Origin of the sequence: Streptomyces sp. SID5464 (genome assembly GCF_009862985.1) — a bacterium.
Taxonomy (GTDB): Bacteria; Actinomycetota; Actinomycetes; order Streptomycetales; family Streptomycetaceae; genus Streptomyces; species Streptomyces chartreusis_D.
Genome location: NZ_WWIQ01000051.1, coordinates 47,563 through 104,304 on the forward strand (window position 1 = coordinate 47,563; position 56,742 = coordinate 104,304).

General features: G+C 72.0%; 50 protein-coding genes and 1 pseudogene (1 of these 51 only partly in view). 26 read left to right on the forward strand and 25 right to left on the reverse strand.

Annotated elements, in window-relative coordinates; translation table 11 throughout:
• Positions 1-1,336, reverse strand: a 1,336-nt coding sequence (locus GTY47_RS25115) for a cbb3-type cytochrome c oxidase subunit I (protein ID WP_040904090.1), incomplete at its 3' end; no start/stop codon positions are given.
• A gap of 439 nt (positions 1,337-1,775) precedes the next feature.
• Between GTY47_RS25115 and GTY47_RS25120 the strand changes: the two genes are divergently transcribed.
• Complete coding sequence (locus GTY47_RS25120; protein WP_010046109.1) at positions 1,776-1,991, forward strand: I78 family peptidase inhibitor; 216 nt, start codon at positions 1,776-1,778, stop codon at positions 1,989-1,991.
• Between the two features lie 87 nt (positions 1,992-2,078).
• On the opposite strand, the gene GTY47_RS25125 is transcribed toward GTY47_RS25120, so the two are convergent.
• Together GTY47_RS25125 and GTY47_RS25130 are read right to left on the reverse strand one after the other, a co-directional pair.
• Positions 2,079-3,080: a phosphatase PAP2 family protein gene (locus tag GTY47_RS25125; RefSeq protein WP_010046110.1), complete on the reverse strand. Its 1,002-nt coding sequence runs from the start codon at positions 3,078-3,080 to the stop codon at positions 2,079-2,081.
• A gap of 227 nt (positions 3,081-3,307) precedes the next feature.
• Positions 3,308-4,477, reverse strand: a complete 1,170-nt coding sequence (locus GTY47_RS25130) for a mannosyltransferase family protein (protein WP_010046111.1) — start codon at positions 4,475-4,477, stop codon at positions 3,308-3,310.
• Between the two features lie 263 nt (positions 4,478-4,740).
• Here GTY47_RS25130 and GTY47_RS25135 point away from each other — a divergent pair, with 263 nt between their 5' ends.
• The gene (locus GTY47_RS25135; protein WP_010046112.1) at positions 4,741-6,342 is read left to right on the forward strand and encodes an MFS transporter; all 1,602 of its coding nucleotides are present in this window, start codon (positions 4,741-4,743) and stop codon (positions 6,340-6,342) included.
• A 131-nt stretch (positions 6,343-6,473) separates the two neighbouring features.
• The gene (locus GTY47_RS25140) at positions 6,474-7,664 is read left to right on the forward strand and encodes an acyl-CoA dehydrogenase family protein (protein ID WP_010046114.1); all 1,191 of its coding nucleotides are present in this window, start codon (positions 6,474-6,476) and stop codon (positions 7,662-7,664) included.
• A gap of 37 nt (positions 7,665-7,701) precedes the next feature.
• On the opposite strand, the gene GTY47_RS25145 is transcribed toward GTY47_RS25140, so the two are convergent.
• Positions 7,702-8,139, reverse strand: a complete 438-nt coding sequence (locus GTY47_RS25145) for a cell division protein SepF (RefSeq protein ID WP_010046122.1) — start codon at positions 8,137-8,139, stop codon at positions 7,702-7,704.
• Positions 8,140-8,427: 288 nt separating this feature from the next.
• Here GTY47_RS25145 and GTY47_RS25150 point away from each other — a divergent pair, with 288 nt between their 5' ends.
• From GTY47_RS25150 to GTY47_RS25170, 5 genes are all read left to right on the forward strand, one after another.
• On the forward strand, positions 8,428-9,657 hold the full coding sequence (locus tag GTY47_RS25150) for a DUF5685 family protein (RefSeq protein WP_173937319.1): 1,230 nt from the start codon (positions 8,428-8,430) through the stop codon (positions 9,655-9,657).
• Between the two features lie 253 nt (positions 9,658-9,910).
• Complete coding sequence (locus tag GTY47_RS25155; RefSeq protein ID WP_010046126.1) at positions 9,911-10,816, forward strand: S1 family peptidase; 906 nt, start codon at positions 9,911-9,913, stop codon at positions 10,814-10,816.
• 398 nt (positions 10,817-11,214) lie between these two features.
• Positions 11,215-12,297 (forward strand): S1 family peptidase, encoded by a 1,083-nt coding sequence (locus GTY47_RS25160; protein WP_010046128.1) that lies wholly within the window; start codon positions 11,215-11,217, stop codon positions 12,295-12,297.
• Positions 12,298-12,505: 208 nt separating this feature from the next.
• Entirely contained in the window at positions 12,506-15,955 is a 3,450-nt protein-coding gene (locus tag GTY47_RS25165) for a DNA polymerase III subunit alpha (RefSeq protein WP_010046130.1), read from the forward strand.
• A complete protein-coding gene (locus GTY47_RS25170) occupies positions 15,952-16,935 on the forward strand; it encodes a hypothetical protein (protein ID WP_010046132.1) in 984 nt (327 codons plus the stop codon). Before GTY47_RS25165 ends, GTY47_RS25170 begins: the two co-directional genes overlap by 4 nt.
• Before the next feature lie 16 nt (positions 16,936-16,951).
• On the opposite strand, the gene GTY47_RS25175 is transcribed toward GTY47_RS25170, so the two are convergent.
• Positions 16,952-17,326, reverse strand: coding sequence for a cupin domain-containing protein (locus tag GTY47_RS25175; RefSeq protein WP_029181612.1), 375 nt, complete (start codon positions 17,324-17,326; stop codon positions 16,952-16,954).
• Positions 17,327-17,407: 81 nt separating this feature from the next.
• Here GTY47_RS25175 and GTY47_RS25180 point away from each other — a divergent pair, with 81 nt between their 5' ends.
• Together GTY47_RS25180 and GTY47_RS25185 are read left to right on the forward strand one after the other, a co-directional pair.
• Positions 17,408-17,854 carry a MarR family winged helix-turn-helix transcriptional regulator gene (locus tag GTY47_RS25180; protein WP_029181613.1) on the forward strand — a complete coding sequence of 149 codons (447 nt, stop codon included), beginning with the start codon at positions 17,408-17,410 and terminating at the stop codon, positions 17,852-17,854.
• A 172-nt stretch (positions 17,855-18,026) separates the two neighbouring features.
• On the forward strand, positions 18,027-18,887 hold the full coding sequence (locus tag GTY47_RS25185) for an alpha/beta fold hydrolase (protein WP_010046141.1): 861 nt from the start codon (positions 18,027-18,029) through the stop codon (positions 18,885-18,887).
• Between the two features lie 79 nt (positions 18,888-18,966).
• Here GTY47_RS25185 and GTY47_RS25190 read toward each other — a convergent pair whose 3' ends face one another.
• Together GTY47_RS25190 and GTY47_RS41690 are read right to left on the reverse strand one after the other, a co-directional pair.
• Entirely contained in the window at positions 18,967-19,968 is a 1,002-nt protein-coding gene (locus tag GTY47_RS25190; protein WP_010046142.1) for a lytic polysaccharide monooxygenase, read from the reverse strand.
• A 254-nt stretch (positions 19,969-20,222) separates the two neighbouring features.
• Positions 20,223-20,357, reverse strand: coding sequence for a hypothetical protein (locus tag GTY47_RS41690; RefSeq protein ID WP_010046145.1), 135 nt, complete (start codon positions 20,355-20,357; stop codon positions 20,223-20,225).
• 140 nt (positions 20,358-20,497) lie between these two features.
• On the opposite strand from GTY47_RS41690, the gene GTY47_RS25195 reads away from it, so the two are divergent.
• The gene (locus tag GTY47_RS25195; protein WP_040904094.1) at positions 20,498-21,169 is read left to right on the forward strand and encodes a class I SAM-dependent methyltransferase; all 672 of its coding nucleotides are present in this window, start codon (positions 20,498-20,500) and stop codon (positions 21,167-21,169) included.
• Here the strand turns inward: GTY47_RS25195 and GTY47_RS25200 are convergent.
• Complete coding sequence (locus GTY47_RS25200; protein WP_010046148.1) at positions 21,128-21,628, reverse strand: DUF402 domain-containing protein; 501 nt, start codon at positions 21,626-21,628, stop codon at positions 21,128-21,130. The two genes, GTY47_RS25195 and GTY47_RS25200, sit on opposite strands and share 42 nt — an antisense overlap.
• Positions 21,609-22,532: a GNAT family N-acetyltransferase gene (locus GTY47_RS25205; protein ID WP_010046149.1), complete on the reverse strand. Its 924-nt coding sequence runs from the start codon at positions 22,530-22,532 to the stop codon at positions 21,609-21,611. Before GTY47_RS25205 ends, GTY47_RS25200 begins: the two co-directional genes overlap by 20 nt.
• A gap of 71 nt (positions 22,533-22,603) precedes the next feature.
• Between GTY47_RS25205 and GTY47_RS25210 the strand changes: the two genes are divergently transcribed.
• On the forward strand, positions 22,604-22,972 hold the full coding sequence (locus GTY47_RS25210; protein WP_010046150.1) for a GntR family transcriptional regulator: 369 nt from the start codon (positions 22,604-22,606) through the stop codon (positions 22,970-22,972).
• Here the strand turns inward: GTY47_RS25210 and GTY47_RS25215 are convergent.
• The 7 genes from GTY47_RS25215 to GTY47_RS25245 all read right to left on the reverse strand — a co-directional run bounded on the left by GTY47_RS25215 (position 22,960) and on the right by GTY47_RS25245 (position 29,793).
• The gene (locus GTY47_RS25215) at positions 22,960-23,754 is read right to left on the reverse strand and encodes a DUF72 domain-containing protein (protein ID WP_010046151.1); all 795 of its coding nucleotides are present in this window, start codon (positions 23,752-23,754) and stop codon (positions 22,960-22,962) included. The two genes, GTY47_RS25210 and GTY47_RS25215, sit on opposite strands and share 13 nt — an antisense overlap.
• Before the next feature lie 60 nt (positions 23,755-23,814).
• Complete coding sequence (locus GTY47_RS25220; protein WP_010046154.1) at positions 23,815-24,210, reverse strand: hypothetical protein; 396 nt, start codon at positions 24,208-24,210, stop codon at positions 23,815-23,817.
• Between the two features lie 101 nt (positions 24,211-24,311).
• Positions 24,312-25,406, reverse strand: a complete 1,095-nt coding sequence (locus GTY47_RS25225; protein ID WP_010046155.1) for a DUF5925 domain-containing protein — start codon at positions 25,404-25,406, stop codon at positions 24,312-24,314.
• Positions 25,407-25,480: 74 nt separating this feature from the next.
• Positions 25,481-26,281 carry a polysaccharide deacetylase family protein gene (locus GTY47_RS25230; RefSeq protein ID WP_010046159.1) on the reverse strand — a complete coding sequence of 267 codons (801 nt, stop codon included), beginning with the start codon at positions 26,279-26,281 and terminating at the stop codon, positions 25,481-25,483.
• Positions 26,274-27,272: a glycosyltransferase family 2 protein gene (locus GTY47_RS25235; RefSeq protein ID WP_010046161.1), complete on the reverse strand. Its 999-nt coding sequence runs from the start codon at positions 27,270-27,272 to the stop codon at positions 26,274-26,276. Before GTY47_RS25235 ends, GTY47_RS25230 begins: the two co-directional genes overlap by 8 nt.
• Positions 27,269-28,090 carry a glycosyltransferase family 2 protein gene (locus GTY47_RS25240; protein WP_010046164.1) on the reverse strand — a complete coding sequence of 274 codons (822 nt, stop codon included), beginning with the start codon at positions 28,088-28,090 and terminating at the stop codon, positions 27,269-27,271. Before GTY47_RS25240 ends, GTY47_RS25235 begins: the two co-directional genes overlap by 4 nt.
• Positions 28,091-28,584: 494 nt before the next feature.
• The gene (locus GTY47_RS25245; RefSeq protein WP_010046166.1) at positions 28,585-29,793 is read right to left on the reverse strand and encodes a S8 family peptidase; all 1,209 of its coding nucleotides are present in this window, start codon (positions 29,791-29,793) and stop codon (positions 28,585-28,587) included.
• 336 nt (positions 29,794-30,129) lie between these two features.
• On the opposite strand from GTY47_RS25245, the gene GTY47_RS25250 reads away from it, so the two are divergent.
• A complete protein-coding gene (locus tag GTY47_RS25250) occupies positions 30,130-30,936 on the forward strand; it encodes an SGNH/GDSL hydrolase family protein (RefSeq protein ID WP_010046167.1) in 807 nt (268 codons plus the stop codon).
• Positions 30,937-30,940: 4 nt separating this feature from the next.
• Here GTY47_RS25250 and GTY47_RS25255 read toward each other — a convergent pair whose 3' ends face one another.
• The 4 genes from GTY47_RS25255 to GTY47_RS25270 form a co-directional block, all read right to left on the reverse strand.
• The gene (locus GTY47_RS25255) at positions 30,941-32,563 is read right to left on the reverse strand and encodes a serine/threonine-protein kinase (RefSeq protein WP_040904098.1); all 1,623 of its coding nucleotides are present in this window, start codon (positions 32,561-32,563) and stop codon (positions 30,941-30,943) included.
• A 79-nt stretch (positions 32,564-32,642) separates the two neighbouring features.
• Positions 32,643-34,223 carry a nickel transporter gene (locus GTY47_RS25260; RefSeq protein WP_010046169.1) on the reverse strand — a complete coding sequence of 527 codons (1,581 nt, stop codon included), beginning with the start codon at positions 34,221-34,223 and terminating at the stop codon, positions 32,643-32,645.
• Positions 34,220-35,965, reverse strand: coding sequence for a tetratricopeptide repeat protein (locus tag GTY47_RS25265; protein ID WP_010046170.1), 1,746 nt, complete (start codon positions 35,963-35,965; stop codon positions 34,220-34,222). Before GTY47_RS25265 ends, GTY47_RS25260 begins: the two co-directional genes overlap by 4 nt.
• Positions 35,966-36,073: 108 nt before the next feature.
• Positions 36,074-37,615 (reverse strand): DUF4331 domain-containing protein, encoded by a 1,542-nt coding sequence (locus GTY47_RS25270; RefSeq protein ID WP_010046171.1) that lies wholly within the window; start codon positions 37,613-37,615, stop codon positions 36,074-36,076.
• 227 nt (positions 37,616-37,842) lie between these two features.
• On the opposite strand from GTY47_RS25270, the gene GTY47_RS25275 reads away from it, so the two are divergent.
• The 3 genes from GTY47_RS25275 to GTY47_RS25285 all read left to right on the forward strand — a co-directional run bounded on the left by GTY47_RS25275 (position 37,843) and on the right by GTY47_RS25285 (position 39,593).
• Positions 37,843-38,385, forward strand: coding sequence for a sigma-70 family RNA polymerase sigma factor (locus GTY47_RS25275; RefSeq protein WP_010046179.1), 543 nt, complete (start codon positions 37,843-37,845; stop codon positions 38,383-38,385).
• A complete protein-coding gene (locus GTY47_RS25280; protein WP_010046182.1) occupies positions 38,382-39,200 on the forward strand; it encodes an anti-sigma factor in 819 nt (272 codons plus the stop codon). The genes GTY47_RS25275 and GTY47_RS25280 overlap by 4 nt, the downstream gene beginning before the upstream one ends.
• A gap of 126 nt (positions 39,201-39,326) precedes the next feature.
• On the forward strand, positions 39,327-39,593 hold the full coding sequence (locus tag GTY47_RS25285; protein WP_029181614.1) for a hypothetical protein: 267 nt from the start codon (positions 39,327-39,329) through the stop codon (positions 39,591-39,593).
• Positions 39,594-39,775: 182 nt separating this feature from the next.
• On the opposite strand, the gene GTY47_RS25290 is transcribed toward GTY47_RS25285, so the two are convergent.
• Both GTY47_RS25290 and GTY47_RS25295 read right to left on the reverse strand, forming a co-directional pair.
• Positions 39,776-40,558, reverse strand: a complete 783-nt coding sequence (locus tag GTY47_RS25290) for an ABC transporter permease (RefSeq protein ID WP_010046185.1) — start codon at positions 40,556-40,558, stop codon at positions 39,776-39,778.
• Entirely contained in the window at positions 40,555-41,547 is a 993-nt protein-coding gene (locus tag GTY47_RS25295) for a daunorubicin resistance protein DrrA family ABC transporter ATP-binding protein (RefSeq protein WP_029181615.1), read from the reverse strand. The genes GTY47_RS25290 and GTY47_RS25295 overlap by 4 nt, the downstream gene beginning before the upstream one ends.
• A gap of 63 nt (positions 41,548-41,610) precedes the next feature.
• Between GTY47_RS25295 and GTY47_RS25300 the strand changes: the two genes are divergently transcribed.
• Positions 41,611-42,327, forward strand: a complete 717-nt coding sequence (locus tag GTY47_RS25300; protein ID WP_010046189.1) for a TetR/AcrR family transcriptional regulator — start codon at positions 41,611-41,613, stop codon at positions 42,325-42,327.
• On the opposite strand, the gene GTY47_RS25305 is transcribed toward GTY47_RS25300, so the two are convergent.
• Genes GTY47_RS25305 through hmgA form a run of 3 tightly spaced genes read right to left on the reverse strand, consistent with a single transcriptional unit; the run spans position 42,324 to position 45,603 of the window.
• Complete coding sequence (locus GTY47_RS25305; RefSeq protein ID WP_010046192.1) at positions 42,324-43,484, reverse strand: type ISP restriction/modification enzyme; 1,161 nt, start codon at positions 43,482-43,484, stop codon at positions 42,324-42,326. The two genes, GTY47_RS25300 and GTY47_RS25305, sit on opposite strands and share 4 nt — an antisense overlap.
• 26 nt (positions 43,485-43,510) lie before the next feature.
• Positions 43,511-44,260 carry a GntR family transcriptional regulator gene (locus GTY47_RS25310; RefSeq protein ID WP_010046195.1) on the reverse strand — a complete coding sequence of 250 codons (750 nt, stop codon included), beginning with the start codon at positions 44,258-44,260 and terminating at the stop codon, positions 43,511-43,513.
• A 26-nt stretch (positions 44,261-44,286) separates the two neighbouring features.
• Positions 44,287-45,603 (reverse strand): homogentisate 1,2-dioxygenase, encoded by a 1,317-nt coding sequence (gene hmgA / locus GTY47_RS25315; protein WP_010046197.1) that lies wholly within the window; start codon positions 45,601-45,603, stop codon positions 44,287-44,289.
• 180 nt (positions 45,604-45,783) lie between these two features.
• Between hmgA and GTY47_RS25320 the strand changes: the two genes are divergently transcribed.
• The 9 genes and pseudogenes from GTY47_RS25320 to GTY47_RS25360 all read left to right on the forward strand — a co-directional run.
• Positions 45,784-46,440: a hypothetical protein gene (locus GTY47_RS25320; protein WP_086012584.1), complete on the forward strand. Its 657-nt coding sequence runs from the start codon at positions 45,784-45,786 to the stop codon at positions 46,438-46,440.
• A gap of 4 nt (positions 46,441-46,444) precedes the next feature.
• Positions 46,445-47,053, forward strand: a complete 609-nt coding sequence (locus GTY47_RS25325) for a TetR/AcrR family transcriptional regulator (protein ID WP_010046201.1) — start codon at positions 46,445-46,447, stop codon at positions 47,051-47,053.
• A 92-nt stretch (positions 47,054-47,145) separates the two neighbouring features.
• Positions 47,146-49,413: a molybdopterin oxidoreductase family protein gene (locus GTY47_RS25330; RefSeq protein ID WP_010046204.1), complete on the forward strand. Its 2,268-nt coding sequence runs from the start codon at positions 47,146-47,148 to the stop codon at positions 49,411-49,413.
• A gap of 99 nt (positions 49,414-49,512) precedes the next feature.
• Positions 49,513-50,991 carry a citrate:proton symporter gene (locus tag GTY47_RS25335; RefSeq protein ID WP_324604468.1) on the forward strand — a complete coding sequence of 493 codons (1,479 nt, stop codon included), beginning with the start codon at positions 49,513-49,515 and terminating at the stop codon, positions 50,989-50,991.
• Positions 50,992-51,025: 34 nt separating this feature from the next.
• Positions 51,026-52,255 carry an MFS transporter gene (locus GTY47_RS25340; RefSeq protein ID WP_029181616.1) on the forward strand — a complete coding sequence of 410 codons (1,230 nt, stop codon included), beginning with the start codon at positions 51,026-51,028 and terminating at the stop codon, positions 52,253-52,255.
• A gap of 100 nt (positions 52,256-52,355) precedes the next feature.
• Positions 52,356-52,940, forward strand: coding sequence for a hypothetical protein (locus GTY47_RS25345; RefSeq protein ID WP_173937321.1), 585 nt, complete (start codon positions 52,356-52,358; stop codon positions 52,938-52,940).
• Between the two features lie 1,423 nt (positions 52,941-54,363).
• Positions 54,364-54,849, forward strand: a pseudogene (locus GTY47_RS41200) (class F sortase); the annotation flags it as partial.
• Between the two features lie 166 nt (positions 54,850-55,015).
• Entirely contained in the window at positions 55,016-56,356 is a 1,341-nt protein-coding gene (locus GTY47_RS25355) for an ABC transporter ATP-binding protein (protein WP_010046216.1), read from the forward strand.
• Positions 56,357-56,485: 129 nt separating this feature from the next.
• Positions 56,486-56,742, forward strand: partial view of an aldehyde dehydrogenase family protein gene (locus GTY47_RS25360; RefSeq protein ID WP_010046219.1) — the 5' end (the start) only. It continues 1,132 nt past the right edge of the window; only the first 257 of its 1,389 coding nucleotides appear in the window; the start codon lies at positions 56,486-56,488; the stop codon falls past the right edge of the window.

Consider the following 56,742-nt stretch of genomic DNA (forward strand, 5'->3'; position numbering starts at 1 on the left):
GCCAGTGCTGCACCAGGAACGTGGTGTGGAAGCCGGTGAAGAGCGTCCAGAACTGGATCTTGCCGAGTCGCTCGTCGAGCATCTTCCCGGTGAACTTCGGCCACCAGAAGTAGAAGCCGGCGAAGATCGCGAAGACGACCGTGCCGAAGACCACGTAGTGGAAGTGCGCCACCACGAAGTACGTGTCCGTCACGTGGAAGTCCATCGGCGGCGACGCCAGGATCACCCCGGTCAGCCCGCCGAACAGGAACGTCACCAGGAAGCCCGTCGCCCACAGCATCGGCGTCTCGAAGGACAGCGAGCCCTTGAGCATCGTGCCGGTCCAGTTGAAGAACTTCACACCCGTCGGCACCGCGATCAGGAAGCTCATGAAGGAGAAGAACGGCAGCAGCACCGCGCCCGTCGCGAACATGTGGTGCGCCCACACCACCACCGACAGGCCGGTGATCGCCATCGTCGCGCCGACCAGCGTGAGATAGCCGAACATCGGCTTGCGGCTGAAGACCGGGATGATCTCCGTGATGATGCCGAAGAACGGCAGCGCGATGATGTACACCTCGGGATGGCCGAAGAACCAGAACAGGTGCTGCCACAGGATCGCCCCGCCGTTGGTGGCGTCGAAGACCTGCGCGCCGAACCGCCGGTCCGCCTCCAGTACCAGCAGCGCCGCCGCCAGCACGGGGAACGCCATCAGGATCAGGATCGACGTGAACAGCGTGTTCCAGACGAAGATCGGCATCCGGAACATCGTCATGCCGGGCGCGCGCATCCCGATGATGGTGGTGATGAAGTTGACCGCGCCGAGGATCGTCCCGAAGCCGGACAGCGCCAGGCCCATGATCCACAGGTCGGCCCCGAGTCCCGGCGTGCGCTCCGCGCTGTTGAGCGGGGCATAGGCGAACCACCCGAAGTCGGCCGGTCCGGAGGGCACCAGCAGCGAGCCCAGCACGATCAGCCCGCCGAACAGGAACAGCCAGTACGAGAGCATGTTCAGCCGAGGGAAGGCGACGTCGGGCGCGCCGATCTGCAGCGGCATCAGCTCGTTCGCGAAGCCCGCGAAGGTCGGCGTCGCGAACAGCAGCAGCATGATCGTGCCGTGCAGGGTGAACGCCTGGTTGAACTGCTCGTTGTTGATGATCTGGAGGCCGGGGCGGGCCAGCTCGGCGCGCATCAGCAGCGCCATCACTCCGGCGATCAGGAAGAACACGAACGACGTGATCAGGTAGAGGTGACCGATCTTCTTGTGGTCCGTCGTGGTCAGCCAGTCGACCACCACCCGCCCGTGCTTCGTCCTCGGCACGGGCCGAGCCGTCGCCTGTACGGTCTGCGTCCCCATCGCTCGCTCGCCCCTTCGCTCATCGCGTGCCGGGCCCGCCGAAGCCCGCGCCGCGTACTCGCGAGCTCACGCCATGATGCTCGCGTCACCGAGCGCTCCGACAGGGGGCGTACCGGCCTCTCTGTGCCGGAGCCATGCATTTCCTGTGCGGCGGCGGCTCCGCCGGCCCGGTGCGGTGCCGGAATGGAATGGGGCCCCGAGGTCACTTCTCCCGGAACTTTCCGCCGGGCTTTTCCATGGGCTCATGTGACACGCGGAAATTGCGATCGAATACCTGCGGAAGGCCTACGAAACCGCTCGTCCGTGTGACGCACCGCGTCCGAAACTCCTCTCGTGATCTTGTGACAGAAGCGTGACAGGGGAGGGACAGAGGAGGGACAGGAACCGGGGTCACAGGCCCGGACTTCCGCGGTCGCCGGGCACGGCATAGCGTGGCGGCATGGCACCGATTCCGACACCATCCGCGGAACCCGACGACAGCCCGGACACCTACGTCGGCCTGGAGGCCGACCGGGCCGAGCACCTCGCGCGCGAGCGCGGCTGGCCGACGGTGCGCTCGCTGCCGCCGGGGGCGATCATCACGATGGAGTACCGCGTCGGCCGGCTGAACTTCGAGGTGAGGGGCGGCCGGGTGGCGCGGGCCTGGAAGGGCTGAGACGCCGCGAAGGCCCCGGTTCCGCTCCAGGACCGGGGCCTTCGCCGTGCCAGGACGGGGTGTGCGCACCCACCCCGCCGTCCGTCGTCAGCCGCCCGTCACGGGGCGGGCCGAGGACGCCGAGCCGCGGGGGTGCCGCTCCGTGTGCGGCGGGCGGCGGCTGCCCGCGGGGGTGATCGGCGTGCGCTCCGAGCGGGCCGTGTGCGGCCCCGGAGCCAGGTAGGCCGGGGCCCGGGGGGAGCGGGCCGCGACGTCGTCGCGGTCGCCGGGCAGCGGCGTGACCACCACGGGCGGCGCGCTGACCGGTGCGGTGGCCGGCGCCGACCGGCTCCGGCGGGCCCGCCAGCGGTCGCGCAGGTCGAAGATCCTCGCCTCGGCACGGGCGATCAGCGGCTCGAACCACGGCAGGGCGAGCAGGATCAGCAGCCCCGCGGCCCAGCCCAGCAGCACATCGCTCAGCCAGTGCGTACCGAGGTAGACGGTGGCCATCCCGACGCCGAGCGAGGTCACCGCGGACACGGCGGACAGCCAGCGGCGGGCTCTCGGGGTGGAGGCCAGATAGGCCAGGATGCCCCAGGTCACGACACCGTTGGCGGTGTGACCGCTCGGAAATATATCGCCGCCGCGCCACATCTCGTTCGAGCCGATCACGGTCGCGTAGTGCGGTCCCAGGCGGCCCATGCCGTACTTGGCGGCGCCGACCGTGATGTTCAGCAGGAGCAGCGAGACGCCGAGGGCGAGGAGCGGGCGCAGGGTGTGCTGCCGCCAGGAGCGCCAGCCCAGCCAGGCCGCGACCATCACGGCGGTGGGGCCGCGCTGGCCGAGCACCACGTAGTAGTCGACGAACCAGTGGATCTCCGACCACTGCTGGTACGGCCGGAAGAACATGACCTGCCAGTCGAGCCGCACCAGCCAGGACGTGATGATCACGGCCCACACGATCGCGCCGTAGAAGGCCAGGGTCGCCGCGAAGAGCACGATGCGGTGCCTGCTCATCTTCGGCACATCGATGTGGGCCGGTCGTTCCGGCTCACGGTCCAGCCGGGCGAACACCCGGTCCAGACGGGTGAGCTTCGGTTCGGTACGCACCCAATCGACGTTACAGCGAGTGAGCTCGGATCCCTGTCGAATCAACGGCTTTGTGATGACGATGTGATGTGGGATTCCTCTCAGGAGGAGGTTTATTTCCAGCGAATCCGTAATCGCCGGGCCCCGCAGCCTTCAATTCCTTTGATCATTCCGGATGCGGGTTTTATTGAGCTTTTGAATTCGTTCACCGGGGCATGGTGCGGAATTCTCCGAATGCTCACAGCGGGTCAGGGGGGACCCGAACCGTTCAGCCAGCACGCCCCGTACACCGCCGAGGCGACCGCCACCGCCCCCAGCACCAGCGCTGACCTGCGGATACGCAGCCGGGCCAGGGTAAGGGCGAGGGGCAGCAGCAGCGGGAAGGCGGGCATCAGCAGGCGCGGTTTCGAGCCGAAGTAGCTCGACGCGCACAGGGCGAGCGCGGTGACTGCTCCGGTGTAGACCAGCACCGGCAGCGGCTGGCGCTGACGTACACCGGCCACATACAGCCATACGACTGACACGACCCCGGCGATCAGCCCGGCTCCGGCCAGAGCCGAGGGGAACGACGTGAACTTCTCGGCGACGAACCGGGCGAAGGCGTACCCCCCGTCGAAGCCGTTGCGCCACCCCGCCTGCACGTCGAGATAGCCGAGCGGACCCTTGCCGGTGCGGTGGCCCACCCACAGCACGTATCCGGCGGTGCCGAGGGGGGCGAGCAGCATGCCGAGGACGCGGCGGGCGCGAGGGCCGGGACCGTCGGCGTCGCCGACGCTCGGCTCCCGCGCGAAGGAGGCGATCCCCGCCACCCAGACCGCGGCCACCGCGGCCATCCCGACCGGGCGGGTCAGTCCCGCGAGCAGGGCCAGCGTGCCCGCGGTCACCCAGCGGCCCGTCAGAACCGCGTACAGCGACCACGCGGCGAGCGCCGTGAACAGCGACTCGCTGTACGCCATCGACTGCACGATCCCGACCGGGAGCACCGCCCACAGCAGCACCGCGCAGACCCCGGCCCGGCGGCCGTACACATGGTCCGCGACCGCGAAGATCCCCCAGGCCGCGGCGATCGAGGCGAGCAGGCTGACCAGGAATCCGCCGTCCGCGTACGACAGCGGGGACACCGCCGCCACCAGGCGCTCCAGCCAGGGCAGCAGCGGGAAGAACGCGAGGTTCGAGTGCACGTCCCCGTTCGCCACGCGCACTTCGTAGCCGTAGCCGAGCTCGGCGACCCTGGTGTACCAGAGCGCGTCCCAGCGAGCGGTCAGCAGCGTGTACGCGCTCTTGTCGCGCGCCGCGCTCCACAGGGCCAGGGTGACGAGGCCCAGGGCACGGACGGCCGCGTACCCGAGGAGCGCCGGGGCCGCCCGGTGCAGCGCCCCGGCGCGGGACGGGGCCGCGCGCGTCTCAAGATCGGTCACGGGCCCGATTATCGACCCGAGCGGGAACCGGCCGGCCGCCCGGGGCGTGGACGGTGGAGAGGGGAGTGGCGTACGCCACACCTTTCCGCCGGACGGGTGAGAGGTCCGCCACTCGGCTCCGGCGCGGACTCGCGTACTCTGACGTGTCACTCGCTTTTCGTTTGCGCGGGCCGGAGACCACCGCTCCTCTCCGGCCGAGTCGCGGGGGCGTCCCCCACCCCGTGAGCCCGCCGATCGCGAGGGAACATCTGGGAGGTACGTACATGTCCGGGACGACCACGGCCGCTGCGCTGCGCCGTCGGGCGGCCGGGGCCGGTGCCAACCGCTGGGTGGTCCTGGTCGTCCTCTGCGTCAGCCTGCTGCTGGTCGCCGTCGACGCCACCGTGCTGCACGTGGCGGTCCCCGCCGTCACCGAGGACCTGAAGCCCGGCGGGATAGAGCTGCTCTGGATCGTCGACGTCTATCCGCTCGTCTGCGCCTCGCTGCTGATCCTGTTCGGCACGCTGGGCGACCGCGTCGGCCGCCGAAGGGTCCTGCTCCTCGGGTACGCGCTGTTCGGCGTCGCCTCCGGCCTGGCGGCCCTGGCGGACAACGCCCAGGTACTGATCGTGGCGCGGGCGCTGCTCGGCGTGGGCGGCGCGATGATCATGCCGGCGACCCTGTCGATCCTGCGGCAGGTCTTCCCGGACCGGCGCGAGCGGGCGCTCGCGATCGGCATCTGGAGCGCCGTGGCCGCGGTGGGCGCGGCGGTCGGACCGCTGCTCGGCGGCTTCCTGCTGGAGCACTTCTGGTGGGGCTCGGTGTTCCTCGTCAACATCCCGTTGATGCTGGTCAGCCTCCCGGTCGGGCGACTGCTGCTGCCCGAGTCGAAGGGCGACGGCGAAGGGCCCTGGGACGTGGTCGGCGCGCTGATGGCGGCGATCGGGCTGTTCGGGATGGTGCTGGGCGTCAAGCGGCTCGGCGGCGGGGAGTCGGTGGGGAGCCTGCTCACCGTGCTGCCGCTGGTGGTGGGCGCCGCGCTGCTGGTCGCGTTCGTACGGCGGCAGCGGCGGCGGGCGCATCCGCTGGTCGACCTCAGGATGTTCGCCCGGCCGGCGTTCAGCACGTCCGTCGGGTGCATCGTGCTGGCCATGCTCGCGCTGGTCGGGCTCGAACTGATCGCCGCGCAGTACCTCCAGCTGGTGCTCGGTCTGTCGCCGCTGGAGACGGGGCTGCGGCTGCTGCCGCTGACGTTCGCGGCGATGGCGGCCGGGCTGGCCGGGGCGCGGATGCTGCGGCGGTTCGGTCCGCGGCGGATGGTGTGCTTCGGGTTCTGTCTGACGGCGTTCGCGGTGGTGCTGCTGACGGCGCTGGGCCGGACGGACGACTGCGCGCTGATGCTGACCGGGTTCGTGCTGCTCGGCTTCGGGCTGGAGACGACGCTGTTCGGGGCGTACGAGTCGATGCTGAGCGAGGCGCCGCAGGAGCAGGCCGGCGGGGCGGCGGCGATCGGGGAGACGTCGTACCAGCTGGGGGCGGGGATCGGGATCGCGCTGCTCGGCACGGTGATGAACGCGGCGTACGCGCCCGGGCTGTCGGGCGTGCCGGGGGTGCCGGAGGCGGCGTCCTCCTCGGCGGGGCATTCGCTGGGGGAGGCGTACGAGGTTGCCGCGCAGCTGGGCGGGGTGGCGGGAGTTGCTCTGCGTCATGCCGCCCGGGATGCGTTCGTGCACGGGCTGCATGTGACGTTGCTGGTGAGTGCGGGGTTGTTGCTGCTCGGGGCGGTGATGGCGTTGCGTTTGCCGCGGGTCATGCAGTGTGAGGACGCTGGTGCGGTGGAGGTTCCTGCACCGAGGGACGCCGCGGAGTCCCGCGTCTCGGTGTGACGCCGGCGGCGAGGTGCCACCCGCGGGCGACCTCTGCTCCTCAGTTCGCAGCTACGGGTGGTGCGGGGGTGGGCAGGCGTCGTAGCGTCTTGGCTAGCAGTGCTAGTTAAAGAGTTTCGGAGGGTGTTCGCATGTCCGAGTCGTCCAAGCTTCCTCCCTTCGACCCCGCCGACCCCCTCGGGCTGGACGAACTCCTGGAACCGGAGGATCTCGGGATCAGGGACACCGTGCGGGCCTGGGCCGCGGACCGGGTGCTGCCGCATGTCGCCGAGTGGTATGAGAAGGGGGAGCTGCCGGAGATCCGGGAGCTCGCTCGGGAGCTCGGGGAGCTCGGCGCCCTGGGGATGTCCCTGAAGGGGTACGGCTGCGCCGGGGCGTCCGCCGTGCAGTACGGGCTCGCCTGCCTGGAGCTGGAGGCCGCCGACTCCGGGATCCGGTCCCTCGTCTCCGTGCAGGGCTCCCTCGCCATGTACGCGATCCACCGGTTCGGCAGTGAAGCGCAGAAGCAGCAGTGGCTGCCCCGAATGGCCGCCGGCGAGGTCATCGGGTGCTTCGGGCTGACCGAGCCCGACCACGGATCCGACCCGGCTTCCATGCGGACGTACGCCAAGCGCGACGGCACGGACTGGGTCCTCAACGGCCGCAAGATGTGGATCACCAACGGGTCGGTCGCCGGCGTCGCCGTCGTGTGGGCGCAGACCGAGGACGGGATCCGCGGGTTCGTCGTGCCGACGGACAGCGCCGGGTTCTCCGCCCCCGAGATCAAGCACAAGTGGTCCCTCAGGGCCTCCGTCACCAGCGAACTCGTCCTCGACGAGGTACGGCTGCCCGCCGACGCCGTACTGCCGGAGGGCACCGGCCTGCGCGGACCGCTCAGCTGTCTGTCGCACGCCCGGTACGGGATCGTCTGGGGCGCCATGGGCGCGGCCCGCAGTTGCTTCGAGGCCGCGGTCGACTACGCGAAGTCGCGGGAGCAGTTCGGGCGGCCCATCGGCGGCTTCCAGCTCACCCAGGCCAAACTCGCCGACATGGCGGTCGAACTGCACAAGGGAATTCTGCTCGCCCATCACCTGGGGCGGCGTATGGACGCCGGCCGCCTGCGTCCCGAGCAGGTCAGCTTCGGCAAGCTCAACAACGTACGAGAGGCGATCGAGATCTGCCGCACGGCCCGCACCATTCTCGGCGCCAACGGGATCTCGCTCGAATACCCCGTGATGCGGCACGCGACCAACCTCGAGTCGGTGCTCACCTACGAGGGCACCGTCGAGATGCACCAGCTCGTGCTGGGCAAGGCGCTCACCGGACTCGACGCCTTCCGGTGAACCGTGCGCGGGGGCAGGGCCGGTGAGCGGCCCTGCCTCAGCTCTGGTTGAAGAAGCCGTCCGTGCGGTGCGCGGCCGGGTCGCCGTTCACGATCTCCGTGTTGGCGGGGGTCAGCAGGAACACGCGGGTCGACACCCGCTCGATCGAACCGCGCAGGCCGAAGATCAGTCCGGCCGCGAAGTCGACCACGCGCTTGGCGTCGCCGGCGTCCATGGCCGTGAGGTTCATGATGACCGGCACGCCCTCGCGGAACAGCTCGCCGATGGCGCGCGCGTCCCGGAAGCTGTCCGGGGTCACCGTGCCGATGCGGCGACCCCTCTCCTCGGCGACGTCCGAGGCCACCTTGACGCGCGGATCGGTGACCCAGGCCTCCCCGGGCTCGGTCCCGTCGGAGTAGTCGTCGTCGTAGTAACGCTCGTCTTCGTTGTCGTCGACGAGGCCAAGCCAGGCACTTGCCTTGCGTACCGATCCCATGGACGCCTCCTCTCACAGCGGTCTTTCTGCTTTCCGCATCCCTATGGTCGTCCATGATGCGGATGGCGCGCCAAGTGGATAGACGCCGCACGGGGGGTTTGTGACGGTACTGGTGCACAGCGAATCCGTCGAGAGTCCGTGTTTCCCAAGGGCCTTGTCGTAAACGACTGCTGACTGTGAGTGAAATACGATTCTTCGCGGCGTACGGGTGATGAGCGGTGCGTACGGGTGAACGCGGTGGCCGATACCATGCGGCGCCAAACGTCGTACGGAGCACGGGGGACATCGGTGTTCGGAATGGTCAGGCCCTGTCGGCACCGGCTCGGGGAGAGCCTCACGGCCCAGTGGATGGCGCATTTGTGTGGGCTGTGTCTCGCGTTGCGCGGGGAGCACGGACAGCTCGCGCGCATCGTGACGAACTATGACGGGCTTCTCGTCTCGGTGTTGACGGAGGCTCAGGCGGGCCGGGCGACCGGAACGTCGAGCGGTGCGGGGCGGCGTACGGCGGGGCCGTGTCCGTTGCGCGGGATGCGTACCGCGTCCGTCGCGCACGGTGAGGGAGCCCGGCTCGCGGCCGCCGTGTCGCTGGTGCTCGCCTCCGCCAAGGTGCGCGACCACGTCGCCGACGGCGATGGACTGCTGGCCCGCGCGCCGGTCGCGCGCGCCGCGCGCCGGGTCGCCTCGGGCTGGGACCGCGCCGGGGCGCGCACCGGCTCCGCCGTCGGATTCGACACGGCCGTCCTGGTCGACGCCGTGGACCGGCAGAGCGGCATCGAGGCGCTCGCCGGACCCGGCACGCCGATCCTGGTGGTCACCGAGCCGACCGAGACCGCGACGGCCGCCGCCTTCGCGCACACGGCGGTCCTCGCCGGCCGGCCGCACAACGCCGGGCCGCTCGCCGAGGCCGGCCGGCTCTTCGGCCGGCTGGCCCACCTGCTGGATGCCGTGGAGGACCTGCACGCTGACGCTGCGTCAGGCGCGTGGAACCCGATCGCCGCGACCGGCACCTCCCTCGCGGAGGCCCGACGGCTCGCCGACGACGCGGTGCACGGGGTGGGGCTCGCCCTGCGTGACACCGAGTTCGCCGACGCGAAGCTCGTGCATCTGCTGTTGGTGCACGAACTACGGCGCTCGGTGGACCGGGCGTTCGGCACGGTGCCGGTGTGCGCGTCACATCAGGGCGGGCCGTACGGACAGCAGCCGCCTCAGGGTCCGTACGGCCAGGGGCCGCACGGCTCTGCGCAGAATCCGTATGCGGGCGGTGGCGGAAACCCCTACGCAGGTGGGGGAGGGGGGTACGGCGATGGTGGTCTCGGCGGTGGCGCGCCGGTGCCCCAGCCGCCCCGGGGGCGACGCGGGTTCTGGGCCGGCTGCGGGATGTTCTGGCTGCTGTGCTGCACCTGCAAGCTGTGCTGTGCCAAGGAATACGAGGGGCCGTGGTCCCGCAAGAAGCGCGAGGGCTGCTGCCGGGATTGCGACTGCGACGGATGCGACTGCTGCTGCCCCTGCGACGGCTGACCCGCCCCCTGTGAAGGGCGTGCTGCTGCCCCCGGGCGCGCTCGCCTGCCGTTTCGCGGCTTTGTGACAGGTGGTTCAGAAGGGCACGGCCGAAAGGCCCTCTTGCGCCTACCGGCCGTTCGGCCGAATACTCCCCCACAGCGCTTGTCAGGGGCACGGCGGATTCGGAATCCGGGCCGCCTCGCCCCGGACTGCGCCTCACGGGCCCGAAACCCCACGAGGGCCCCCGACTTCCTTTGTGGAGGAACGAAAAGTGAGGATCAAGCGCACCACCCCCCGCAGTGGCATTTCGAGACGGACCCGGCTGATCGCCGTTTCCACCGGCCTCGTTGCCGCCGCCGCGATCGCGATCCCCAGCGCGAACGCGTCCGACACCCCCGCCACCTTCAGCGCCACCGAGCTCAAGAGCGCCAGCGGCTCGATCCTGAAGGCCGACATCCCGGGCACCGCCTGGGCCGTCGACAGCAAGACCAACCGCGTGCTCCTGACCGTCGACAGCACGGTCAGCCAGGCCGAGATAGCGAAGATCAAGCAGCAGGCCGGCGCCAACGCCGACGCACTCACGATCAAGCGCACCCCCGGCAAGTTCAACAAGCTCATCCAGGGCGGCGACGCCATCTATGCGAGTAGCTGGCGCTGCTCCCTCGGCTTCAACGTCCGTGCCGGCAACGGCACCGAATACTTCCTGACCGCCGGTCACTGCACCGACGGCGCGGGCACCTGGTACTCCAACTCCGCCCGCACCACGGTCATCGGCTCGACCGCCGGCTCCAGCTTCCCGGGCAACGACTACGGCCTCGTCCGCTACAGCGGCTCCGTCAGCCGTCCCGGCACCGCGAACGGCGTGGACATCACGCGCGCGGCCACCCCGAGCGTGGGCACGACCGTCATCCGCGACGGCTCCACGACCGGTACGCACAGCGGCCGTGTCACCGCCCTCAACGCCACCGTGAACTACGGCGGCGGGGACATCGTCTCCGGCCTGATCCAGACCAACGTCTGCGCCGAGCCCGGTGACTCCGGCGGTTCGCTCTACGGCAGCAACGGCGTCGCGTACGGTCTGACCTCCGGCGGCAGCGGCAACTGCTCCTCCGGCGGTACGACGTTCTTCCAGCCGGTCACGGAGGCCCTGAGCGCCTACGGGGTCAGCGTGTACTAGGCCGGTCCCGGTCGGCAGCAGGCTGAGTTCTGTTCCCCCGCACGCATCGCGTGCGGGGGTCTCTCCGTTTTATGCGGGGGTTCTTCCGTTTTGTTGGGGTTGTCGTGGGCTGACCGGACAGATGATTTTCAGCCATGGCCAGACCTCACAGAGTGGGCACACATTACTCACGCGTAATGTTTGCACTGTGAACGCGCGTGAAGCGGGTGGGAGTTGGGTCCGATTTGACCGTGCACGGTCAAAATGAGGGGGCGTGCGGTCGGCAATCTACGCGCGTCCTGAACTCGACCTTGTGTGCCCCCCGTCGTCCTCGGAATAGTGGGCGCTCGTCAACAAAGCCTTCCGGTTCGCGAGGTCCCCACAACCTCTCGGGCCGACCCCCCACAGGAGGACGTGAGTTGAAGCACCGACGCATACCCAAGCGGCGTGCAGCCGTGGCAGGTGCGGGTATCGCCGCACTGGTCGCCGCGGGAGTCACCTTCCAGACTGCGAACGCGAGCGAGACCCCGGAGGCCTCCGCGCCCCGGACCCTGTCGGTCACGGCGGCCGGAAAGCTCGCCTCGACGCTGGCCGAGGACCTGGGCGCCGACGCGGCGGGCACGTACTACGACACGAAGAGCAAGAACCTCGTGGTGAACGTGCTCGACGAGGCCGCGGCCGAGGCCGTCGAGAAGGCCGGAGCCAAGGCGAGAGTCGTGGCGAACTCGCTCGCCGAACTGAAGAGCGCCCGCGGCACGCTGAAGCAGGACGCGACGATCCCGGGCACCTCCTGGGTGACCGACCCGACGACCAACAAGATCGTCGTCACCGCCGACCGTACGGTGTCCAAGGCCGAGTGGGCGAAGCTGACGAAGGTCGTCGACGGGCTCGGTGCGAAGGCCGAACTCAAGCGGACGAAGGGCGAGTACAAGCCCTTCATCGCCGGTGGCGACGCGATCACCGGTGGCAGTGGCCGCTGCTCGCTCGGCTTCAACGTGGTCAAGGGCGGCGAGCCGTTCTTCCTGACCGCCGGGCACTGCACCGAGGGCATCTCGACGTGGTCGGACTCCAGCGGCAAGGAGATCGGCACCAACGCGGACTCCAGCTTCCCGGGCAACGACTACGGGCTGGTCAAGTACACCGCGGACGTGGCTCACCCGAGTGAGGTGAACCTCTACAACGGCTCGACGCAGAAGATCACGGGTGCCGCCGAGGCGACGGTCGGCATGGAGGTCACGCGGAGCGGTTCGACGACCCAGGTGCACGACGGGAAGGTCACGGGGCTGGACGCCACCGTGAACTACGGCAACGGCGACATCGTGAACGGTCTGATCCAGACCGACGTGTGCGCGGAGCCCGGTGACAGTGGTGGCTCGCTCTTCTCGGGCAGCAACGCGATCGGGCTGACGTCCGGTGGCAGTGGTGACTGCACGTCCGGTGGGGAGACGTTCTTCCAGCCTGTGACGGAGGCGCTGTCGGCGACCGGGACCGAGATCGGCTGAGTTCTGGTTCCGGGTTCGTGAAGTCCCGCCCCTCGTGTGAGGGGCGGGACTTTCGTGTGTGCGGCATGCCTCGCGGCTGTGTTTGCGCAGGTGGGGCGGGGTCGAGCGGATGTCGCACATGTATTCGAGAATTGGTCTATGGTGGGGGTGAGGTAGCTGGGAACAGATGTTCGAGAGCCGGTGTGGTTCACGAGTGCGGGAGGTGCGTGTGCCGGGGTTCACGCATCTGCACACCGTCTCCGGGTTCTCGTTGCGGTATGGAGCCTCGCATCCGGAGCGGCTGGCCGAGCGTGCCTCCGAGCGGGGCATGGACGCCCTGGCTCTCACTGATCGCGACACGCTCGCCGGTGCCGTCCGGTTCGCCAAGGCCTGTGCGAAGGCGGGGGTCCGTCCGGTGTTCGGGGCGGATCTGGCGGTGGCGGGGGCGGAGCGCCCCGAGCCCGGGGTCGGGAGGGGTCGGCGCCGGACTCCCGTGCGCGGTGGCGCCTTCGTCGACGAGTCGGCCCCCCGGGTGGTCTTCCTCGCCCGGGACGGTGCTCGTGGGTGGGCCGGGCTGTGCCGGCTCGTCTCTGCGGTGCATGAGGGGGAGGGGACGCCCGTGCTGCCCTGGGAGCGCCGTCACGCCGAGGGCGTGACCGTGCTGCTCGGGCCTGATTCGGATGTGGGGCGTGCCCTGGCCGCCGGGCGCCCCGACCGTGCGGCGCGACTGCTCGTGCCCTGGCGGGAGGTCTACGGCGACGCCCTGCGGCTGGAGGCCGTCTGGCATGGCCGGAAAGGCACGGGGCCCGGCTCCCTGCGGTTGGCCGCCCGGACCGTCGGGTTCGCCGCCGAGCAGCGGATCCGGCCCGTGCTCAGCAACGCCGTACGGTACGCCGACCCGGGGCTGGGGCCGGTCGCCGACGTGCTGGACGCCGCGCGCCGGCTGGTGCCCGTCGACCCGACCAAGGAGCTGGACTCCGGTGAGGCCTGGCTCAAGGGCGCGGACGCCATGTTCGGGGCGGCGGAGCGGATCGTGGAGGCCGCCGGGTTCCGGCGGGGCACCGCTCACCGGCTGGTGGAGCAGACCGAGGCCACGGCCGCCGAGTGCCTGGTCGACCCCGAGGACGACCTCGGGATCGGCACCGTCCACTTCCCCGAGCCGCATCTGGTCGGCGCCGGCCGCCGTACCGCCCAGCGGACGCTGGCCTCGCGGGCGGCGGCGGGGATGGTGCTGCTCGGGTACGACCGGCGGCGGGAGTACTGGGAGCGGATGCACCATGAGCTGGACATCATCGCCCACCACGGCTTCGCGTCCTACTTTCTGACCGTGGCCCAAGTGGTCGACGACGTGCGGGAGATGGGCATCCGGGTCGCCGCCCGCGGGTCCGGTGCGGGATCGCTCGTCAACCATCTGCTCGGGATCGCGCACGCCGATCCGATCGAGCACCGGCTGCTGATGGAGCGGTTCCTGTCCAAGGAGCGGGTCGTGCTGCCCGACATCGACATCGACGTGGAGTCCGCGCGCCGGCTGGAGGTCTACCGCGCGATCATCGACCGGTTCGGCACCGAGCGGGTCGCGACGGTCGCGATGCCGGAGACGTATCGCGTGCGGCACGCGATCCGTGACGTGGGGGCCGCCCTGTCCATGGACCCGGCCGAGATCGACCGGGTGGCCAAGTCCTTTCCGCACATCCGGGCGCGGGACGCCCGCGCCGCGCTGGAAGAACTGCCCGAACTGCGTGCGCTGGCGGGCGAGAAGGAGAGGTACGGGAGGCTGTGGGAGCTGGTCGAGGCGCTGGACGCGCTGCCGCGCGGTGTGGCCATGCACCCGTGCGGGGTGCTGCTGTCCGACGCCTCCCTGCTGGAGCGTACGCCGGTCATGCCGACCAGTGGCGAGGGCTTTCCCATGTCGCAGTTCGACAAGGACGACGTCGAGGACCTCGGGTTGCTGAAGCTGGACGTGCTGGGGGTGCGGATGCAGTCGGCGATGGCGCACGCCGTGGCGGAAGTGGAGCGGGCGTCGGGCGTCCGGGTCGATCTGGACGCCCTGCCGCCGGGGGATCCGGAGACGTACCGGCTGATCCGGTCCACCGAGACGCTCGGCTGCTTCCAGATCGAGTCGCCGGGGCAGCGGGACCTGGTCGGGCGGCTCCAGCCGGCCGGCTTCCACGATCTCGTCGTCGACATCTCGCTGTTCCGGCCCGGGCCGGTCGCCGCCGACATGGTGCGGCCGTTCATCGAGGCGCGGCACGGGCGGGCGCCGATCCGCTATCCGCACCCGGACCTGGAAGAGCCGCTGAAGGAGACGTACGGGGTCGTCGTCTTCCACGAGCAGATCATCGACATCGTCGACATCATGACCGGCTGCGGGCGCGGGGAGGCGGACCGGGTGCGGCGCGGGCTGTCGGATCCGGAGTCGCAAGGGCGGATCAAGGTGTGGTTCGCGCAGCACGCGGCGGCGAACGGATATGACGCGGAAACGATTCAGCGGACCTGGGAGATCATCGAGGCCTTCGGGTCGTACGGCTTCTGCAAGGCCCACGCGGTCGCCTTCGCCGTGCCGACGTACCAGTCGGCGTGGCTGAAAGCGCATCATCCGGCCGCCTTCTACGCGGGGCTGCTGACGCACGATCCCGGGATGTACCCGAAGCGGTTGCTGCTGGCGGACGCGCGGCGGCGCGGGGTACCGGTGCTGCCGTTGGATGTGAACGCGTCGGGCGTCGCACACCGTATCGAACTGGTGTCCGGTAAGTGGGGGCTGCGACTGGCGCTCTCCGATGTGCACGGCATCAGTGAGGCCGAGGCGTCGCGGATCGCCGAGGGCCAGCCGTACGCCTCGCTGGTCGACTTCTGGGAACGGGGCCGACCCAGCCGTCCGCTGGCCCAGCGGCTCGCGCAGGTGGGCGCGCTGGACGCGTTCGGCGCCAACCGCCGTGATCTGCAACTGCATCTGACCGAGTTGCACCGGGGCGCGCGGGGCGCGGGCGGTGGCCAGCTCCCGTTGGCCGGCGGGCGGAAGACCGCACCGGCCGGGCTGCCCGACCTCACCTCGTCGGAGCGGCTCAGTGCCGAGCTGGGCGTGCTGTCCATGGACGCCTCGCGCAATCTGATGGACGATCACCGGGCGTTCCTCGACGAGCTGGGCGTGGTGTCAGCGCGCCGGCTGCGCGAGGCCCGGCACGGGGAGACGGTGCTGGTCGCGGGCGCCAAGGCGGCTACCCAGACGCCGCCGATCCGGTCCGGCAAGCGGGTCATCTTCAGCACCCTGGACGACGGCACGGGCCTGGTCGACCTCGCCTTCTTCGACGACTCCCACGACGCCTGCGCCCACACCGTCTTCCACTCCTGGCTGCTGCTGGTGCGGGGGGTGGTGCAGCGGCGCGGCCCGCGCAGCCTCAGCGTGGTGGGCGCCGCCGCCTGGAACCTGGCGGAACTGCTGGAGGTGCGCCGGGAGGAAGGCCTGGAGGGGGTCGCGGCCCGGTTGGCCGGTGCCGGTGCCGATTCCGGTGACGTCGGCGAGGGGGCGGCGGGCTCCGGGGCCCAGGATCCGGCGGAGCAGCGGAAGATCCGCATGCCCACGGGGTACGAGATGCACCCCTGGGCCGATCTGCGTCCCGCGGGCGAAGGGCCCGCGGTGGGAGGAAAGTTGTGGCACCAGAGCCCGGGGAGTGCGGGATGACCATCCTCTGCGTACGTTTCCAGCTGCCTCCGACGCGCGAGGCCGACCTGCCCCGACTGCTCGGCATGCTCGAGGAGTTCACCCCCGTCGTCCAGGCCCTGCCACCGGACGGGGCGCTGGCCGACCTGGGCGGCGCCGAGCGGTACTTCGGGCGGGACGCCGTCCAGCTGGCCTCGGTGATCAGGGTGCGCTCGCTCGCGCTGTACGGCGTCGACTGCGTGATCGGTGCCGGACCCGGGCCGATGCTGGCCCGCATGGCGCTGCGCGACGCCGTGCCCGGGGTGACGTGTGCGGTGCCCGAGGAACGGGACGCCGTCGCGGAGTTCCTCGCGGACAAGCCCGTCGCCGCGCTGCCCGGCGTGGGCGCCGCGACCGCCCGTACGCTGGGCGACTACGGCCTCGACACCCTCGGCCGGGTCGCCGCCGCGCCGCTGTCCACGCTCCAGCGGCTGGTCGGTGCGAAGACCGGCCGCGAACTGCACGAGAAGGCGAACGGCGTCGACCGCGGCCGGGTCGTCCCGAACGCGGTTTCCCGCTCCCTCGCTACGGAACGCCCCTTCGATCGCGACGAACTGGACCCGGACCGGCACCGGCGTGCCCTGCTGTCGGCCGCCGAGGAGATCGGCGCCCGGCTGCGCGCCCTGGAGAAGGTGTGCCGCACGCTCACCCTCACCGTGCGCTACGCCGACCGCTCGGCCACGACCCGCAGCCGGAAGCTCACCGAGCCGACCGCGCACTCGCCGGACCTGAGCAGAGCCGCGTACGGCATGTACGAAGCGCTCGGACTGCAACGCGCCCGGGTCCGTGCGATCGCCTTGCGCGCCGAGGGGCTCGACCCCGCCGACCAGGCCTCCCACCAGCTGACCTTCGACCTCGTGGACGAGAAGGTCCGCCGTATCGAGGAGGTCGCGGACCGCGCGCGAGCGAAGTTCGGCCCGCGGGCGGTGATGCCCGGGGGACTAGGAGGGCTGGCGGCGTAGATCCTTCCGCGTGACGTCAGTTGGCCCACGGCGGCGCGATGTGCGTGCCGTCGGCGAAACGTGCCTCCAGGCCGATCGAGGTGGTGACCCAGGAGTACGCGGTCCGGTCCGTGGGGTTCTCGACGGTCAGGGTGGCGCCGGGGTTGATGATCACCGTGTCGCCCGCGACGATCCGCTCGGTGCGGCCGTCGAGGGTGATCAGCAGTTCGCCGTCGAGCAGATGGAAGATCTCCTCCCGGTTGACGGTGTGCGTCGGCGCCTTCAGGCCGGCGGGGATCTCACCGCGCCACGCGCACAGCTCCTTACTGCCGCTCAGCGGGGTGGCGTACGAGACGAAACGGGCTCCGTGGATCTCGTGGGTGACGGCTTCGGACGAGCGGATGACGGGCATGACGGCCTCCATATTGGTCAAGCTGCTTGACTATATGGTCAAGCGGCTTGACCAATGAGTCAAGGGTGTTTCAATGCGTGTGTGCAGAACTCCGAGGCCATGGGCCTGTCCGCCGCCCTGCTCGCCGTCGCCGGCGGGCTCACGCAACGCATCCATGAGGGTGTGGTCGCGCGCGGTTTCGAGGGGGTGCGGCCCGCGCACGGCTTCGCCTTCGCCCGGCTCGCCCCGGACGGTGCGACGGTCACCGACCTGGCCGCCCACCTCGGGGTGACCAAGCAGGCCGCCAGTCAGCTCGTCGATGAAATGGTGCGCAAGGGGTACGCCGAGCGGCGGCCGCACCCGGAGGACGCCCGGGCGCGCCTGGTCGTGCTGACCGGTCGGGGGTGGGACTGCACGCGGGCGGCGGAGGAGGCGGCCGCCGAAGTCGTGCGGGAGTGGGGGGACGTGCTGGGGGAGGGGGAAGTGCGGGCGCTCGGGGAGCGATTGCTGCGGATCGCTCCGCACGGGCCCATTCGGCCTGCCTGGTGAAAGGGTGTCAGGTGGGCCCACCGTCGTCGGTTACCACTGGAAGTTTTTACTGACACGTAACTTCCCAGTTTGACTACTCGCCCGTAACTTGACGAGTGAACAGCATCCTCGTGATCCGGATCACAGGGCGTCGTGCCGTCGCACCTCCCTTGAGCCGCAAGGAGATCACCCGATGCTGCCCTGGAAACGAGCGCTCAGACCCCTGGCCGCGCTGCTGCTGACCGCCGCGGCCGTCACCGTCCCCGCCACCTCCGCCCAGGCCGCCGGCGCCCCGAGCTCCGGCTGGAACGACTACGACTGCAAGCCGTCCACCGCCCATCCCCGCCCCGTCGTCCTCGTCCACGGCACCCTCGGGAACTCCGTCGACAACTGGCTGGGGCTCGCCCCCTATCTGAAGGTCCGGGGCTACTGCGTCTTCTCCCTCGACTACGGACAGCTCGACGGCGTCCCCTTCTTCCACGGCCTCGGACCCGTCGAGAAGTCAGCCGTCCAGCTGAAGGACTTCGTCGGCAGGGTGCTCACCGCCACCGGCGCCGCCGAGACCGACATCGTCGGACACTCGCAGGGCGGCATGATGCCCCGCTGGTACCTGCGGTTCCTCGGTGGCGCCGCCGAGGTGAACGCCCTGGTCGGCATCGCGCCCAGCAACCACGGCACCGACCTGAACGGCTTCACCAACCTGCTGCCCTACTTCCCGGGCGCCGGGGACCTGCTGGCGAAGACCACCCCGGCCCTCGCCGACCAGGTCACCGGCTCCGACTTCCTCAAGCGGCTCAACGCGGGCGGCGACACCGTGCCCGGCGTGCGGTACACCGTCATCGCCACCCGGTACGACGAGGTGGTCACGCCCTGGCGCAGCCAGTACCTGAGCGGGCCCGACGTGCGCAACGTCCTGCTCCAGGACCTGTGTCCGGTCGACCTGTCCGAGCACGTGGCCGTCGGGTTGCTGGACCGGGTCGTGTTCCACGAGGTGGCCAACGCCCTCGACCCGGCACGGGCCGAGCCCACCACCTGTGCGTCGGCGTTCGACTGACACGTGTAGGGGAAACGTTTCGGGACCTGTCCGGCCTGAGCCGCCGGACAGGCCCCGGGTCACGGGGCGGCGACCTCGGTCAGCGGCCGTGCCGGGCGCTGCTCACGGCCCGGCGCCGGGCCGACAGGAACAGGGCCGACGAGCCGAGCGCCAGCGTGGCCGCGCCGGCGATCGCGAGGTACGGGGTGCTGCTGTCGCCGCCGGTCTCGGCGAGGTTCTCCGTGGCGCCGGCCGCCTTCGGCCGGGCGGGAGCGGCCTCGGCCGCCTTGAGCCGGTTCGGGGCGGGGTTCTCCGGGGCGGCGGCCGGCTCGGCCGAGGTGCTGGGGTCGTTGTCGCCGTGGCCGTGGTGCTCGATGGTCGACTTGTCGTTGCCCGCCTCGATCTGCTCCTTGGTGGGAGCGGAGGCCGTGGGGACCGGGGCGGTGCCGCCTGCCGCGCTGTCGCCGCCGCCGAAGGTGACGTCCGAGCAGGAGTAGAACGCCTCCGGGCTGTCCGACCGCTGCCAGACCGCGTACAGCAGATGCCTGCCGGAGCGCTCGGGCAGGCTGCCGGAGAAGGTGTAGAAACCGCCCGTGGCCGCCGGGTCGGTTGCCGTCGCGACCGGGTGCTCCAGATCCAGGTCGTTCCAGGCGAGCGGCTTGGCCGGGTCGTAGCCGGGCTTGGTGATGTACACCTTGAACGTGCCCTTGTGAGGGGCCGTCACGCGGTACCTGAAGGTGTGCGCGCCGCCGCGCACCCCGGTCGCCGGCCAGTCGGCGCGGGCCAGGTCGAGCCCCTTGAACTGCTCGTTGTCCGCGCTGCACAGCTTGCCGTCCGGGATGAGCTGCTGGTGCCGCCCGCCGGCGTCCCCGATACGGATGCCGTTCCAGTCGTAGAGGGCCTGCGTGCCGCCCGCCGCGACCGCCGCCTCGCACGCGGCCGACTTCGGGCTCTCCGGGCCCTCGGCGTAGCACTGCGAGACCCGGCTGACCGGGTCGCCCATCGAACCGTGCGCGGCCGCCGGCGTGACGGCCGGTCCGGTCAGGGCGAGCGGGAGGGCGCCGAGGGCGGTGACGGTGACTGCCGTGCGGCGTGCGGGCATGCGGGAACTCCTCGGAACGGAACAGGGGGACAGGGCCGGGCCCGGGTGGGCCGGATCCCGTGGGGGTGATCCGAAGCTAGCCCCTGAGAACCGTGGAACCGCCTGCTGAGGGCGGGTGAGGGAGATCCTTATGGCCGCGTTAAGGGAGCGCTCAGACTGGCATCAGGTAGCTACCGTGCGCGACACGAACGGGACGGCGGAAAGGTGTGCGTGACGGCGGCGGCCGACGCGTCTCATGATCGGTTGCCGGCCGCTCAGGCGTCCGGCCACCACGTGCGTGCGATGTCCTTGCGGACTTCCGGGCGTCCCGCGGGGCGCTCGTCGGCCTCCTCGCGGGCCCGGCGGACGTCCGTCTTCTTCAGGGGCTTCTGCACGGTCACACGGCGCATGGCTGCCTCCTTAAAGGGTCTACCGGGTTCCGCGTTCTCACGGAGGTAGACCTTTCGGGGGAGAGTTCCTCATCGCTCCTGGTCTGTCAGTGGCGGCTGTCACGATTCGAGTGTCAGTGGCGGGTGTCACTCTTGGGTCCATGGCGAACGACAGTGACGGCATGACCTCGGCGAACACCGGCGCCGACGTGGACTGGGACGCGCGGGCGGCCTCCTTCGACGAGGAGCCGGACCACGGCCTGCGCGACCCGGAGGTGCGCCGGGCCTGGGCCGCGCGGCTGCGCTCCTGGCTGCCCGGGCGGCCTGGCGACGTCCTCGATCTCGGCTGCGGCACCGGCAGTCTGTCGCTCCTCGCGTCCGAACAGGGACACCGGGTGACGGGCGTGGACCTCGCCCCGGCGATGGTGGCGCTCGCCCGGCAGAAGCTGGCCGGGCGTGACGCGGTGTTCCTCGTCGGTGACGCGGCGGCACCGCCCGTCGGGGAGCAGCGCTTCGACGCCGTGCTCGTACGGCATGTCCTGTGGGCCCTGCCCGACCCCGGCCGCGCCCTGCGGCACTGGGCCGGGCTGCTGCGGCCGGGAGGACGGCTCGTGCTGGTCGAGGGCGTGTGGGGGACGGTCGAGCCGGTCGGGATACCGGCGGAGCGGCTCACCGGTCTCCTCGCGCCGATCGCCGGGCAGGTGAGCGTGGAGCGGCTGTCCGGCGATCCGCTGCTGTGGGGCGCGGAGGTGACCGACGAGCGGTACGCGGTGGTGGCCGTGAGCGGGGATTCAGGCCAGGAGCGCGGTGAGGCCCCCGCCGCGGGCCAGTGACTCCAGTTCGTCGAGCGCGGAGCGTGCGGCTGCTGCCGCCCCGGGGTCCCGCTCGGTGAGGCCGCTGTCGGCGAACTCGTCCTCGTCCAGGCGTCGTACGTCCGTGCCGTCCGCGGAGACCCACAGATCCAGGTCGAGGTCCTCCACGACGAGCTCCGGGCCGGAGCGCGCGGCGGGGCGGGTGATGTCGCAGTACCAGCCCTTCAGCGCGCCCGTGGCGGAGCGGACCTCCTTCACCGCGTACCAGCGGTCACGCCAGTAGTACTCCGTGAAGACGTCCCCGGGCTCGAAGCGGACGAAGCCGAAGTCGCGTACGCCGCTGCCTGCCCACGGGGCCCGGACCGCGACGCGGGTGCCGTCGTCCGCCAGGAGCTCGCCGGTGTAGCGGATCTTCGTACGGCCCGCCTTGACGAGCACGACGTCCAGCCGGCCGGACCGGTCAGCCGAGTTCACGGACATAACGCACTTCCTTCGCGCAGATCTCGTAGCCGAACCACTTGTTGATGGCGATCATCGGTTCGTTGCCGGTGTCGTTGCCGGTGAACGCCTCCGTGTACCCGGCGGCACGGGCCCGGTGCAGGGAGTCGTTCTTGGCCAGCTTCGCCAGGCCCCGGCCGCGGAAGGCCCGGGCGGTGCCGGTCATGGCGGTGCCGTAACGGGTACCGTCCGTGTACGCCACGCTGAAGGCGGCCGGGTGGCCGTCGACGACCGCGACCGTGGTCAGGTCCCGGTTGAGGAGCGGGTGCTTCCAGGTCTCCTCCAGCCAGGCCTCGTAGTCCGTGAACTCGGCCTCGATGTCGCTCGGTTCGTCCGACACCGTCTCCGCGTCCAGTTCGAACATCGGGCGCGGGTCGTCCGCGAAGTCGGCGGCCGTGCGCAGCTCGACGCCCGCCGGCGGGTCCTGGCGGGGCGGCAGCGGGCCGGCCAGGTCCAGGCGCATGAAGTAGGCGGAACGACTGGCCCGGAAGCCGTGCCGCTCGGCGAAGGCGAGGTTGTCCGGCTCGTCCAGCACCCACGCGAACAGCTTCCTGACGCCCAGCGAGGCCAGACGCTCCTCGGCGGTGCGCAGCAGGAGCGAACCGGCGCCGCGGTGCCTGCGGTCGGGGTGCACGTAGATGTTGGCGGAGCCCTGCCCGGGTTCCGGGCTGTCGTGGGCGACGCTGATCTGGGCCGTGCCGATGATCTCACCGTCCTCCTCGGCGACGAGCTGTCCGAAGTGGGCGTCCGGGTGGGCGTGGACCAGGGTGTGCACCACGGACTCGGGGGTGGACAGCATGTAGGGCAGGGCGAGCCGGCGGGTGTGGGAGAACCCCTCGGCGTCGGCTCGGACATCGGGTCGCAGGTCGCGCACGATCACGGTCATGGAGGCGCACGCTACGGGGGAGCGCGCCCGGGGTGCCTCCCATTTTCCGTCGGGTACGGGACAATCGGCCTGTGACCTTGAAGATCGACATCGACGACAGTGCTCCGCCGTACGAGCAGGTGCGGGCGCGGATCTCCGAGCAGGCGCGGTCGGGTGAGCTGCCGGTGGGGTACCGGCTGCCGACCGTGCGGGGGCTGGCCGAGTCGCTGGGGCTCGCCGCGAACACGGTCGCCAAGGCGTACCGCGCGCTGGAGGCGGACGGCGTGATCGAGACGCGGGGACGGCACGGCACGTTCGTGGCCGCCGCCGGCTCGGCGGCGGACCGGGAGCTGGCGCTCGCCGCCCAGGCGTACGCGGAGCGGGCCCGCAGGCTCGGGCAGGGGGAGGACGCGGCGCTCGCCGCGGTGCGGGACGCCCTGCGGGCGGCTTACGGGGAGTAGGGCGTTGCCCAGCCGGCCTGCGCCAGACGCCCAGGTGTCCGGGTGATCTCCACGCCCGCCGATCGTCCCAGCCGTGCGAACGTCATCGCGTCCTCCACCGCCGCACCGCCCGGGTCGTTGTTGAAGTACGCGTAGACGTCCTCGCCACCGGACCAGGTCGTGGCGATGCGGTCGAGCCAGGTGGCGAGGGAGCGGCGGCCGTAGTGGGGCCAGGGCCGGGCGCGGCCCTGGTGGAAGCGGACGTAGCCCCAGTCGGTGGTGCGCCACAGCGGCGTCGCGGGGCGCGCCAGGACGTCGGCCCAGCACAGGGCCGCGTGCCGGGACTCCAGGACCCTGCGGACCTGCGGCGTCCACCACGAGTCGTGGCGGGGCTCGACCGCGACCCGGGCCGAGGCGGGGAAGCAGCAGAGGCAGGCGTCCAGGAGGCCCGGGTCGGCGCGCAGGTTGGGCGGGAGCTGGAGCAGGACCGGGCCGAGGCGGTCACCGAGGCCCGCCGCGTGGCTCATCAGGCGGTCGACCGGCTCCTCGGGGTCCTTGAGCCGTTTGATGTGGGTCAGATAGCGGCTCGCCTTGACCGCGACCACGAAGTCCGCGGGCACCCGGCCGCGCCAGTCCTCGAACGTCTCCCGGGCCGGCAGCCGGTAGAAGGCGTTGTTGATCTCCACGGTGGCGAAGTGCTCCGCGTACTCCTCGAGCCAGAGCCGCATCGGCAGCCCGGACGGGTACAGGACGTCCCGCCAGTCCTTGTACTGCCACCCGGACGTGCCGACGAACAGGGTCATAGACCCATCAAAACACCGCACGCCCCGGAGGGGGCGGTGGCGACCCGGGCCTCCGGGCCGCTACCCGTCGGCGCGCGTGTGGAAGCGGTAGAACAGCAGCAGGAAGACGGCTGCCGTGACCAGCACCGACGTGATGACCACCGGACGGAGGTCGTCACCGGTCTGGCTGTAGAGGAACCCCAGCGCGGCGCCGGCGAAGACGGCCCGCACGAGCGCGTGCAGCGCGTGCAGGTCGCGCCTCAGGCGCCGGGTCACCTGGACCACGGCGATGCAGACGGCCGTGAAGGCGAGCGCGCTCCACACCCCCGACGCCACGTCCGGTCCGGTGATCGGACCACCGTGACGCCGGTTCACCGCCACCCAGTTGCCGTAGACGAGACCGAGGACGACGGGCAGGACCCACCGCGCGAGGCGGTGGGTGGATTCGCTGAACACGGTGGGTGCCGTGTGTGCCATCAGAGCCCTCCTCGGTCCCGGCGAAGCGCGGTGCCGCCGCTCCCCGTACCTTGGCACGCCTGGGTAACAGGGAGGTGAGAGGCGGTTGTGTGCGAACCGGGCTACAGATACAGCCCCGCGTCGGCGTCCCCGCGCGGCTCCGGCAGGGCCGTCGGGGACGTGCCCCGGCGCAGCGCGTACAGCTCGGCCAGCGTCGCGCCCTCGCGGCCGACGCCGTCCTCGCGGCCCAGCCAGCTCACGGCCTCCGCGCGGGTCAGCGGACCCACCTCGATCCGGGCGAGGCAGCGGCCGGGCCGGACGACGGCGGGGTGCAGGCGCTCCAGGTCCTCGTTGGTCGTGACCCCCACCAGGACGTTGCGGCCCTGGCCGAGCAGCCCGTCCGTCAGGTTCAGCAGCCGCGACAGCGCCTGGCCCGCCGTGTGCTTGGCCTCGCCGCGGATCAGCTCGTCGCAGTCCTCCAGGAGCAGCAGCCGCCAGCGGCCCTTGCCCGCCGCGTCCTCCTCGCCGATCGCGATGTCCATCAGATAGCCGACGTCACTGAACAGCCGCTCGGGGTCCAGGACGCAGTCCACCTGGCACCAGTCCCGCCAGGAACGGGCGAGGGTGCGCAGCGCCGACGTCTTGCCGGTGCCCGGCGGGCCGTGCAGGAGGAGAAGCCGGCCCGAGATGTCCTCGGGGGTCGTCTTCATCAGGCGGTCCATGGCGTCCGCCACCGGCGCCGTGTAGTTGGGCCGGACCTCGTCCCAGGTGCCCGCCGCGATCTGGCGCGTGGTGCGGTGCGGGCCGCGGCGCGGGGAGACGTACCAGAAGCCCATGGTGACGTTCTCCGGCTGCGGTTCGGGCTCGTCCGCCGCGCCGTCCGTGGCCTGGTCGAGGACCTTCTTGGCCAGCTCGGCGCTGGTCGCCGTCACCGTGACGTCGGCGCCCCGGTTCCAGCGGGAGATCAGCAGCGTCCAGCCGTCGCCCTCGGCGAGCGTCGCGCTGCGGTCGTCGTCCCGGGCGACGCGCAGCACGCGGGCACCGGACGGCATCAGCGTCGCCCCGGACCGTACGCGGTCGATGTTCACCGCGTGGGAGTACGGCTGCTCGCCCGTCGCGAAGCGGCCGAGGAACAGCGCGTCGACGACATCGGACGGGGAGTCGGAGTCGTCGACGGTGAGCCGGATCGGCAGCGCCTCGTGCGGGTTTCCAGACATGCCGCCATGATCCGGCACGGGAGCGCCGCGTGCACCCGGTTTCCCGGTGCACGCGGCGTGTTCCCGGGCGCGGGTCAGCCCCCGGAGCGGGACAGCAGCCGGCGTGCCTGACGGGCCCTGCGGACCACGGCGTACCCCTTGGTCAGGGCGCGGTCCCGGGCGAAGGTGCGGGCGATCGCCCGGCCTTCGACCAGCCGCTCGAACTCGTCGGTGCCCGTGCTGCGGCGCACCGTCACGCGCCGCAGGGCGTACGGACCCTGCGCGCGGCGCGCGAGGCCGTTGCCGACGGCGACGGCCTGCGCGTAGCCCGTCTCGCGCACCGCCTGCCGGACCCGGCGGCTGGAATAGCCGTAGGGATAGGCGAACGAGGCCGGAACGGTGCCCAGTTGGTCCGCGACGATCTCCTTGCAGTGGATCAGCTCGAACCGCAGCGTGGCGTCGGAGACCTGGTCGAGCTGCGGGTGGCTGTGGCTGTGCCCGCCGATCTCGACGCCCGCCGCCGCGAGCTCGCGGACCTGGTCCCAGTCCAGCATGGTGTCCAGGCCGCCGCCGGTGTCGTACGGCCCCCGGATCCACCCGGTCGAGACGAACAGGCTGGCCGGGAAGCCGTGCTTGGCGAGCACCGGCAGGGCGTGCCGGTGCACCCCCTCGTAGCCGTCGTCGAACGTGATGAGGACCGGCCGCTCGGGCAGCGCGCGGCCGGAGCGCCAGCGCGCCGCCAGCTCGGCGGTGGTGACGGGTCGGAGACCCCGCTCGGCGAGCACCGCCATCTGCTCGGCGAACGCCTCGGGGGTCACGGACAGGGCGCGGGTCGCGTCGTTCGGATCGGTCGCGACCGCGTGGTACATGAGGATCGGTACGCGGACGTCACTCACGGGCCGCCACCTCCACCTCGGGCACCGAGAACGTGGTTCCGCCCCGGCGGGCCCGCACGCCGCCCACCAGGTAGCCGCCCGCCGCCGTCAGCACCCCGGCGACGATCGCCCCCGCCCGCCCGGCACCGCCCGGCCGGGCCAGCAGGGCGTCCCGCAGCCCTCGGGCCACCCCCGCGGGCAGGACCCGGGTGGCGTACCGGCGTTCGGACTCCAGTCCCTTGTCGGCGCCCACGCTGCGGGCCACCAGGGCCTTGGACAGGCCCTCGGCGTACGTGCGCGTACGGAAGTAGCGGAAGTGCTCACGGGCCTCGGGCACCCGGTGGTGGATCACGGCCCGGTCGTCGATCAGCAGCACCGCGTCGGGCCGGGCCCGGCTGAGACGGATGCACAGTTCCGTCTCCTCGCAGCCCAGCGGGCGCTTGTCGCCGTCCCGGCCGATGCCGGTGGCGAAGCCGCCCGCCGCGTCGAAGGCGCTGCGGCGGAACGAGGCGTTGCCGCCGAGCACGTTGCGCACCCGGACCCGGCCGCGCGGCAGGCCCCGGTAGGTGCAGCCCACCACCCAGTCGAACTCCTCGGGGAACCAGGCCGGCCGGCGTCCCGACGCCCAGACCGGCTCCGTACGCCCCCCGACCGCCATCACGCGCGGGTCGGCGTACGCCTCGGCGAAGTGCAGGAGCCAGTCGCGCTCGGCCACGGCGTCGTCGTCGAGGAAGGCGACGACCTCTCCGCGCGCGGCGGCGATCCCGGTGTTGCGGCCGGCGGACAGGCCGCGGGGACCGGCGTTGGCGAGCACCCGCACCACCGCGCCGCCGTCGGGCTCCTTGTACTCCTTGGCCAGCCGCTCCCGGAGCGGCTCGTTGTGGTCGACGACCAGCAGTGTCTCCAGGGCGGGCCGTGACTGCGCCCGCACGGACGAGACCGCCGCGAGGATGTCCTCCCAGCGGTCCTCCGTGTACGCGCAGATCACGACCGAGATGCCGGGACCGCTCAAGACACCTCTCCCCGGACCGAGTCGAGCATCGGCGACTGGGGCGAACGGCGGCGCAGCGCCCGGCGGTTGGAGCGCTCCTGGAGGATGACCCTGAGCACGCGCAGCCCGTCGCGCACGGCCCGCAGGTTGCTGGTGCCGTGGATGCGCAGGTACTCGTAGCTCGGGATCTCCTGCACCTTGAGGCCGGCCTTGACGACCCGGATGTTCATCAGGGTCTCGACCTCGAAGCCGGTGCAGTCGAGGTCGATCTTGTCGAGGCAGTGCCGCCAGAACGCGTTGTAGCCGTAGCACAGGTCGGTGTAGCGGGCGCCGAACTTGCGGTTGACGACCGTGCACAGCGCCCAGTTGCCGAGCTTGCGGATGAAGGTCATGTCGTCGGTGCCACCGCCGTTGGCGAAGCGGGAGCCCTTGGCGAAGTCCGCGCCGGAGACCAGCGCGGAGACGTAGGAGAGGATCTCCCCGCCGTCCGCCGAGCCGTCCGCGTCGACCATCACGATGATGTCGCCGGTGCACGCCTGGAACCCGGTGATCAGGGCGTCGCCCTTGCCCTTGCCGCGCTGCTCGACGACCTTGACGTCGGGCCACAGCCCGCGGGCCACCTGGACGGTGTCGTCGGTGGAGTTGCCGTCGACCAGGACCACTTCGTGGATCCAGTCGGGCAGGGTCTTGAAGACGTACGGAAGGTTCTCCGCCTCGTTCATGGCCGGGATGACCACGCTCACCGGCGGCGCTATGGCCAGGTGCGAGGAGACGGGCCGGTACTTCCCGGCGGTCGGCGGATGCGGGTCCGTCGCGGCCGGCTGCAGAACTGAGCTCATGAGTCTGGTCCCTCTCGTCCGGTGGACCGCCCCCCCAGGGCAGTCCGGATCCAGTCCGGTTCGAAAGGGGGGTTCTCACCCGCGGCACGCCGAGATGGAGCTTCGGGCACGCCGGGTGAGCTGGCAAAGCTGGCCGACAGCGCAGAACGACAGCCGACCGCGCGGCACGGCCCGGTCACCTTGCGGTCGCCGAGCACGGCACCCCCCTACCGCGCCCCGCGCCGGCCGTCGCGGTCCTGAGCCCTCCCCTGGAGCCGCGTACTGACGGACCGATGCGGGTGAGATGTATGACGGTATTGACGATTGAACCCGTATGGCAAGACCTGGAACGGCCCCTCACGTTTTTGTTGGTTTGGCCGTTGCGGGATGCTTTTCATGGGGCACAAGTTGAAAGATTCCGGTGACGGAAACAACGGAAACAACCGTTCCCCGGAGGCGGGTCGGCCTCCGGGGAACGGTTGTTCAGGTGCTGGTGTCCGTGCGGTCCGTGCCGGTTACGGCACGAGCTTCAGCAGCCGGTTCGGCGAGCCCGAACCCGCGCTGGTCACCTTGCCGGTGGTGGCGCCGCCGACCAGGGCCGAGGCGACCTGGGCCGGGGTGGAGGAGGTGTGGCCCGCCAGGTAGACCGCCGCCGCGCCCGCGACGTGCGGGGTCGCCATCGAGGTGCCGGAGATGGTGTTGGTCGCGGTGTCGCTGGTGTGCCAGCCGGCCGTGATGGAGGAGCCGGGCGCGAAGATGTCCAGGGCGGAGCCGTAGTTGGAGTAGCTCGCCTTGGCGTCGGTGCTGGTGGTGGCGCCGACGGTGATCGCCTCGGCGACCCGGGCCGGGGAGGACGAGGAGGCGGTGGTGCTGCTGTTGCCCGCGGCGACGGCGTACGTGACGCCGCTGGCTATGGAGTTGCGGACCGCCGTGTCCAGCGCGGTGGAGGCACCGCCGCCGAGCGACATGTTGGCGACCGAGGGGCCGGAGTGGTTCTGCGTCACCCAGTCGATGCCCGCGATCACGCCCGCGGTGGTGCCGGAGCCGCTGTTGTTCAGCACCCGCACACCCACGATCTTCGCCTTCTTGGCGACGCCGTAGGTCGAGCCCGCGATCGTGGTGGCCACATGGGTGCCGTGGCCGTTGCCGTCGGAGGCGTTGTTGTCGCCGTCGACGGCGTCGTAACCGTGCGCGGCACGGCCGCTGATCTGCTGGTGGGTGATGCGCACACCGGTGTCGATCACGTAGACCGTCACGCCGCTGCCCGCGGTGTCCGGGTAGGTGTAGGTGCCGGAGAGCGGGAGCGAGGTCTGGTCGATGCGGTCCAGACCCCAGGGGGCGCTGGTCTGGGTGGCGGAGAGCCCGACGCGCTGGTCCTGCTCGACCGAGGCCACCGCCGGGTCGGCGGCGAGGCGCCTGGCCTCGGTGGCGGACAGGGTGGCGGAGTAGCCGTTCAGCGCCTTGCCGAACGTCTTGCGCACGGAGCCGCCGTACTCCTCGACGAGTTCCTTGCCCGCGGCCGATGACGCCTTCAGGCCCGCGCTCTTCTTGAGCGTGACGATGTAGCTGTCCTTGATCGCGGCCGGGGAGTCCGCGGCGAGCACCCGGCCCTCGGCGGGTCCGGCGGCCTGGGCGGGGAGGGCGGTGAGCCCGCCCACGAGGGCGGCGGTCGCCGACAAGGTGATCGCGGCGAGTCCGAGTCTCTTGCTGCGCAGTTGTGCCATTACGAGGGAGTCCTCCTCTAGGCGGCGCGCGCCTGGGTGGGGCGTGCGTCATGTGGGGGATGTGCGCGTGCTCGCGCACACGGCCGGGAGCGTCGCGTTCCGCTCTCAGCCGGAGTAAAGCGTCGACCAACTACCGGCGTAGAACAAGGGAGTTGAGCACTAGTCAACAAATCTGTCATGAGCACGTAACAAGAGGTGTCCAGTGCGTAACAAGACGTGAGGTGAACACGCCGTGCGCGTCCCGGAAAGGGCCGAAAAGGCTTGGCATGGACACTTCCTGTCAACCCGCGTAGCTGCTACGACGGTTGTGGCAGAGATCCTGCTAAGGGAGGTTCCATGAGACGTTCCCGACTTGTCGTCTTCGTGAGCTCGCTCCTCCTCGCCGTCGGCACCGCCCTCACCGGGGCCGCCACGGCGCAGGCGTCCTCAGTCGCCACAACTGGCGGCTACGCAGCGCTCGGTGACTCCTACTCCTCCGGAGTGGGCGCCGGCAGCTACATCAGCTCCAGCGGCGACTGCAAGCGCAGCACGAAGGCCTACCCCTACCTCTGGGCCACCGCCCATTCACCCTCGACGTTCGACTTCACGGCCTGCTCCGGCGCCCGAACGGGTGATGTTCTGTCCGGACAGCTCGGCCCGCTCAGCAGCTCCACCGCCCTCGTCTCCCTCAGTGTGGGCGGCAACGACGCCGGATTCGCCGACGTCATGACGACCTGTGTGACCCAGTCCGACAGCGCCTGCGTCTCCCGCATCAACACCGCACGCGCGTACGTCGACTCCACGCTCCCCGGCAAGCTCGACAGCGTGTACTCGGCGATCCGCTCCAAGGCCCCCAACGCCCACGTCGTCGTCCTCGGCTACCCCCGCTTCTACCAGCTCGGCACCACCTGCCTCGGCCTCTCCGAGACCAAGCGCAAGGCCATCAACGACGCCTCCGACCACCTCAACACCGCCATCGCCAAGCGCGCCGCGAACCACGGCTTCAGCTTCGGCGACGTCCGCGGCACCTTCACCGGCCACGAGATCTGCTCCGGCGACTCCTGGCTGCACAGCGTCAACTGGCTGAACATCGGCGAGTCGTACCACCCGAAGGCACCCGGCCAGTCGGGCGGCTACCTGCCCGTGCTCAACGCCAACGACTGACCGCTCAGCCGGAGTCCGTGTCCGACTCCGTGTCCGACTCCGTGTCCGAAGGAGAAGGGGAGGCCCCGCCCGTCGGGGTCTCCGTCTCGCAGGTGATCGAGAACGGCACCGACTCGGACGTCGTGCGCACCGGCTCCCGCACCTCGACACTGATCTCGTTCTCGAACGTCCCGGTCCCCGCCTCGGTCGTCACGGTCACCGCGTCCCGCTGCGTACGGCCGCCGCCCTCCGGGAACGACAGCGTCTTCCAGCCACCGTCGAGCACCGACCCGTCCTGCGTCACCCAGCGGTAGCGCACCTCGGCCGGCAGCCGCCCCACCGTGAACGTCGCCGTGAACCTCGGCGCCCGGGCGCCCGGCGGCGGACACGGCCCCGCGTAGTCCGTGCGCGTGCCGTCCAGACCGACCCGCACCGACTGCGGCGGCGGACTGCTCTCCTCGCTCTCGCTCTCACTCGGCGTCGGGGACGGACTGGACTTCCCGCTCCCGGTGTTCTGCGTCGGATCCTTGGTCTCGGCGGGCGTACTCGCCCCGGCACCCCGGTCGCCGTTCCCGTCGCCGTCCCCGCGGTTCAGCAGCGCGTACGTCAGCCCGCCCACCGCGAGCGCCAGCGCGACCACGCCCGCGACCAGAACCCGGCCCGCCCGGCGGTCGCGGTCCTGGCGGGTGGCCGTCGTCGCCCCCGAGCCGGACGGCGCCGGCTGCCCGGGGAGGGGCATCGGGGGCGTGGGCGAGGGCTCGGGACGGGCCGCGACCGTCGGCGGGAACGGGACGGCCCGTACGGTGTCGGCGCGCGGCGAGCCGCCCGCGCCGATGACCCGCAGGTCCTGCTCGGCCTGCTCGGCCGGCAGCCGCTGCGCGGGATCCTTGCGCAGCAGCCCCTCGATGACCGGGGCGAGCGGACCGGCCCGGTACGGCGGCGGCAGCTCCTCGTCGACGATCGCGCGCAGCGTGCTCAGCGGGGTGTCGTGCCGGAACGGCGAGTGACCCTCGACCGCCGCGTACAGCAGCACGCCGAGCGACCAGAGGTCGGACTCCGGGCCCGGCGTGCGGCCGAGCGCCCGCTCCGGGGCGAGGAACTCGGGCGAGCCGATGACCTCCCCGGTCATGGTCAGCGCGGAGCTGCCCTCGACCATGGCGATGCCGAAGTCGGTGAGCACGATCCGGCCGTCGTTCGCGATCAGCACGTTGGCCGGTTTCACGTCCCGGTGCAGCACCCCGGCCTCGTGCGCGGCCCGCAGCGCGGCCAGCACCTCGGCACCGATGTGCGCGGCACGCTGCGGGGTCATCGGGCCCTCGGCGTCCAGGACCTCGGCCAGGGAGAGCCCGCGCACCAGCTCCATGACGATCCACGGCCGGCCCTCGTCCGTCGCCACGTCGTACACCGTGACCACGTTCCGGTTGGAGATCCGGGCCGCCGCCCACGCCTCCCGCTCCAGCCGGGCGTACATCCGCTGCACGTCGTCGCCCCCGAGCCCCGCCGGGGCGCGCACCTCCTTGACGGCGATCTCACGGTGCAGCACCTCGTCGCGGGCGCGCCACACCGTCCCCATACCGCCCTCGCCGAGCGGTGCCAGGAGCCGGTAGCGGCCCGCGATCACACGCTCATGGCCCGGTTCTTCGGACACGGCGCCCCCATTCGCAGCCGGGCGAAATCTCCACGAGGTCTGTTTTCCCCATGACGTCGGATTTCCTCACGAACGTAACTCAGCCCAGTGCGGATGCGGCCCCCTTGAACACCAGTCCGGCCCCCAGGACGACGACGGCGAAGGCCGAGCCGAGCGGCGCGGTCCGGCGCACCAGGGCCGCCATCGGGCCCGTCGTCCAGCGGGGGCGACGGTCCAGGAGCCGGTTCATCCCGCTGCCCGCCTTGACGACGGCGTACCCGGCGGCCGTCAGGGTGAGCGCGAGCCCGACGCCGTACGCGACGACCAGCAGCAGGCCGAACCAGGCCTGCCCGAGGGCCGCGGCACCGACGAGCACCACCACGGCGGACGGGCTGGGCACGAGTCCGCCCGCGAAGCCCATGAGGATCGTGCCGCGGAGGGTGGGGGCGACGGGGTGGGAGTGGGTGGACCCGCCGTGGGTGTGCTCGATCGTGTGGGGGTGGGAGTGGGGGCGGTTGTGGTCGTGCGGGTGGTCGTGGTCGTGATCGTGGTGCTGGTGATCGTGATCGTGGTCGTGCGCGTGGCTGTGGCTCTCGTCGTCGTGTGTGTGGGTGTGGCCACCAGCGCCGTGGTGGTGGGTGTGCGCGCGGTTGCGCAGGGCGCGGCGGACCAGGCTCGCGCCCGCGAGGGTCACCAGGACGCCGCTGGCGACGCCGAGCCAGGCGATCACGGAGGGGGCCGCCGCCGAACCGGCCGTCACCAGGAGGCCCAGGGCGACCACGCCCAGGGTGTGGGTGACCGTCACCGAGGCGGCCATCGGCAGGACGTCCTTCATCCGGGCCTGGCCGCCCCGGGCCGCCGCCGTCGCGGCCATGATGGTCTTGCCGTGGCCCGGGGCGAGGGCGTGCATCGCGCCCAGGACGACGGCGATGAGCAGGGCCAGCGCGGCGAAGCCCACGGTGAGGTCGTGCCGGGCGACCAGGTCGTCCAGGGCCCGCGTCCAGCGGTCGGCGCCGCGCGGCAGCACGGAGGCGGCGGGGGCGTCCGACTCCTCCTCGGACAGGGCCGCACCACCGGGGCGCACGCGCAGGGCGGCGGCCGCGGTGTCGGCCGGGGAGGAGAGCAACTCCTCGGGATAGCGGGTCAGTTCGGCCGAGATCGTCCTCTCCGGGACGTCCGACTCGGTGAGCGTCATACGGTCGCCCCGCGCCGTGATCTCCCGCCAGCCGGGGCCGGAGGAGGCGCCCGCGCCACGGAAGCCGAGCGACAGGGTCTCCTGGCCCGACGGCAGGGGAGCGGTCAGTTCGCACTCCACACGGAGGGTGTCGAGTCCCGCCTGCCCGGGCCGCACGCGCGCGTGGCTGCGCTCGGCGGTGAGCGGGGTGCCGCGGCCGTCGACGGTGACCCTGCTGTCCGCGGCGGCCGTGGCGCACCGCTCGCGGGCCCACATGGCGATGCCCAGCCGTTCGATGTCCGGCCCCGCCTGGGTCGCCGGGATCTCGGCGAGGTCCTCGACGTGGTGGACCCGCAGTTCGCCGGGGGCGGCGACCAGACCGTCGTAGCGGTTGACGGTGAAGTTGCCCAGCGGGTGGGCGCTCGCCGCGCCGGCGGGCAGCAGGGTGAGCGCGCAGGCGGCCGTGAGGACGGCGGCGCCGGACGCGAACAGGCGGCGCACGGTCACCGGGTCCCCTCCAGGTCCTTGAGCGCGGCACGGGCCTCGCGGGCGCCGAGCGGCGAGAAGCCGGGGTTCAGGTCGAGCGCGGCCGTCAGGTGGTCGCGGGCCTCGCGGTCGTTCCCGGCGGCGCGCTCGATGATGCCCCGGTGGTAGAGGAAGCCGGCGTTGCGGTAGCCGGTGGCGGTGGCGCGGCGGGCGTACGGCAGGGCTTCCTCGTCGCGGCCGTTGACGTGCAGGGCCCAGGCGAGGGCGTCGGCGGTGTGGACGCTGTGCCGGCGGTTCCACTCGGCGCGGGCGGCGCGCAGGGCCTCCTTCTTGTCGCCGTGGTCGGCGGCGGCCATGGCCGAGTCGAGGTCGGCGTTGACACCGCCCGCGCGGGCGAGGGACGTCCAGGCGTCGACGAGGGCGTACTGGTCGCCGGCCTTCGCCCGGTCGCCGTCGGCGCCGCGGTCCTCGTACAGCTCGCCGAGGGCGACGAGCGGGCCGGGCAGCGGGAAGCGGGCGACGACTCGCTCCAGTCCCTCGACGGCGGCGGCCCGGTCGCCGTTCGCGGCCTGGGCGCGGGCGCGGCCCTCCAGGGCGGGGAGGTAGTCCTCGTCGGCGGCGAGGGCCCGGGCGTAGTGGCCGAGGGCCGTCTTGTACTCGCCCTGGTTCCAGGCGAGTTGCCCGAGGGCGGTGGCGACGTACGCGATGTCGCCGGGCGTGTCGGCGGCCTCCAGGGCGCGCTCCAGCACGTCACGCGCCGTACGGACGTCGCCGCTCAGCTCCTTCACGTACGCGTACCGCGTGAAGACGGGTATCCCGGGCCGCCTGTCATCGGCGGTGCGGGCGGCCTCGGCGGCGTCCTCGTACCGGCCCAGCTCGACGAGGGCGTCTATGCGCGTGCACAGGGCGCGCTCGTTGTAGGGGTTCTGCTTCAGGGCCCGGTCGGCGTCCTTGAGCGCGCCGGTGAAGTCGTGCCGGGCGGCGGCGAGGGCGGCACGGCCGGCGAGAGCCTGGTCGTTGCCGGGGTCCAGCTCCAGGGACCGCTTCAGCGCCCGCTCGGCCTGCGGATAGCGCGAGGGGTCGCCTTTCGTCCGCGCCTGTTCGACGTAGGCGGTCCCGAGGGTGGCCCAGCCGCCGAAGTCCCTGGGCTGGGCGCGGAGATGCCTCTGCAGGGACCGGATCCCCGAGTCGAGATCGCCCCGGGCGAGGTCGCCGGGGGACAACGCCCCGGCCGCGGACACGGCATCGACCCCGGTTCCGCGATCCTGCGCCCCCCCGACCGCGATGGCCCCACCGGTCAGCGCGACAGCCAGCAGCGCGGCACACCCGGCAAGGTGCGCCCCCCGCCACCGTCGCCCGGCAGCGGCGACCCGCCGCACGGCCGCCACCCGCTGACCGCCGCCGGCGGCGGGTTCGGAGGTGGGGCCGGCGCCGGTGCGCGGCTCGGCCTCCCCGCCGGCGTCGGTCCCGGGCCGGGCGCCGGCTTCGCCGGTCTCCGCGCCGACGGCGTCCGCCCGGTCCCGGCCGTCCCCCGCCGTCTCCGCCCCCGCGTCACGCGGCCCGGCCGCCTCGGCTCCACCCGCTCCGCCCGGGGTCGGCGCTCCGGCCCGCGGAGCAGCCTGCTCGTCGGCCTCCGTCCCGGCGGCCGAACCGTCGTCCCGCCCCCCGGGCCCCTGCCCGTCGGTCTCGGGCTCCGGGGCCGTCGACGGCGGGCGGGCGTCGTCGTGGCTCTCCGGTGTGCTGTCGGTCGTACGCGGAGACATACCTCTCCTCGGTCGGCTGTGCGGGTGCGGTGGGGTGAGGGGAGAGGCGCGGCCCGTGCCGTGGGGGACGGTGAAACGGGCCGCGCCGGTCGGTGGAAGCGGAGCGGGTCAGTACGCCCGGTTCCGCATGCGGCGCCACCACATCAGGGCCGCGCCGATCAGGACGATGCCGCCCGCCCCGGCCCCGGCGGACGCGGCGATCAGGCGCATGTCGTCCGAGCTCTGCGCATCGGCCGGCTGGAGCGCGTCGCCGAGCTGGCTGCGGACGTCGTTGCCGCCGTCCACGCCCTTGGCGAGCGGCCCGCGCGACCCCTCCGTCGGCAGGGCGACGTACGGGAAGGCCTTCTCGAAGTCCTTGTCGTTCTTGTCGACCGCGTCACCCAGGTCGTTCTTCGCGCCCAGCAGCTCACCCTCGACCACCTGGAGCGAGGCGTCGATCACGTCGTCGGTGAGGCGACGGCCGTTCGGGAAGCCGGCGTTGTCACCGTCGAGGACACCGAGCCGCTTGGGCTTGGCGGCCGGCTTGATCGAGGTGTTGAGGCGCAGCTGCTCCGACGGCGTCACGTGCGGCGGCTGGTTGAGGTCCTTGACGCCCTTGAGGAACACGTCGACCAGGTCGTTGCGCGGCTCGTCGGGCGCCGGGATCTTGTAGATCGCCTCGATGAGCTTGGGCAGCTCCGGGTTGGTGACGTTCTTCAGGAACTGGGCGTCGTCCCGAGGCGCGGACGCGTTGAACGTGTCCTTGTCCTTCAGCGGGTTGACGACCTCGTTCACCAGCGGGTTGCCCAGGCGCGAGACCTGTGAGAAGTACCCCTGGGCGTTCTTGCGCTGCGTCGTCGACCAGATGCCGACGACCGGCTGGTCGTGCGACTGGGTGATGAAGCTGTTGGGGACCTGGAGGGCGATCGTGTTGACGTTGTAGCCCTTGAGCGTGTCGTTGCCGACCTCGGAGAGGTTCCCGCCGTACAGCAGGTCGAAGACCCTGAGGTCCAGGAAGAACGGGTCGTCGGCCTGCCCGGCGAAGGTCTGGGCGCCCCCGGCGAGCTTGTGGATCGCCTGCTCGCGCAGGGTGTTGTAGTCCGGCATCGACGCCTTGCCGACGTTCGACGGCGCCACGGGGACGTCGTCGGCGACCTTGGTCTTCGACACCGCCTTCAGATGGCGCAGCTTGATCAGTTCGAGGTCGTACGTCTGCGTGATGTTGAGGTCGGGGTCGTCGAGGCTCTCGACCGGGCCCGTGTTGTACAGGAACGTCTTGTCGTTCTTCGTGTGCGTCTTGAACGTGTACCGGAACAGCAGGTCTTCCTGCGCGTCACCGTCGCTGTCGATGCGCAGGTCGTACTGGGCGTCCTCGGCGAACGTGAAGAAGTTGGGCCCGCCGGCGGGTTCCTCGAACGGGATCCAGTTCGCGACGATGGTCGTCGTGTCCGGCTTGTCCGGGCTGACGAACGCGTACACGTCGGTGTTGTCGTACTGCGGGGTCCCCGAGATCAGCGGGGCCTCGCGGTGACTGGAGGCGGAGGCCGCCTCGGGTTCCAGCGCGGTCACACCGGCGGCTGCGAGCCCGCCGGCGGCCAGCGCACCGCAGACCGCGGTCGCGATGCTCCTGCGTCCCACACCGGTCGCACGGGTCCTGGAGAAAGGTGTCATGCCGTCCGTCCTCAGTGCCAACTTGCCTGACACACGCCATTCGGAGCGGTCGGCAGAGCGGATTGGTCGAATCTCAAACGTTCTTACGTCGCGTTTGAAAAGTTGTTTCATCGCCGGGCGACCCGCGTTTTCGGCACGCTGATCCGTAACCCCATCCGGAGGTGTGTGCGTTGCGAATGCCTCGTGTGAGGGGACAGGCCCCATGCGGCCGGGGAGAGGGGGACCCAGTGGAGGCGGACGAGCTGCTGCTGCTCGTGGCGGGCGGCGACCAGAAGGCCTTCGAGGATCTGTACGGGCTGGTGTCCGGCCCGGTGTTCGGACTCGTACGGCGTGTGGTGCGCGACCCCGCCCAGTCGGAGGAGGTGGCTCAGGAGGTGTTGCTCGAACTGTGGCGCTCGGCCGCGAAGTTCGACCCGGGACGGGGCAGCGCGATGTCGTGGATCCTCACCCTCGCCCACCGCCGTGCCGTCGACCGGGTGCGCAGCGCCCGCGCGGCCGGCGAGCGCGAGCAGCGGGAGGCCTGGCGCGCCCACCACCCGGCCTTCGACCAGGTCACCGAGGAGGTCGAGGCGGGACTCGAGCGCGAGTGGGTGCGCGTCTGCCTGGACCGCCTCACCGAACTCCAGCGCCAGTCCGTCACCCTCGCCTACTACGAGGGCTACACCTACCGTGAGGTGGCCGAGCGGCTCTCCCTGCCGCTGGGCACCGTCAAGACGCGGATGCGCGACGGGCTCACCCGGATGCGCGAGTGCCTGGGAGGCGTGGCATGAGTCTCTTCCGCCGCGAGGACCCGCACTCGCTCGCCGCGCCCTACGCGCTCGACGCCCTCGAATCCCCGGAGCGGGTCCGCTTCGAGAAGCACCTGAGGGACTGCGGCCGCTGCGCCGCCGAGGTGCGCGCCCTGTCCGAGGACGCCGTACGGCTCGCCTGGTCCACGGCCGCCCCGGCACCCGCCGCCCTGCGCGACCGGGTCATGGCCGCCGTACGGGCGACTCCGCAGGACCCGGCGCCGCAGCACGCGGCACGCGAGCCGGCACGCGTGCGTGCGCCGCAGCTGCCGCCGCACGTGTGGGGCACCCAGCCGCCGCCGCGGCAGCGGGAGCGGCGCCGCATCCCGCTGTTCGTGCCCTTCGCCACGGCCACCGCCGCCGCGGCCCTCGTCGTCGCCTCGTTGTTCGCGGTGCAGGCGAACAGCACCCAGGACCAGCTGACCGCCGAGCGGGAGCGGTCACGTGAGATCGCCCACGTCCTCGCGGCTCCGGACGCCCGTGCGAGCAGCGGCCGGGACGGGCGGGGCCGAACCATCGGAGTGATCGCTTCCGCCTCAGAGGGGAGCGCGGTGGTCACCCTCGGCGGATACGGTGCTCCGCCGGGCGGCCGAGTGCACCAGTTGTGGCTCATGCGCCCGGGCGCGCAACCACGCTCCCTGGGCCTCTTCGAGGGCGACACGCCCCTGGTCGCGACGGATCTCGGCACGTCCGCGACGTCACTGGCAGTGACCGTCGAGCCGGCCGGGGGATCGTCGCAGCCCACTACCCAGCCCATCGTCCAACTCGCCCTGAAATCTGTCGGATTCGGAGAGTAATCGGGAATACATCGTCAACCGCCTTGTGGGGAAGGTGAATCCTGTGACCGCGATACACGAGTGCCCGGACGGGGCGATAGGGTTAACCTGCCCGGGCCGGGTGGACTCGTACGGGTGGGGAGTGACATGGAACAGATAACATTGCGCAGCAGGGCCAGGGTCCCTGCGATCACCTGCGGAAGCAGCGCGACCAGTTCGCGCCTCGACCGCCACCTCTCGGTGCTGGGTGGCCCTGCCGTCCCGCAGCGGGAGACGGTCGAGGCGACCTCGCTGATGCGTGAACTGACCGCGCGCCAGCCGCACGACCGCAGTGGCCGGGGAGCGCGCGTGCGCCGCGTCTCGCTCTTCGCACCGCTGCGCCGGCTGCGCCGCTCGCTGTTCGGCGGCAAGTAGGGGCCCGCGCTCGGGCGGTCACGCCGCCCCTGGCGCAACGCTGCGCACTCGTCGTCCGTCATCCCCACGGCACGCAGCAGCGCCAGGCGCGTACCCGAGCGCGGCCCGCCCCCAGTCGGTGCCTCATCCCCGCCCGGCAGTGACCGGGGGCGTCGTCCGGCTTCGGCGTTCCGTCCGCCCCTTCACCGCTCCCCGTGCGCGTACTGGCGCACGGCCAGCGGCACGAACACCCCGAGCAGCACGGCACACCACATCAGCGACCCCGCGACGGGATGGGCCACCGGCCAGGCCGCCCCGCCGGGCACGGGGGCGTTGCCGAACAGGTCCCGCAGAGCCGTCGCCACCGCGCTGATCGGATTCCACTCGGCGACCGTCCGCAGCCAGCCCGGCAGCCCGCTCGTCGGGATGTACGCGCTGGACAGCAGCGGCAGCAGGAAGGTCGCCCCGCCCAGCTGACCGGCCGCCTCCTCGTTCCGGGTGAGCAGGCCGAGGAAGATCCCGGCCCAGACGCAGGCGAAGCGGAACAGCATCAAGAGCCCGACGGCCCCCACCGCTTCGAGCGGGCCGCCCTCGATCCGCCAGCCCACCGCGAGCCCCACCAGGAGGAACGGCACCGTCCCGACGGCCGTGGCCACCACGTCCGCGGCGGCCTGCCCCAGCGGTACGGCCGCCCGGCTCATCGGCAGCGTGCGGAAGCGGTTCGTCACGCCCCGGTGCGTGTCCTGGGCCGCCTGGAACATGCCGGTCATGATCCCGCCCGCGGCGGTCGCCACCAGCAGGCCCGGCACCAGGAACGACCGGTACGCCTCGCCCGGCATCGCGAGCGCGCTGCCGAAGACGTAGCCGAAGAACAGCAGCATGCTGACCGGCATCGTCTGGGTGAGGATCAGCAGCCCCGGGTTGTTCCGCATCCGCAGCAGCTGGCGGCCCAGCATCGCGGCTCCGTCGTACGCCAGCATGCTCATGCGGCACGCTCCCTGTCGTCGGTCGTGGTGGTGGTCGGGGTGGTGGTCGTGGCCGTGGGCCCGGTGTCCGTGAGGCGCAGGAAGACGTCGTCGAGCGTCGGGGGCCGCAGGCTCACGTCGAGCAGCGGCACGCCCGCCGAGTCCAGCGTGCGCACGAGCAGCGGAAGGGTGAGCGTCGGGTCCTTGCTCACCGCGCCGACGGCGTTCCGCTCGCGGTCGAACGACGGCTGCGCGCCCGTGAGCCGGTCGAGGACCGCTGCCGCGTTCGTGAGCGCGTCCGCGTCCGTCACGACGACCTCGGCGTGCGCCCCGACGAGCGCCTTGAGCTGGGCCGGAGACCCGGTGTGCGCGACCCGGCCCCGGTCCACCAGGGCAATGTTGTCGGCGAGTTGGTCGGCCTCCTCCAGGTACTGGGTGGTGAGGAGCACGGTCGTGCCCTCGGCGGTCAGATCGCGCACCGCGTCCCGGATGAGGTTGCGGCTGGCCGGGTCGAGGCCGGTCGTCGGCTCGTCCAGGAACAGCACCTCGGGGCGCCGGATCAGGCTCGCCGCCAGGTCCAGCCGGCGCCGCATCCCGCCGGAGTAGCCGGAGGCGGGCCGGTCGGCGGCCTCGGCCAGCCCGAAGCGGCCGAGTAGTTCCGCGGCCCGGCCGGCGGGACCGCGCACCCGGTGCAGCCGGCCGAACAGCAGCAGGTTCTGTCGTCCGGTGAGATCCCCGTCGATCGACGTGTCCTGCCCGGTGACGCCGATCCGGCTCCGTACGGCGGCGGCCTCCCGGGCGAGGTCGTGCCCGGCGACCCGGGCGGAGCCCGCGTCCGGCCGCAGCAGTGTGGTCAGCAGCCGTACGGCCGTGGTCTTGCCCGCCCCGTTCGGCCCGAGGACCCCGCAGACCGTCCCCTCGGCCACCGCGAGATCCAGCCCGCGCAGGGCATGGACCTCCCCGAACCGCTTCTCCAGACCCTGACTAAGTACAGCGTACGTAGAAGTCATGGCATGACCATAGCGCACTACGTACGGTGTACGTAACTAGGATGGTGGCCGAGGTGATGATCGATGGCGGGCCGAGCTGCCGTACCCGAAGTGATCTGGGCGCGCCCCGAGCGCACCGGACGTGGTCCGAAACCGGCGTTCGCCCGCGCCGACATCGCGGCGGCGGCGGTGCGGATCGCCGACGCGGAGGGGCTGGACGCGGTGTCCATGCGGCACGTCGCGGCGGAACTGGGCTGCGGCACGATGTCGCTGTACAACTACGTCCCCCGCAAGGAGGACCTGTACGAGCTCATGATCGACGCCGTCGGTGCCGAGCACGAGATGTTCGAGCCCACGGGCGACTGGCGCGCCGACATGCTCCGCAACGCCGAGGAGACGCGCGCCATCATGCGCCGTCACACCTGGGTGCCGCGCCTGATGCCAGGGGTGTACGCCTTCAGCCCCAACTCCCTGCGCTACCTGGAGCACTGCCTGGCCTGCCTCGAACCGCTCGACGTCCCGGCCGGCACGAAGACGGAGCTGATCGCGCTGCTCAACGGCGTCGTGACGACGTACACCGCGAACGACATCGCGACCGTCGAGCGCACGCGCTCCATGCCGTGGTCCGTGGAGGAGGAGAACGCGGTCCGGATGGCCTATCTGGGCAGCCAGGTGGCCACCGGCGCGTATCCGCGCCTGGCCGCGGCCTTCATGGAGCAGAGCGGGCCGGTCGATCTGGAGGCGGTGTTCAGACGGGCCCTCGAGCGCGTACTGGACGCCTACGACCCCGGCCTGCGCTAGAGCAGCGCGAGCTGGCCCTCCGGGCCCTCCTCGGGGCCGTCCAGCACCGAGGCCGGGCGGCGGGCCGAGGCCGGCACCGGGAGGACGCCGGCCTCGCGCAGCTCGGTCGCCGAGACCGGGTCGGGGAGCTCCGGCTGCTCCAGGGGGCGCAGTTCGGCCAGCAGGGCCAGGACCGTGATCAGTTCCAGCAGCTCCGACGTCCAGGTCTGGGGCCAGGTGGCGGGGCGGATCGCGGCGAGCGTGCCCGGCTCGGCCTCGGTGACACGCGCAGTGAACCACTGCTCCAGGACGCGCACCCCGCCCACCTCGAAGTCCCAGGCCTCAGGCGGCACCGGGGAGATGCGGCCCTCGTCCAGCAGCAGGGCCTCCTCGTCCCGGTCGTAGCGCACGGTCAGGGGGCGGGCGGGCAGCGGGGCGCGGACATAGGGGCGGCGGCCGCCGGGGAGCTTGGGGCGTTCGCCGTCGCGGCGCATCAGCCACAACAGCCGGTGGCCCAGCTCCAGACCTCGCGCCCAGGCGTCGGCGTCCCCGGTGAGCGGGACGGAGAGGTCCGGCCGTGCTGTCGCCGTGATCCACGCCAGCACGTCAAGAGGCGTGGGGACACTGCCCAGGCGGGTGCCCAGGTGCTCCAGCAGGCCGGGCGCCAGATTCGGTTCCTGCCCGTGCGGCCGCCGGAACAGCGGGCGGATCCGGCCGGGGCGGAGCAGCGGGAGCAGTGAGGTGACGAGCAGGCCTGGGGCGAGGGCGGCCTCGGGCGTCTCCAGCACGAAGACCTGCCGTTCGTCCGCCACCCGCCACAGCTCCGGGCGGGCCGCGTCGATCAGCCGCTGGTCGGGGATCAGCCACTGCTCGTCGAAGGGGGCGTACAGCACGCGCACCGGTTCCGGGCACGGCCCCGAGGCACGCGCCAGCTTCTCCGTGCCGCTGCCGGCCTGGCCGGGCAACTGGCCGACCGCCGTGTGCGGCGTGCGCGAGCGGGTCGGCTCGAACAGGGTCTCGCGGTCGGGTCCCTCGGCCTTCATCAGGGCGTCCCAGCGGGCCTTCAGGGACGCCGCGTCGGGGCCCGCCGGCCAGCCCCGGCCGAGCCGCGGCGGTGCGACGGACCACGGCATGAGGTCCGCCAGCGGCGGAGCGTCGTCGTGCGTCACGCAGGGCATCGTACGGTGTGGCTCCGGCACAGGGGTCAGGTCGCGTCCAGGGTCACCGTGAAGGAGAAGCGGTCCCCCCGGTACTGGATGACGGCCACGTCCAGCGGCCGCCCGCCGGCGTCGTACGTGATGCCCGTGTAGTGCAGGATCGGGCTGAGCAGCGGGACTTGGAGCAGTTTCGCGGTCTCCGGGTCGGCCAGGCGGGCCTCCACCGTGTCCGTGATGCGGCTGATGTCCGCCCCGACGACGTCCCGCAGCACCTTGGTCATGGGCCACCGGACCAGGTCGTCCAGGTCCATGCGCGCGGCCAGTTCGGGACGCACGTGGTTGCGGGCGTGGTTGGTCGGCTCGCCGGTCTTCTCGTCGCTGCGCAGCCGGTGGTACGTCGCCACCTCGGTCAGATCCGGGAAGAACTCGGCGAGTTCGGCCGGCACCGGGGCCGTGCCGTGGTCCAGCAGCTCGGTCGTCATGCCGGACTGCTGGGCCACGATCGCGTCCACCGAGCCGAGCAGCCGGACCGGGGAACCCCGGCGCGCGTGCGGCTCGATGAACGTGCCGCGCCGGCGGTGGCGGGTGATGAGCCCCTCGTCCTCCAGCTCCTTCAGCGCCTGCCGCATGGTCAGCACGCTCACGCCGTAGTGCCCGGCCAGCTGCTCCTCGGTGGGCAGGCGCAGCGGGTCCTGGGGCGAGCGGCCGAGGATCGAGGCGCGCAGCGACTGCGACACCTGGTACCAGAGCGGCAGCTTGCGGTTCAGGACGATCGAGTCCGGAGCGAAGGAGGTCACGGGCCATCCGTACCGGTCGGGGATGTTCAGTGCAAGGGACGGAAGTGCCGTTCCAGGCCCTGCCAGACGTCGTCGTAGCGCTGCTGGAGGTGTTCCGCGCGGGCCGCCTGCGGGGTGAGAGTGATCGGCCAGCGGGTTTCGAACATGAACGCCAGGCCGTCGTCGATCTTCTGCGGCCTCAGCTCGGCGGCGCTCGCCCGGTCGAAGGTCTCCCGGTCCGGGCCGTGCGCCGACATCATGTTGTGCAGCGAGCCGCCGCCCGGCACGAAGCCTTCCGCTTTCGCGTCGTACGCGCCCTCGATCAGGCCCATGTACTCGGTCATCACGTTCCGGTGGAAGTACGGCGGCCGGAACGTGTCCTCGCCCACCAGCCAGCGCGGGGCGAACACCACGAAGTCGACCCCGGCCAGGCCCGGGGTGTCCGACGGGGACGTCAGCACCGTGAAGATCGACGGGTCGGGGTGGTCGTACGTGATGGTGCCGAGCACATTGAAGCGGCGAAGGTCATAGACATACGGCACATGGTTGCCGTGCCAGGCGACGACATCGAGCGGGGAGTGGTCGTAGGTGGCCGTCCAGAGGTTGCCGCAGAACTTGTTCACCACCTCCACCGGGCCCTCGACGTCCTCGTACGCGGCGACCGGGGCGCGGAAGTCCCGCGGGTTGGCCAGGCCGTTCGCGCCGATCGGGCCCAGGTCGGGGAGGCGGAAGGGCGCGCCGTAGTTCTCGCACACATAGCCGCGGGCGGACTCGTCGAGCAGGTCCACACGGAAGCGGACACCACGCGGGATCAGCGCCACATGGCCCGGCTCCACGTGGAGCAGACCGAACTCGGTGCGCAGCAGCAGCCCGCCGCGCTCCGGGACGATCAGCAGCTCGCCGTCGGCGTCGCTGAACACCCGGTCCATCGAGGCGTTGGCGGTGTAGAGGTGGACGGCGATGCCGGTGCGCTGGGTGGCGTCACCGTTGCCGCCGAGGGTCCACAGGCCGGCCAGGAAGTCGGTTTCCGGCGCCGGGTCGGGCAGGGGGTTCCAGCGCAGGCGGTTGGGGTCGGGCACGGTCTGCGTGAAGGGGGCGGTGCGGATCGAGCCGTTGTGCGTGCGGGTGAACGCCGGGTGCGCGGCCGACGGGCGGATCCGGTACAGCCACGAGCGGCGGTTGTGGGCCCGGGGCTCGGTGAAGGCCGTACCGCTCAGCTGTTCCGCGTACAGCCCGAGCGGGGCACGCTGGGGCGAGTTGCGGCCCTCCGGCAGTGCGCCGGGGACGGCCTCGGAGCTGTGCTCGTTGCCGAAGCCGGAGAGATAGGTCAGCCCTTCGGCGGTCTTCCGCGCGTCCGCGCCCATGATCGCTGCTCCCTTGTTGTCCCGATTCGTGCGCCACCCGATTCCTATGCAACACCGTAGGATTGCGATTTCCCCGACGCAAGAGGGACGCGCGGGCCTGCGGGACTCCTCATTGCGGAGGAGGGGAACCCGACTCCAGGACGATCCGCCGGACCGGACGCCTGTTCTACGCTCCCCGGCATGTCGTGGACACGGGGATCTCGCACCGTGCTCGCGGTCTGTGTCCTCCTGCTGACCGGATCCGCGGGCTGCGGCTCCGGTGAGGCGCGGGAGGACGGGACGCGGCACGTACCGGTGGGCAGCCTTCTGGAGGACCGGGACCAGGAGGGGCGTGCCTACCGCGAGGTGGCGCGGCGGGACGCCCCCGACGTCGGCGTCGAGGTGCAGCCCGGCGCGGCCGGCGGCTGGGACGTCCGTCTGACCGTGCGGAACTTCCGCTTCTCCCCGGCCGGTACGGCAGCCCGGGCGGTGGCCGGGCGCGGCCTCGCATGGCTCTACGTGGACGGCCGCCCGGTCGCCCGGCTCCGGGCGCCCGAGCACCGTCTCGCCGAGCGCCTCGTGCCACGGGGCACGCACCGCGTCACGGCCCGTCTCCACGCCGACGACGGCACGGTGTGGGCGGTGGACGGCGCACCCGTGGAGAGCACGGCCGACATCACCGCGTCGGAGCCCGGCCCCGAGCCCGACCCCACGCCGAGTACGGACGTCCGGCGGCAGGCGCGGACGCACGCGACGGACACGCCGTCCCGGAGCATGGACACCCGGTCCCGGATCACGGACACCCGCTCCTGGATGCGGGGGCGAGGTTCACCGGAGCGCGTTGGAAAGGCATCATGAGCCCGTGCCCCACGCGACATCGCTCCGTCGTGCGCCCGTCCAGCGGCGCAGCGCCGAACGCCTGGCCAGAATCCTCGACGCCTGCGCCGACCTCCTCGACGAGGTCGGCTACGACGACCTGAGCACCCGGGCCGTCGCCCAGCGGGCGGCGGTCCCCATCGGCTCGGTCTACCGCTTCTTCGGCAACAAGCGCCAGATGGTCGACGCGCTGGCGCAGCGCAACCTGGAGCGCTACTCGGAGCGGGTCACCCAGCGCCTGCGGGAAGCGGGCGACGGGGGCTGGCGCGAGGCCATGGACGCCGTGCTCGACGAGTACCTGGAGATGAAGCGCACCGCGCCCGGCTTCTCCCTCGTCGACTTCGGCAACCAGATCCCGGTCGGCGCACGTCACGCCGAACCCAACCACCGCGTCGCCGACCGGCTCACCGAGCTCCTCTCCGGCTATCTCGACCGCGAGCCCGACGAGGAGCTGCGCCGGGTCTTCCTCATCGCCGTCGAGACCGCCGACACCCTGGTGCATCTGGCGTTCCGGGTCGTGCCGGAAGGGGACCGGAAGATCATCGAGGAGATGCGGGAGATGCTGCGGGCGTATCTGGCCCGAGTGCTCGACTGACCTCGTCCGGCCAGGGCCTCCCCTCCATGCATACCGGTCGGTATGCTCAGGCCGTCCGTGCGTCACCGTAGCCGCCGCCCCCGGGAGGACCCGTGTCCCGCACCGCCCTGCGTATCTGTCCCCTGTGCGAGGCCACCTGCGGCCTGACCCTCACCATCGAGGGGACGCGCGTCACCCACGCCCGAGGTGACCGCGACGACGTCTTCAGCAAGGGCTTTATCTGCCCCAAGGGCGCCTCCTTCGGCGCCGTCGACGCCGACCCCGACCGGCTGCGCACCCCGCTCGTGCGCAGGGACGGCGAGCTGCGCGAGGCCACCTGGGAGGAGGCCTTCGACGCGGTCGCCGCCGGCATCCGGCCCGTCGTCGAGCGATACGGCCCGAACTCCGTCGGCGTCGTCCTCGGCAACCCCAACGTGCACACCATGGCCGGCGCCCTCTACCCGGCGGTGCTGCTCGCCGGGCTCGGCACCCGTAGCGTCTTCACCGCCTCCACGGTCGACCAGATGCCCAAGCACGTCTCCAGCGGACTGCTCTTCGGCGACGCGAACGCCATCCCCGTGCCCGACCTGGACCACACCGACCACCTGCTCCTGATCGGCGCCAACCCGCTGGAGTCCAACGGCAGCCTGTGCACGGCCCCCGACTTCCCGGGCAAGCTGAAGGCCCTCAAGGCCCGGGGCGGCACGCTCGTCGTGATCGACCCGCGCCGTACCCGCACCGCGAAGCTCGCCGACCGGCACATCGCCGTGCGGCCCGGCACCGACGCGCTGCTGCTGGCGGCGATGGCCCAGGTGCTCTTCGACGAGGGGCTCACCGAGCCGATCCCGCACGTGCAGGGCGTCGAGGAAGTTGCCGACGCCTTGCGGGAGTTCACCCCCGAAGCCGTCGCCGCCGCCTGCGATGTCGAGGCCGGCGTCATCCGCACCCTCGCCCGCGAACTCGCCGCCGCCCCCACCGCCGCCGTCTACGGCCGCATCGGCAGCTGCACCGTCCCGCACGGCACCCTGGCCAGTTGGCTCGTCGACGTCCTGAACATCCTCACCGGCAACCTCGACCGGCCCGGCGGCGCGCTCTTCCCGCAGGCCGCCACCGACAAGACCCCGCGCCCCGCCGGGCCCGGCCGCGGCTTCGCCCTCGGGCGCTGGCACTCCCGCGTGAGCCGGCACCCGGAGGCCAAGGGTGAACTGCCCCTCTCCGCCCTCGCGGAGGAGATCGACACCACCACCGAGGAGGGCGAGCCGGTACGCGCGCTCCTCGCCGTCGCCGCCAACCCCGTGCTCTCCGCACCCGACGGCGACCGGCTCGACAAGGCGCTCGACTCGCTCGACTTCATGGTCAGCGTCGACCCGTACCTGAACGAGACCTCCCGCCACGCCGACGTCGTCCTGCCCCCGCCCCCGCCCTCCCAGAGCCCGCACCACGACTTCGCCTTCAACACCCTCGCCGTCCGCAACCAGGTCCGCTACACCCGCCCCGCGATCCCGCTGGAGCCGGGCCGCATGGCCGAGACGGAGATCCTGGCCCGGCTGATCCTCGCGGTGACGGGCATGCACGGGGCCGATCCGGCCGCCGTCGACCAGATGGTCATCGACCAGACCCTCGGCAAGGCCGTCAAGGAGCCGCACTCGCCCGTGCACGGCCGGGATCCCCGCGAGCTGGCCGCCCGGCTCACCGGCGACAACGGACCCGAGCGACGGCTGGACATGATGCTGCGCCTCGGCCCCTACGGCGACGGCTTCGGCGTACGACCGGACGGACTGACCCTTCAGAAGCTGCTCGCACACCCGCACGGCATCGACCTCGGACCGCTGCGCCCCCGCCTGCCGCAGCCGCTGAAGACCAGGAGCGGCACGGTGGAGCTGCTGCCGCGGCCGATCGCGGACGATCTGCCCCGCCTCAAGCGCGCCCGGGAGGAGCGCCCCGACGGGCTCGTCCTGGTCGGCCGCCGTCACCTCCGCTCGAACAACAGCTGGATGCACAACGTGCCCGCCCTCACCGGCGGCTCCAACCGCTGCACCCTGCACATCCACCCCGAGGACGCCGAACGGCTGGGCGTGCGCGACGGGGCGCCGGTGCGGGTGAAGGGCGCCGGGGGAGAGGTGACCGCACCCGCCGAGGTCACGGACGACGTGCGCCGGGGCGTGGTGAGCCTGCCGCACGGCTGGGGCCACGACCGCCCCGGCACCCGTCTCGGTCACGCCGCGACCGACCCCGGCGTCAACGTCAACCAGCTCCTCGACGGCCGCCTGCTCGACCCGCTGTCGGGCAACGCGGTCCTCAACGGAGTGCCCGTCGAGGTCGCCCCCGAGACGGCCTCCGGATGCGCATCCGTGACCGAAAAGCTCACCGCTCTGACCTGAGCAAAGCTGTGACCAGCAGTTTTGCGCTTATTGCTCGCACGTCAACGTCTTGTTAACGCTGCTTGACGGCACCTAACGTCTCGGACACCGCCGGCCCTGGTGGGATGTTCAAGGGCGAACGTTAGGTATCCACTCATGCTGACCATCCTCGGCTTCGCCATGATCGCGACCTTCCTGGTCCTGATCATGATGAAGAAGATGTCGCCGATCGCGGCGCTCGTGCTGATTCCCGCGCTGTTCTGCGTGTTCGTCGGCAAGGGCGCCAAGCTCGGCGACTACGTCCTCGACGGCGTGACCGACCTCGCCCCCACTGCGGCGATGCTCATGTTCGCGATCGTCTACTTCGGGGTGATGATCGATGTCGGTCTCTTCGACCCGATCGTCCGCGGCATCCTCAAATTCTGCAAAGCCGACCCGATGCGGATCGTCGTCGGCACCGCCGTGCTCGCCGCGATCGTGTCGCTGGACGGCGACGGCTCCACCACCTTCATGATCACGGTCTCGGCGATGTACCCGCTGTACAAGCGCCTGAAGATGAGCCTGGTCGTGATGACCGGTGTCGCCGCCATGGCCAACGGCGTGATGAACACCCTCCCCTGGGGCGGCCCGACCGCCCGCGCCGCGACCGCGCTCAAGCTCGACGCCAGCGACATCTTCGTCCCGATGATCCCCGCGCTCCTGGTGGGCCTGCTGTTCGTCTTCGTCCTCTCCTACGTCCTCGGTGTGCGTGAGCGCCGGCGGCTGGGCGTGCTGACGCTGGACGAGGTGCTGGAGGAGGAGAAGGAGACCGAGACGGTCCTCGTGGGCGCCGGCGGCTCCGGCGACGGCAAGGTCTCAATGCGCAAGGGCGGCTCCGGCGCCACGGGCGGCACGGGCTCCGGCACGGACGCTCCGGAGGCCGCCGGGGACTCCGCGGACTCCTCGGACGGCGACGGCTTCCAGGGCCTCGACCCGAACCGGGCCACCCTGCGCCCCAAGCTCTACTGGTTCAACGCGCTGCTCACCGTCACCCTGCTCACCGCGATGATCATGGAGCTGCTGCCGATCCCGGTGCTGTTCCTGCTCGGTGCCGCGCTCGCCCTCACCGTGAACTTCCCGCACATCCCCGACCAGAAGGCCCGTCTGGCCGCCCACGCCGACAACGTCCTGAACGTCTCCGGCATGGTCTTCGCCGCCGCCGTCTTCACCGGCGTCCTCCAGGGCACCGGCATGGTCGACCAGATGGCCAAGTGGATGGTGGACGTCATCCCCGCGGGCATGGGCCCGCACATGGCCATCGTGACCGGTGTGCTGAGCCTGCCGCTGACGTACTTCATGTCGAACGACGGCTTCTACTTCGGTGTCCTCCCCGTCCTCGCCGAGGCGGGCGCCGCGCATGGTGTCTCCCCGATGGAGATGGCCCGTGCCTCCCTCGTCGGCCAGCCGCTGCACATGTCCAGCCCGCTCGTCCCGGCCGTCTACGTCCTGGTCGGCATGGCCAAGGTGGAGTTCGGCGACCACACGAAGTTCGTCGTGAAGTGGGCCGCCCTCACCTGCCTGGTCATCCTCGGGGCAGGCTTGCTCTTCGGCATCATCTGACCCCCGTGGTCATCCGACCCGTATGGAGGACATCGTGAGGCCCGGTGGGAACCGCGGCTGGCTGCTCCGCCTCGTCATCGCCTTCAGCTTCGCGCAGGGGGCGGTGTCGATGGCCCGGCCCGCCGTCTCCTACCGGGCCCTCGCGCTGGGCGCGGACGAGCGCGCGGTCGGCGTGATCGCTGGTGTGTACGCGCTGCTGCCGCTGTTCGCGGCCGTGCCCCTCGGCCGCCGTACCGACCACGGCCGCTGCGCGCCCCTGCTGCCCATCGGCGTGGTCCTCATATCCGGCGGCTGCGCGCTCAGCGGCGTCGCCGACTCCCTGTGGGCGATGGCCCTGTGGAGCGGCGTGATGGGCCTCGGCCACCTCTGCTTCGTCATCGGCTCCCAGTCCCTCGTCGCCCGCCAGTCCGCGCCGCACGACCAGGACCGCAACTTCGGCCACTTCACCATCGGCGCCGCGCTCGGCCAGCTGGTCGGCCCCATCGCCGCGGGCGCGGTGATCGGCGGTGACGACATGAGGGGCACCAGCGCGCTCGCCCTGATCGTGGCGGGCGCGATCGGGGCGGTCGCGTTCACCTCGCTGTGGCGCATCGAGCACCGCCGTACGGCGGCCACGTCCCGTGCGGAGAAGGGCGATCGTGTCCCGGTCCGGCGCATCCTGCGCACCCGGGGCGTGCCGGCCGGCATCCTCATCAGCCTCGCCGTGCTGTCCGCGACCGACATCCTCACCGCCTACCTCCCGGTGGTCGGGGAGCACCGGGGCATCGCGCCGTCCGTGATCGGCGTCCTGCTCAGCCTGCGAGCGGCGGCCACCATCGCGTGCCGTCTGGTGCTGACGCCGCTGCTGCGGCTGCTCGGCCGCACCGCGCTGCTCACGGTGACCTGCCTGCTGGCGGCCCTGCTGTGCGCGGGCATCGCCCTGCCGGTGCCGGTGTGGGCGCTCGGGCTGCTGCTGGTGCTGCTCGGCTTCTGCCTCGGCGTGGGGCAGCCGCTGTCCATGACGACGGTCGTCCAGGCCGCTCCCGACGAGGCCCGTTCCACGGCCCTGGCGCTGCGCCTGACCGGCAACCGGCTCGGCCAGGTCGCCGCGCCCGCGGCGGCCGGGCTGATCGCCGGGGTGGCGGGGGTGGCGGCGCCGTTCGTGATGCTCGGGGTGCTGTTGCTGCTGTCCTCAGGTGTCGCCGTGCGGTCACCGCGGGAGCCGAAGGAGGCGGGCGAGGACCGCCCGCCGCGGGTACGGCTGCGCCGGAAGAGCGATATCTGACGCGTCGCAGGGCGCAGTTGCCACTGTTTCGACGGTCATGTGACAGAGAGTCAGGCGACGAGGTGTTTGTATGACTATCATCTGACTTGGAGGCATGTTCATGCCCGTCGTACCCCCCGCGTGCCGTGCCGGCACCCGCACCGCCGTCCTCGCCGCCCTCACCCTCGCTGGGACCACCCTGAGCGCGGTGCCCGCTGTCGCCGCTCCGGGGGACAACGGGGACGTCAAGATCCACGCCCGCGAGACGCTCGCCACCGATCGCCGCAACGATCCGAAGGTCTGCGACTTCTACCTCGCCGCGTTCGACTTCGAGGGAGGCGAGACGGTCAACTGGACCATCCAGACCCTGCCCGAGGTGCCGGCCGAGAGCGGTTCCGTCACCCTCGACGCGGCCGGGGCGGGCCGCTCACCGCTCATCGACCTGCCCAACGGGCAGTACAAGCTGACGTGGCTCACCGACCGGGCCCACGGCGCGGGCAAGTTCAAGGTGTTCCAGGTCGACTGCCCGGCCTCCAAGGCCACGCCCACCGCGATCACGCCCAACGGCGGCCCGCCGGCGGGTGGCGGCGGCATCGCCCGTGCCGAGGCCTTCACGCCGGTCGCCGGCGCCGCCGCCGTCGGGCTGGCCGCCGTCGCCGGGACGGTCTGGTTCCGGCTCCGTCGCCGCCCCGATGGCGCGGCGTAGGCCGCGTTCCGCGTATCGCGCCGCTCCGGTGGAGTGGCGTGGGCCCGGGGAGGGCGTTGGTGCGGCCCCGGTGGGGCGGGGTGAGGGAGGGGCCGGCCCCGGCGCCGGCTCGGTGGTTCGGCGCGGGGGCGGCTATCGGCCTGAGACCGGCTCGAAAGTGCGGCGTGGGACTGAGCGTGGGGTTGAGACCGGCTCGAGAGTGCGGCGTGGGGCTGAGCATGGGGTTGAGGCGGGGTCGGTGGTTCGGCGTGGGGGTGGTCTCGGGGCTGCGGCGGGGTCGGTGGATCGGCTTGGAGCTGGTCTTTGGGCTGAGCCGGGGTCGGTGGATCGGCGTGGAGCTGGTCTTTGGGCTGAGCCGGGCCCGGTGTTTCGGCGTGGGGATGGTCCCGGGGCCGAGGCGGGGTCGGTGTTTCGGCGTGGAGGTGGTCTCGGGGCTGAGGCGGGGCCGACGGCTCGGCGTGGAGCTGGTCCCGGGGCTGAGGCGGGCCCGGTGGATCGGCGTGGGGCAGGCTCCGGTTCCGCTGCCGTGCCGGCGGGGCGGCGTGGCGGTCGGGCAGGCTCCGGCGGGGTTCCGGCGGGGCGGCGTGGGGTCGTGGTGGCTCCCGATGCTGAGGCGGGGCTGCGGCGGGGGGCCGGGCCCGGGCCCGGTGCTGCTCGCGTGACGCGGCGAGGGCCGGGGTACGGGGGCGGCACCGGCCCGGTGGTCCGGCGTGAGGCCGGAACCGGTGCCGCCGCTGTTCCGGCGGGGCGGCGCAGGGCGGGTTCCGGGTACGCCGCTGTTCCGGCGGGGCGGCGCAGGGCGGGTTCCGGGTACGCCGCTGTTCCGGCGGGGCGGCGCAGGGCGGGTTCCGGGTACGCCGCTGTTCCGGCGGGGCGGCGCAGGGCGGGTTCCGGGTACGCCGCTGTTCCGGTGGCGCGGCGCCGGCGTCCCCGCAAGCCCTGGTACCGGACGCGCGCCTACCGCCTGACGCGGACGATCGTGGTGACCGTCTTCCTGCTCGTGTGTGGTGTCTGCGTGGACCGGGGTGGAGAACCCGACAGGGCGGCCACGGCCCTCCCGCCGGGCTCCGCGGGGGCTGCCGCTGCCGTGCCGGGCGACCCGGGTGCCGCCACCGCCGCCGCGCCGGACGGGTCGGACGACGCCCCGGCCGCCCCACCCCGCCCCTCCCGGGAACCCGGCCCCCAGACCGGCACGTCCCGGGCACCGGCGTCCCGTACGGCCGCGACCCCCGCCCCCGGACCCGATGCCGCCGGGTCCCGCACCGCCCGGCCCCGGGGGCTCGGATCCCCCACGCCCGCGCCCTCCACCGGCGCCCAGGGTGCACGGCACCAGCGGCCGCCCGCCGACGTCCCCGGGGCACGGCACCAGAGGCCCGCCCCCGACGCCGACCCGAACCGCACCGCCACCCCCACCGCACGACCGTCCCGCCCCCCGGTATCACCCCGCCCGCTGCCCCCCTCCCGGGCCACCCGCCTGCTCATCCCCTACCTCAGCGTCGACGCCCCGGTCATGGGCCTGGGCCTCGACCGGGACGGCCGCCTCACCGCGCCCCCGGAGGACGACCCCAAGCTAGTCGGCTGGTACAAGCACGGCGCCTCGCCCGGCGAGCAGGGCACCGCCGTGGCCGTCGGGCATCTGGACACGGACACCGGTCCCGCCGTCTTCGCCGGGCTGACACAGCTGAAACCCGGCCTCGTCGTCAAGGCCCGCCGCGCCGACGGGCGGATCGCCGTCTACACCGTGGACAAGATCAAGTCGTACGAGAAGGCGCACTTCCCCAGCAAGGAGGTGTACGGCGCCCGAAGCCGCCCCGAGCTGCGCCTGATCACCTGCGGCGGCAACTACGACCGCAGGAAGGGCTACTCCGGGAACGTCGTGGTCTTCGCCCACCTCACCGGCGTCCGCTGACCTAGGGCACCTTCTCACCAGGTGGACGGAAGGCCCGGATCCCGCCCGGTGTCTTCCCCAGGCCGCGCACATTCCGTTAACTTCCGTGACCCACAGCCCCGTACGACCCGCACGGGGCTTCCGACCGCGGAGCACCAGCGCCCTGATGACCCCTCGGGGGCACCTCATGACACGCGCCATCTCCCTGCACGACGTGAGCAAGGCCTACACGCGGGGCGCCCGCGTCGTGGACCGGCTGTCGCTGGACATCACGCCGGGCGAATTCCTCGTGCTGCTCGGCCCGTCCGGCTGCGGCAAGTCGACCGTGCTCCGGATGATCGCCGGACTGGAGGAGATCGACGAGGGCGAGCTGCTGCTCGACGGCGAGTACGCCAACGACCTGCCGCCGTCCGGGCGGGACATGGCGATGGTCTTCCAGAACTTCGCCCTCTACCCGAACATGACCAGCCGCGCCAACATCGGCTTCCCGCTGCGCATCGAGGCCCCGGGCACGGACCCCACCCCGCGCGTGGACGCCACCGCCCGGATGCTGGGCATCGAGGACCTACTCGACCGCCTGCCCGGCCAGCTCTCCGGCGGTGAACGCCAGCGGGTCGCCATGGGCCGGGCCATCGCCCGCCACCCCTCCGCCTTCCTGATGGACGAGCCGCTGTCCAACCTCGACGCCAAGCTCCGCACCCATCTGCGCGCCGAGATCTCCCAGCTGACCAAGGAGCTGGGTGTCACCACCATCTACGTCACCCACGACCAGGCCGAGGCCATGTCGCTCGGCGACCGGGTCGCCGTGCTGCGCGGCGGCGTGCTCCAGCAGGTCGACAGCCCGCGTGTCGTCTACGCGCTGCCCAGCAACGTCTTCGTCGCCGCCTTCATCGGCACCCCGCGCATCAACCTGCTGCGCGGTCTGGTGCGCGCCCCGCTGGACGGCGCGATGACCATCAGCCTGGGCAAGCAGTTCCTGCGCCTGCCCGAGCCGCTCTCCCTGGACCACCAGTTGCTGCGCGTCCAGCAGGGCCGCGAGGTCATCGTGGGCCTGCGCTCGGAGGCCGTCCGGATCGCCAAGCACTCCGCGGCCCGCCCCGGCGAGGTGCCGATCACCGGCCTGGTCGAGCACGTGGAGTTCCAGGGGCACGAGATCCTCGTCCACTTCAACACCGGCTCCCGCCCCGCCGTCGTCCCCGAACTGGAGGCCCCGCGCCCCCGCCCCGGCCGCCCCGCCCGGCGCCGCCGCCGTGAGGCCTCGGTCCTCACCCGGCTGCGGGAGCGGACCGGAGCCGGACGGTCGGGCCCCGTCGTGGCCCTGGACGACCCCCGGGACGCCGGAGCCCGCCCTCCGGCCGCCGAACCCCGCCTGCCCGGCGACCTCATCGTGCGCACCACCCCGGACCTGGCCCTGCGCCACGGCATGCAGGTGCCGCTCCTCGTCGACCTCGCCCACCTCTTCGTCTTCGACCAGCACGGCGACCGAATCTGCCCGCACCCGGCGCACCTGCCCGACCTGGGGGAGTGAGGAGCCGCACACCCGGGCGGGGCCCCGGCCGTGCTGTGATGACCCGGGACCCCGGGACGTCTGGCGCCGGAAAACTATCGTCGCTAGTTTATGTTCCGGACGACGACGCCCCGCCCCGGAGGAAGCGCGATGAAGGCATACGACGGCATGTACATCGGGGGCGCCTGGCGCCCCGCCGCCGGCCAGGACGTGATCGAGGTCGTGAACCCGGCCGACGAGCAGGTCATCGGCACGGTCCCGGCCGGCACCGCCGAGGACGTCGACGCCGCCGTACGGGCCGCCCGCGCCGCGCTCCCCGACTGGGCCACCACCCCGCCCGCCGAGCGCGCGGCGCGCCTCAGTGCCCTGCGGGACGTGCTCGTGGCCCGCGCGGACGAGATCGCCGA

What these genes read in the sequence shown, in the direction of transcription:
- GTY47_RS41690 (WP_010046145.1), bottom strand. Translation starts at nt 20,357, where the DNA reads ATGCGCCGTGTGACCGTGCAGAAGCCCCTGAAGAAGACGGACGTCCGC.
- GTY47_RS25205 (WP_010046149.1), bottom strand. Translation starts at nt 22,532, where the DNA reads ATGACCGTGATCGTGCGCGACCTGCGACCCGATGTCCGAGCCGACGCC.
- GTY47_RS25175 (WP_029181612.1), bottom strand. Translation starts at nt 17,326, where the DNA reads ATGCCCGTCATCCGCTCGTCCGAAGCCGTCACCCACGAGATCCACGGA.
- hmgA (WP_010046197.1), bottom strand. Translation starts at nt 45,603, where the DNA reads ATGGGCGCGGACGCGCGGAAGACCGCCGAAGGGCTGACCTATCTCTCC.
- GTY47_RS25280 (WP_010046182.1), top strand. Translation starts at nt 38,382, where the DNA reads ATGAGTCTCTTCCGCCGCGAGGACCCGCACTCGCTCGCCGCGCCCTAC.
- GTY47_RS25170 (WP_010046132.1), top strand. Translation starts at nt 15,952, where the DNA reads ATGACCATCCTCTGCGTACGTTTCCAGCTGCCTCCGACGCGCGAGGCC.
- GTY47_RS25290 (WP_010046185.1), bottom strand. Translation starts at nt 40,558, where the DNA reads ATGAGCATGCTGGCGTACGACGGAGCCGCGATGCTGGGCCGCCAGCTG.
- GTY47_RS25185 (WP_010046141.1), top strand. Translation starts at nt 18,027, where the DNA reads ATGCTGCCCTGGAAACGAGCGCTCAGACCCCTGGCCGCGCTGCTGCTG.
- GTY47_RS25250 (WP_010046167.1), top strand. Translation starts at nt 30,130, where the DNA reads ATGAGACGTTCCCGACTTGTCGTCTTCGTGAGCTCGCTCCTCCTCGCC.
- GTY47_RS25220 (WP_010046154.1), bottom strand. Translation starts at nt 24,210, where the DNA reads ATGGCACACACGGCACCCACCGTGTTCAGCGAATCCACCCACCGCCTC.
- GTY47_RS25270 (WP_010046171.1), bottom strand. Translation starts at nt 37,615, where the DNA reads ATGACACCTTTCTCCAGGACCCGTGCGACCGGTGTGGGACGCAGGAGC.
- GTY47_RS25215 (WP_010046151.1), bottom strand. Translation starts at nt 23,754, where the DNA reads ATGACCCTGTTCGTCGGCACGTCCGGGTGGCAGTACAAGGACTGGCGG.
- GTY47_RS25140 (WP_010046114.1), top strand. Translation starts at nt 6,474, where the DNA reads ATGTCCGAGTCGTCCAAGCTTCCTCCCTTCGACCCCGCCGACCCCCTC.
- GTY47_RS25355 (WP_010046216.1), top strand. Translation starts at nt 55,016, where the DNA reads ATGACACGCGCCATCTCCCTGCACGACGTGAGCAAGGCCTACACGCGG.
- GTY47_RS25190 (WP_010046142.1), bottom strand. Translation starts at nt 19,968, where the DNA reads ATGCCCGCACGCCGCACGGCAGTCACCGTCACCGCCCTCGGCGCCCTC.
- GTY47_RS25240 (WP_010046164.1), bottom strand. Translation starts at nt 28,090, where the DNA reads ATGAGCTCAGTTCTGCAGCCGGCCGCGACGGACCCGCATCCGCCGACC.
- GTY47_RS25195 (WP_040904094.1), top strand. Translation starts at nt 20,498, where the DNA reads ATGGCGAACGACAGTGACGGCATGACCTCGGCGAACACCGGCGCCGAC.
- GTY47_RS25345 (WP_173937321.1), top strand. Translation starts at nt 52,356, where the DNA reads ATGCCCGTCGTACCCCCCGCGTGCCGTGCCGGCACCCGCACCGCCGTC.
- GTY47_RS25265 (WP_010046170.1), bottom strand. Translation starts at nt 35,965, where the DNA reads ATGTCTCCGCGTACGACCGACAGCACACCGGAGAGCCACGACGACGCC.
- GTY47_RS25120 (WP_010046109.1), top strand. Translation starts at nt 1,776, where the DNA reads ATGGCACCGATTCCGACACCATCCGCGGAACCCGACGACAGCCCGGAC.
- GTY47_RS25300 (WP_010046189.1), top strand. Translation starts at nt 41,611, where the DNA reads ATGGCGGGCCGAGCTGCCGTACCCGAAGTGATCTGGGCGCGCCCCGAG.
- GTY47_RS25305 (WP_010046192.1), bottom strand. Translation starts at nt 43,484, where the DNA reads ATGCCCTGCGTGACGCACGACGACGCTCCGCCGCTGGCGGACCTCATG.
- GTY47_RS25285 (WP_029181614.1), top strand. Translation starts at nt 39,327, where the DNA reads ATGGAACAGATAACATTGCGCAGCAGGGCCAGGGTCCCTGCGATCACC.
- GTY47_RS25135 (WP_010046112.1), top strand. Translation starts at nt 4,741, where the DNA reads ATGTCCGGGACGACCACGGCCGCTGCGCTGCGCCGTCGGGCGGCCGGG.
- GTY47_RS25145 (WP_010046122.1), bottom strand. Translation starts at nt 8,139, where the DNA reads ATGGGATCGGTACGCAAGGCAAGTGCCTGGCTTGGCCTCGTCGACGAC.
- GTY47_RS25320 (WP_086012584.1), top strand. Translation starts at nt 45,784, where the DNA reads ATGTCGTGGACACGGGGATCTCGCACCGTGCTCGCGGTCTGTGTCCTC.
- GTY47_RS25200 (WP_010046148.1), bottom strand. Translation starts at nt 21,628, where the DNA reads ATGTCCGTGAACTCGGCTGACCGGTCCGGCCGGCTGGACGTCGTGCTC.
- GTY47_RS25295 (WP_029181615.1), bottom strand. Translation starts at nt 41,547, where the DNA reads ATGACTTCTACGTACGCTGTACTTAGTCAGGGTCTGGAGAAGCGGTTC.
- GTY47_RS25225 (WP_010046155.1), bottom strand. Translation starts at nt 25,406, where the DNA reads ATGTCTGGAAACCCGCACGAGGCGCTGCCGATCCGGCTCACCGTCGAC.
- GTY47_RS25245 (WP_010046166.1), bottom strand. Translation starts at nt 29,793, where the DNA reads ATGGCACAACTGCGCAGCAAGAGACTCGGACTCGCCGCGATCACCTTG.